At 33.5% G+C, this 57,671-nt stretch carries 63 protein-coding genes, 1 pseudogene and 1 riboswitch (1 of these 65 running past the window's edge); of the genes and pseudogenes, 39 read left to right on the top strand and 25 right to left on the bottom strand.

Going from position 1 to position 57,671, the window contains the following annotated elements; genetic code table 11:
- Nucleotides 1-152: 152 nt before the first annotated feature.
- Both AC3WOM_RS12390 and AC3WOM_RS12395 read right to left on the bottom strand, forming a co-directional pair.
- Entirely contained in the window at nt 153-1,169 is a 1,017-nt protein-coding gene (locus AC3WOM_RS12390; RefSeq protein ID WP_492447079.1) for an ABC transporter permease, read from the bottom strand.
- The gene (locus AC3WOM_RS12395; protein WP_492447081.1) at nt 1,166-1,894 is read right to left on the bottom strand and encodes an ABC transporter ATP-binding protein; all 729 of its coding nucleotides are present in this window, start codon (nt 1,892-1,894) and stop codon (nt 1,166-1,168) included. The genes AC3WOM_RS12390 and AC3WOM_RS12395 overlap by 4 nt, the downstream gene beginning before the upstream one ends.
- Before the next feature lie 184 nt (nt 1,895-2,078).
- Between AC3WOM_RS12395 and AC3WOM_RS12400 the strand changes: the two genes are divergently transcribed.
- The 3 genes from AC3WOM_RS12400 to AC3WOM_RS12410 all read left to right on the top strand — a co-directional run bounded on the left by AC3WOM_RS12400 (nt 2,079) and on the right by AC3WOM_RS12410 (nt 4,051).
- On the top strand, nt 2,079-2,672 hold the full coding sequence (locus tag AC3WOM_RS12400) for a TetR/AcrR family transcriptional regulator (protein WP_492447083.1): 594 nt from the start codon (nt 2,079-2,081) through the stop codon (nt 2,670-2,672).
- A gap of 115 nt (nt 2,673-2,787) precedes the next feature.
- Nucleotides 2,788-3,414: a TetR/AcrR family transcriptional regulator gene (locus AC3WOM_RS12405; RefSeq protein ID WP_492447085.1), complete on the top strand. Its 627-nt coding sequence runs from the start codon at nt 2,788-2,790 to the stop codon at nt 3,412-3,414.
- Nucleotides 3,407-4,051 carry a CPBP family intramembrane glutamic endopeptidase gene (locus AC3WOM_RS12410; protein ID WP_492447087.1) on the top strand — a complete coding sequence of 215 codons (645 nt, stop codon included), beginning with the start codon at nt 3,407-3,409 and terminating at the stop codon, nt 4,049-4,051. Before AC3WOM_RS12405 ends, AC3WOM_RS12410 begins: the two co-directional genes overlap by 8 nt.
- A gap of 70 nt (nt 4,052-4,121) precedes the next feature.
- Here AC3WOM_RS12410 and AC3WOM_RS12415 read toward each other — a convergent pair whose 3' ends face one another.
- From AC3WOM_RS12415 to AC3WOM_RS12430, 4 genes are all read right to left on the bottom strand, one after another.
- The gene (locus AC3WOM_RS12415; RefSeq protein WP_492447089.1) at nt 4,122-4,919 is read right to left on the bottom strand and encodes an ABC transporter permease subunit; all 798 of its coding nucleotides are present in this window, start codon (nt 4,917-4,919) and stop codon (nt 4,122-4,124) included.
- Nucleotides 4,916-5,803, bottom strand: a complete 888-nt coding sequence (locus tag AC3WOM_RS12420) for an ABC transporter ATP-binding protein (RefSeq protein WP_492447148.1) — start codon at nt 5,801-5,803, stop codon at nt 4,916-4,918. The genes AC3WOM_RS12415 and AC3WOM_RS12420 overlap by 4 nt, the downstream gene beginning before the upstream one ends.
- Nucleotides 5,804-5,814: 11 nt before the next feature.
- Nucleotides 5,815-6,462: a TetR/AcrR family transcriptional regulator gene (locus tag AC3WOM_RS12425; protein WP_492447091.1), complete on the bottom strand. Its 648-nt coding sequence runs from the start codon at nt 6,460-6,462 to the stop codon at nt 5,815-5,817.
- Between the two features lie 266 nt (nt 6,463-6,728).
- On the bottom strand, nt 6,729-7,628 hold the full coding sequence (locus AC3WOM_RS12430) for a coiled-coil domain-containing protein (RefSeq protein ID WP_427543993.1): 900 nt from the start codon (nt 7,626-7,628) through the stop codon (nt 6,729-6,731).
- 417 nt (nt 7,629-8,045) lie between these two features.
- Between AC3WOM_RS12430 and AC3WOM_RS12435 the strand changes: the two genes are divergently transcribed.
- From AC3WOM_RS12435 to AC3WOM_RS12455, 5 genes are all read left to right on the top strand, one after another.
- The gene (locus AC3WOM_RS12435; protein WP_492447093.1) at nt 8,046-9,011 is read left to right on the top strand and encodes a hypothetical protein; all 966 of its coding nucleotides are present in this window, start codon (nt 8,046-8,048) and stop codon (nt 9,009-9,011) included.
- Between the two features lie 638 nt (nt 9,012-9,649).
- Nucleotides 9,650-10,222 carry a class I SAM-dependent methyltransferase gene (locus AC3WOM_RS12440; protein WP_492447095.1) on the top strand — a complete coding sequence of 191 codons (573 nt, stop codon included), beginning with the start codon at nt 9,650-9,652 and terminating at the stop codon, nt 10,220-10,222.
- Nucleotides 10,223-10,810 carry a DedA family protein gene (locus AC3WOM_RS12445; RefSeq protein WP_492447097.1) on the top strand — a complete coding sequence of 196 codons (588 nt, stop codon included), beginning with the start codon at nt 10,223-10,225 and terminating at the stop codon, nt 10,808-10,810. It abuts the gene before it with no gap.
- Between the two features lie 41 nt (nt 10,811-10,851).
- Nucleotides 10,852-11,553: a response regulator transcription factor gene (locus AC3WOM_RS12450; RefSeq protein ID WP_492447098.1), complete on the top strand. Its 702-nt coding sequence runs from the start codon at nt 10,852-10,854 to the stop codon at nt 11,551-11,553.
- Nucleotides 11,537-13,051, top strand: coding sequence for a sensor histidine kinase (locus AC3WOM_RS12455; protein WP_492447100.1), 1,515 nt, complete (start codon nt 11,537-11,539; stop codon nt 13,049-13,051). Before AC3WOM_RS12450 ends, AC3WOM_RS12455 begins: the two co-directional genes overlap by 17 nt.
- On the opposite strand, the gene AC3WOM_RS12460 is transcribed toward AC3WOM_RS12455, so the two are convergent.
- Entirely contained in the window at nt 13,035-13,340 is a 306-nt protein-coding gene (locus AC3WOM_RS12460) for a hypothetical protein (RefSeq protein WP_427548825.1), read from the bottom strand. The genes AC3WOM_RS12455 and AC3WOM_RS12460 overlap by 17 nt on opposite strands.
- 347 nt (nt 13,341-13,687) lie before the next feature.
- Nucleotides 13,688-14,566, bottom strand: a complete 879-nt coding sequence (locus AC3WOM_RS12465) for a LysR family transcriptional regulator (protein ID WP_492447103.1) — start codon at nt 14,564-14,566, stop codon at nt 13,688-13,690.
- A gap of 102 nt (nt 14,567-14,668) precedes the next feature.
- Here AC3WOM_RS12465 and AC3WOM_RS12470 point away from each other — a divergent pair, with 102 nt between their 5' ends.
- From AC3WOM_RS12470 to AC3WOM_RS12485, 4 genes are all read left to right on the top strand, one after another.
- Nucleotides 14,669-15,841 carry a YbfB/YjiJ family MFS transporter gene (locus AC3WOM_RS12470; protein ID WP_492447105.1) on the top strand — a complete coding sequence of 391 codons (1,173 nt, stop codon included), beginning with the start codon at nt 14,669-14,671 and terminating at the stop codon, nt 15,839-15,841.
- A gap of 90 nt (nt 15,842-15,931) precedes the next feature.
- On the top strand, nt 15,932-16,621 hold the full coding sequence (locus AC3WOM_RS12475; protein ID WP_492447107.1) for a DNA alkylation repair protein: 690 nt from the start codon (nt 15,932-15,934) through the stop codon (nt 16,619-16,621).
- A 350-nt stretch (nt 16,622-16,971) separates the two neighbouring features.
- The gene (gene comX, locus AC3WOM_RS12480; protein ID WP_492447109.1) at nt 16,972-17,130 is read left to right on the top strand and encodes a competence pheromone ComX; all 159 of its coding nucleotides are present in this window, start codon (nt 16,972-16,974) and stop codon (nt 17,128-17,130) included.
- The gene (locus tag AC3WOM_RS12485) at nt 17,103-19,457 is read left to right on the top strand and encodes an ATP-binding protein (RefSeq protein ID WP_492447111.1); all 2,355 of its coding nucleotides are present in this window, start codon (nt 17,103-17,105) and stop codon (nt 19,455-19,457) included. The genes comX and AC3WOM_RS12485 overlap by 28 nt, the downstream gene beginning before the upstream one ends.
- Before the next feature lie 536 nt (nt 19,458-19,993).
- On the opposite strand, the gene AC3WOM_RS12490 is transcribed toward AC3WOM_RS12485, so the two are convergent.
- The 4 genes from AC3WOM_RS12490 to AC3WOM_RS12505 all read right to left on the bottom strand — a co-directional run bounded on the left by AC3WOM_RS12490 (nt 19,994) and on the right by AC3WOM_RS12505 (nt 22,731).
- The gene (locus AC3WOM_RS12490) at nt 19,994-20,494 is read right to left on the bottom strand and encodes a methylated-DNA--[protein]-cysteine S-methyltransferase (RefSeq protein ID WP_492447112.1); all 501 of its coding nucleotides are present in this window, start codon (nt 20,492-20,494) and stop codon (nt 19,994-19,996) included.
- Between the two features lie 3 nt (nt 20,495-20,497).
- Nucleotides 20,498-21,124, bottom strand: coding sequence for a bifunctional transcriptional activator/DNA repair enzyme AdaA (locus AC3WOM_RS12495; RefSeq protein ID WP_492447113.1), 627 nt, complete (start codon nt 21,122-21,124; stop codon nt 20,498-20,500).
- 175 nt (nt 21,125-21,299) lie between these two features.
- Nucleotides 21,300-22,160 (bottom strand): YitT family protein, encoded by an 861-nt coding sequence (locus tag AC3WOM_RS12500; RefSeq protein ID WP_492447114.1) that lies wholly within the window; start codon nt 22,158-22,160, stop codon nt 21,300-21,302.
- A 34-nt stretch (nt 22,161-22,194) separates the two neighbouring features.
- Nucleotides 22,195-22,731, bottom strand: a complete 537-nt coding sequence (locus tag AC3WOM_RS12505) for a helix-turn-helix domain-containing protein (protein ID WP_427548842.1) — start codon at nt 22,729-22,731, stop codon at nt 22,195-22,197.
- Nucleotides 22,732-22,907: 176 nt separating this feature from the next.
- Between AC3WOM_RS12505 and AC3WOM_RS12510 the strand changes: the two genes are divergently transcribed.
- Genes AC3WOM_RS12510 through AC3WOM_RS12535 form a run of 6 tightly spaced genes read left to right on the top strand, consistent with a single transcriptional unit; the run spans nt 22,908 to nt 27,509 of the window.
- Complete coding sequence (locus AC3WOM_RS12510; protein WP_492447115.1) at nt 22,908-23,159, top strand: PLD nuclease N-terminal domain-containing protein; 252 nt, start codon at nt 22,908-22,910, stop codon at nt 23,157-23,159.
- A complete protein-coding gene (locus tag AC3WOM_RS12515; RefSeq protein ID WP_492447116.1) occupies nt 23,143-24,045 on the top strand; it encodes an ABC transporter ATP-binding protein in 903 nt (300 codons plus the stop codon). The genes AC3WOM_RS12510 and AC3WOM_RS12515 overlap by 17 nt, the downstream gene beginning before the upstream one ends.
- 4 nt (nt 24,046-24,049) lie before the next feature.
- Nucleotides 24,050-24,829: an ABC transporter permease gene (locus AC3WOM_RS12520; protein WP_492447117.1), complete on the top strand. Its 780-nt coding sequence runs from the start codon at nt 24,050-24,052 to the stop codon at nt 24,827-24,829.
- 19 nt (nt 24,830-24,848) lie between these two features.
- Nucleotides 24,849-25,550 carry an ABC transporter ATP-binding protein gene (locus AC3WOM_RS12525; protein ID WP_492447118.1) on the top strand — a complete coding sequence of 234 codons (702 nt, stop codon included), beginning with the start codon at nt 24,849-24,851 and terminating at the stop codon, nt 25,548-25,550.
- Nucleotides 25,540-27,126 carry a hypothetical protein gene (locus AC3WOM_RS12530; RefSeq protein WP_492447119.1) on the top strand — a complete coding sequence of 529 codons (1,587 nt, stop codon included), beginning with the start codon at nt 25,540-25,542 and terminating at the stop codon, nt 27,124-27,126. Before AC3WOM_RS12525 ends, AC3WOM_RS12530 begins: the two co-directional genes overlap by 11 nt.
- Nucleotides 27,123-27,509, top strand: a complete 387-nt coding sequence (locus AC3WOM_RS12535) for a GntR family transcriptional regulator (RefSeq protein WP_492447120.1) — start codon at nt 27,123-27,125, stop codon at nt 27,507-27,509. Before AC3WOM_RS12530 ends, AC3WOM_RS12535 begins: the two co-directional genes overlap by 4 nt.
- 74 nt (nt 27,510-27,583) lie before the next feature.
- Here the strand turns inward: AC3WOM_RS12535 and AC3WOM_RS12540 are convergent, their stop codons facing one another.
- The 3 genes from AC3WOM_RS12540 to AC3WOM_RS12550 all read right to left on the bottom strand — a co-directional run bounded on the left by AC3WOM_RS12540 (nt 27,584) and on the right by AC3WOM_RS12550 (nt 29,584).
- Entirely contained in the window at nt 27,584-27,757 is a 174-nt protein-coding gene (locus AC3WOM_RS12540) for a hypothetical protein (RefSeq protein ID WP_283872963.1), read from the bottom strand.
- Nucleotides 27,741-29,168: a recombinase family protein gene (locus AC3WOM_RS12545; RefSeq protein ID WP_492447121.1), complete on the bottom strand. Its 1,428-nt coding sequence runs from the start codon at nt 29,166-29,168 to the stop codon at nt 27,741-27,743. The genes AC3WOM_RS12540 and AC3WOM_RS12545 overlap by 17 nt, the downstream gene beginning before the upstream one ends.
- A 131-nt stretch (nt 29,169-29,299) precedes the next feature.
- The gene (locus AC3WOM_RS12550; RefSeq protein WP_492447122.1) at nt 29,300-29,584 is read right to left on the bottom strand and encodes a hypothetical protein; all 285 of its coding nucleotides are present in this window, start codon (nt 29,582-29,584) and stop codon (nt 29,300-29,302) included.
- A gap of 271 nt (nt 29,585-29,855) precedes the next feature.
- Here AC3WOM_RS12550 and AC3WOM_RS12555 point away from each other — a divergent pair, with 271 nt between their 5' ends.
- From AC3WOM_RS12555 to AC3WOM_RS12570, 4 genes are all read left to right on the top strand, one after another.
- Nucleotides 29,856-30,005, top strand: coding sequence for a hypothetical protein (locus AC3WOM_RS12555; protein WP_492447123.1), 150 nt, complete (start codon nt 29,856-29,858; stop codon nt 30,003-30,005).
- 394 nt (nt 30,006-30,399) lie between these two features.
- Complete coding sequence (locus AC3WOM_RS12560) at nt 30,400-30,570, top strand: hypothetical protein (RefSeq protein WP_427548859.1); 171 nt, start codon at nt 30,400-30,402, stop codon at nt 30,568-30,570.
- 351 nt (nt 30,571-30,921) lie between these two features.
- Nucleotides 30,922-31,143 (top strand): hypothetical protein, encoded by a 222-nt coding sequence (locus AC3WOM_RS12565; protein WP_492447124.1) that lies wholly within the window; start codon nt 30,922-30,924, stop codon nt 31,141-31,143.
- Nucleotides 31,144-31,233: 90 nt separating this feature from the next.
- Nucleotides 31,234-31,461, top strand: coding sequence for a hypothetical protein (locus AC3WOM_RS12570; protein ID WP_492447125.1), 228 nt, complete (start codon nt 31,234-31,236; stop codon nt 31,459-31,461).
- An 86-nt stretch (nt 31,462-31,547) separates the two neighbouring features.
- Here the strand turns inward: AC3WOM_RS12570 and AC3WOM_RS12575 are convergent.
- Nucleotides 31,548-32,231: pseudogene (locus tag AC3WOM_RS12575) on the bottom strand (IS3 family transposase); the annotation flags it as partial.
- 516 nt (nt 32,232-32,747) lie between these two features.
- Here AC3WOM_RS12575 and AC3WOM_RS12580 point away from each other — a divergent pair.
- Together AC3WOM_RS12580 and AC3WOM_RS12585 are read left to right on the top strand one after the other, a co-directional pair.
- Nucleotides 32,748-33,287: a hypothetical protein gene (locus AC3WOM_RS12580; RefSeq protein WP_492447126.1), complete on the top strand. Its 540-nt coding sequence runs from the start codon at nt 32,748-32,750 to the stop codon at nt 33,285-33,287.
- 161 nt (nt 33,288-33,448) lie between these two features.
- Entirely contained in the window at nt 33,449-33,778 is a 330-nt protein-coding gene (locus AC3WOM_RS12585) for a hypothetical protein (RefSeq protein ID WP_427545761.1), read from the top strand.
- 332 nt (nt 33,779-34,110) lie between these two features.
- On the opposite strand, the gene AC3WOM_RS12590 is transcribed toward AC3WOM_RS12585, so the two are convergent.
- From AC3WOM_RS12590 to AC3WOM_RS12605, 4 genes are all read right to left on the bottom strand, one after another.
- A complete protein-coding gene (locus tag AC3WOM_RS12590) occupies nt 34,111-35,151 on the bottom strand; it encodes an Ig-like domain-containing protein (RefSeq protein ID WP_427545763.1) in 1,041 nt (346 codons plus the stop codon).
- 134 nt (nt 35,152-35,285) lie between these two features.
- Nucleotides 35,286-36,032: a 3'-5' exonuclease gene (locus tag AC3WOM_RS12595; protein ID WP_492447127.1), complete on the bottom strand. Its 747-nt coding sequence runs from the start codon at nt 36,030-36,032 to the stop codon at nt 35,286-35,288.
- Nucleotides 36,033-36,172: 140 nt separating this feature from the next.
- Nucleotides 36,173-36,787 (bottom strand): stalk domain-containing protein, encoded by a 615-nt coding sequence (locus AC3WOM_RS12600; protein ID WP_427545767.1) that lies wholly within the window; start codon nt 36,785-36,787, stop codon nt 36,173-36,175.
- A 73-nt stretch (nt 36,788-36,860) separates the two neighbouring features.
- Nucleotides 36,861-36,992 carry a hypothetical protein gene (locus tag AC3WOM_RS12605; protein ID WP_492447128.1) on the bottom strand — a complete coding sequence of 44 codons (132 nt, stop codon included), beginning with the start codon at nt 36,990-36,992 and terminating at the stop codon, nt 36,861-36,863.
- Nucleotides 36,993-37,350: 358 nt separating this feature from the next.
- Between AC3WOM_RS12605 and AC3WOM_RS12610 the strand changes: the two genes are divergently transcribed.
- Nucleotides 37,351-38,064 (top strand): hypothetical protein, encoded by a 714-nt coding sequence (locus AC3WOM_RS12610; protein ID WP_492447129.1) that lies wholly within the window; start codon nt 37,351-37,353, stop codon nt 38,062-38,064.
- Between the two features lie 109 nt (nt 38,065-38,173).
- Here AC3WOM_RS12610 and AC3WOM_RS12615 read toward each other — a convergent pair whose 3' ends face one another.
- Nucleotides 38,174-39,454, bottom strand: a complete 1,281-nt coding sequence (locus AC3WOM_RS12615; protein ID WP_492447130.1) for a hypothetical protein — start codon at nt 39,452-39,454, stop codon at nt 38,174-38,176.
- 153 nt (nt 39,455-39,607) lie between these two features.
- Entirely contained in the window at nt 39,608-41,359 is a 1,752-nt protein-coding gene (locus tag AC3WOM_RS12620) for a protoglobin domain-containing protein (protein WP_427545777.1), read from the bottom strand.
- 160 nt (nt 41,360-41,519) lie between these two features.
- Here AC3WOM_RS12620 and AC3WOM_RS12625 point away from each other — a divergent pair, with 160 nt between their 5' ends.
- From AC3WOM_RS12625 to dut, 9 genes are all read left to right on the top strand, one after another.
- Entirely contained in the window at nt 41,520-41,828 is a 309-nt protein-coding gene (locus AC3WOM_RS12625) for a hypothetical protein (RefSeq protein ID WP_492447131.1), read from the top strand.
- A gap of 444 nt (nt 41,829-42,272) precedes the next feature.
- Nucleotides 42,273-43,433: a sensor histidine kinase gene (locus AC3WOM_RS12630; protein WP_427545781.1), complete on the top strand. Its 1,161-nt coding sequence runs from the start codon at nt 42,273-42,275 to the stop codon at nt 43,431-43,433.
- A 2-nt stretch (nt 43,434-43,435) separates the two neighbouring features.
- Complete coding sequence (locus AC3WOM_RS12635) at nt 43,436-44,110, top strand: response regulator transcription factor (protein ID WP_492447132.1); 675 nt, start codon at nt 43,436-43,438, stop codon at nt 44,108-44,110.
- A 184-nt stretch (nt 44,111-44,294) separates the two neighbouring features.
- Entirely contained in the window at nt 44,295-45,311 is a 1,017-nt protein-coding gene (locus AC3WOM_RS12640) for an alpha/beta hydrolase (RefSeq protein WP_492447133.1), read from the top strand.
- Between the two features lie 666 nt (nt 45,312-45,977).
- Nucleotides 45,978-46,155: riboswitch (cobalamin riboswitch) on the top strand.
- Nucleotides 46,156-46,275: 120 nt separating this feature from the next.
- Nucleotides 46,276-46,500 (top strand): glutaredoxin family protein, encoded by a 225-nt coding sequence (locus AC3WOM_RS12645; RefSeq protein ID WP_427545787.1) that lies wholly within the window; start codon nt 46,276-46,278, stop codon nt 46,498-46,500.
- Nucleotides 46,497-46,856, top strand: coding sequence for a class Ib ribonucleoside-diphosphate reductase assembly flavoprotein NrdI (nrdI, locus tag AC3WOM_RS12650; RefSeq protein ID WP_427545789.1), 360 nt, complete (start codon nt 46,497-46,499; stop codon nt 46,854-46,856). Before AC3WOM_RS12645 ends, nrdI begins: the two co-directional genes overlap by 4 nt.
- Complete coding sequence (nrdE, locus tag AC3WOM_RS12655; protein ID WP_427545791.1) at nt 46,853-48,946, top strand: class 1b ribonucleoside-diphosphate reductase subunit alpha; 2,094 nt, start codon at nt 46,853-46,855, stop codon at nt 48,944-48,946. Before nrdI ends, nrdE begins: the two co-directional genes overlap by 4 nt.
- A complete protein-coding gene (gene nrdF / locus AC3WOM_RS12660) occupies nt 48,934-49,902 on the top strand; it encodes a class 1b ribonucleoside-diphosphate reductase subunit beta (protein ID WP_492447134.1) in 969 nt (322 codons plus the stop codon). Before nrdE ends, nrdF begins: the two co-directional genes overlap by 13 nt.
- A gap of 12 nt (nt 49,903-49,914) precedes the next feature.
- Nucleotides 49,915-50,352, top strand: coding sequence for a dUTP diphosphatase (dut, locus tag AC3WOM_RS12665; RefSeq protein ID WP_492447135.1), 438 nt, complete (start codon nt 49,915-49,917; stop codon nt 50,350-50,352).
- A 256-nt stretch (nt 50,353-50,608) separates the two neighbouring features.
- Here dut and AC3WOM_RS12670 read toward each other — a convergent pair whose 3' ends face one another.
- On the bottom strand, nt 50,609-51,604 hold the full coding sequence (locus AC3WOM_RS12670; protein WP_492447136.1) for an NADPH:quinone oxidoreductase family protein: 996 nt from the start codon (nt 51,602-51,604) through the stop codon (nt 50,609-50,611).
- A gap of 125 nt (nt 51,605-51,729) precedes the next feature.
- Between AC3WOM_RS12670 and AC3WOM_RS12675 the strand changes: the two genes are divergently transcribed.
- Together AC3WOM_RS12675 and AC3WOM_RS12680 are read left to right on the top strand one after the other, a co-directional pair.
- A complete protein-coding gene (locus AC3WOM_RS12675; RefSeq protein WP_492447137.1) occupies nt 51,730-52,317 on the top strand; it encodes a TetR/AcrR family transcriptional regulator in 588 nt (195 codons plus the stop codon).
- Between the two features lie 218 nt (nt 52,318-52,535).
- A complete protein-coding gene (locus AC3WOM_RS12680) occupies nt 52,536-53,312 on the top strand; it encodes a DUF817 domain-containing protein (protein ID WP_492447138.1) in 777 nt (258 codons plus the stop codon).
- Between the two features lie 630 nt (nt 53,313-53,942).
- Here AC3WOM_RS12680 and AC3WOM_RS12685 read toward each other — a convergent pair.
- Nucleotides 53,943-54,893, bottom strand: a complete 951-nt coding sequence (locus AC3WOM_RS12685) for a LysR family transcriptional regulator (RefSeq protein ID WP_492447139.1) — start codon at nt 54,891-54,893, stop codon at nt 53,943-53,945.
- Nucleotides 54,894-55,005: 112 nt separating this feature from the next.
- The gene (locus AC3WOM_RS12690) at nt 55,006-55,635 is read right to left on the bottom strand and encodes a YczE/YyaS/YitT family protein (RefSeq protein ID WP_492447140.1); all 630 of its coding nucleotides are present in this window, start codon (nt 55,633-55,635) and stop codon (nt 55,006-55,008) included.
- 113 nt (nt 55,636-55,748) lie between these two features.
- On the opposite strand from AC3WOM_RS12690, the gene AC3WOM_RS12695 reads away from it, so the two are divergent.
- From AC3WOM_RS12695 to AC3WOM_RS12705, 3 genes are all read left to right on the top strand, one after another.
- A complete protein-coding gene (locus AC3WOM_RS12695; protein ID WP_492447141.1) occupies nt 55,749-56,201 on the top strand; it encodes a MarR family winged helix-turn-helix transcriptional regulator in 453 nt (150 codons plus the stop codon).
- Nucleotides 56,202-56,384: 183 nt separating this feature from the next.
- The gene (gene paiA, locus AC3WOM_RS12700; protein ID WP_492447142.1) at nt 56,385-56,903 is read left to right on the top strand and encodes a spermidine/spermine N(1)-acetyltransferase; all 519 of its coding nucleotides are present in this window, start codon (nt 56,385-56,387) and stop codon (nt 56,901-56,903) included.
- A gap of 612 nt (nt 56,904-57,515) precedes the next feature.
- Nucleotides 57,516-57,671, top strand: partial view of a hypothetical protein gene (locus AC3WOM_RS12705; protein ID WP_427545811.1) — the 5' end (the start) only. 477 nt of this gene lie beyond the right edge of the window; only the first 156 of its 633 coding nucleotides appear in the window; it begins with the start codon at nt 57,516-57,518; its stop codon lies off the right edge, out of view.

The raw sequence follows: 57,671 nt of genomic DNA on the forward strand, positions 1-57,671 counted from the left end.
CCCAGGAAAGCACTCAGTCGGAACGGAGATCAACCCCTCGTTTTGAAAAAGGGCTATACTTTTTAATTTGTCACCTTAATTTCATTGACATAATAGTATTTCAACAACATGAAGAGTTCTGCCTAGGATATGGCAGAACTCTTCTGTGTGCATTATAAGGATCGATATTTTTTTAGGCTAATAATATTTAGCGTAATGAATACAAGGGCGAAGCAAGCTAGTATCACTAAATCCACAACAATGTCATGAAAAGCATAGCCCTTATACATAACACCATTCAGTGCATCAGCCGCATAGTAAAGTGGCATAATACGTCCGATATTTTGCAGCCATTCTACCATATTATCCAGTGGAAAAATGCCTGAAAAAAATATTTGAGGGACAATAACAAGTGGAATAAACTGCATCATTTGAAATTCAGACGCTGCAAAGCTTGATAGCAATGCCCCTAATGATAATGAAACAAGTGCTACAACAATATTAATAAGCAAAACAAGCCAAATTGAGCCCACATGTACAATATCTAAAATATAAATACCAAACAAAACAATAATAATTGTTTGAAGGAAGGCAAACAAACCATAGCCAATCATATAGCCTGCGACAATTTCTGAGCGTTTAATCGGTGTTGCAAGTAGACGTTCCAGTGTCCCGGAGGTGCGTTCTTTTAATAGTGCTATCCCTGTAATTAAAAAGACGAAAAAGAAAACAAAGAAGCCAGTCAGCATTGGACTAAAAATATCAAAGATAGCGGTATTTTCATCCCCATAAACATACTCAGTCTTTAGATTTGACATAGAAGCTTGTTCAGGCTGTAAGGCTTGAGAGAGCTTCATCATAACAGCTTTTGTACTAGAGGGATCATCATTTAATAATGTAAGCTTTATATCATTTTGCTTGATTGCTAACCATCCATCATATTTTTCTTCCTTTAACATCGCTGAGGAATAATCATTGTTTTCCACTACTTTAACATCTACTGCTTTAAGCTTTTCGATTAATGGTGCTGGACCATCTGATACAACAAGCGTCATCTCAGGCTCATTACTATTAAAAATAAAATACATTAAGGAAAGAATAATTAAAGGTGCAATAAATAATAAAGCAAGTGTCCGTTTATCGCGTTTCATCTGCTGCATAATTCTTGTTACGATAGCACCAATCCTCATAGCACGTCACCCCCAGCCTTTACAAATACCTCATCAAAATCTTGTGCTTGAAAACGGTCTTTCAATTCATGCGGAGTACCGTATGCAATAATCTGCCCATTTCTTAGCATGGCTAATTGATCACATCGTTCTGCCTCGTCCATGGCATGTGTTGTGACAAGAATTGTTTTCTGTTCCTCGTCTTTTAATCGAATAAGCTCCTGCCATATTACCTTTTTCAAGACAGGATCAATGCCAACTGTCGGTTCATCAAGAATCAAAAGCTGTGGATTTTGGAGTAGGGCAATGGCAAGAGATAATCTTCTCTTCATTCCGCCAGAGTAATTCATGACCTTACTATTTAAATCATCTGTCAAACGAACGAGATCGGCCGCATATGCTACTCGTTCAGCGCGTTCTTTTTTTGTTAAACGAAAAAGCTTTGCAAAAAAATGAAGATTTTCTTTACCTGTTAAATCCAAATAAAGTGCATCAGATTGTGCCATATAGCCGATATCCATCAGCAACTGCTTATGTGGAACAGTAAGGTTTAATACTTGAATACTACCGTTGTCAGGCTTTATCATGCCCATAATCAATTTGATTAACGTTGTTTTCCCACAGCCTGAGGGACCAAGTAAACCGATAAGCTGACCCTTTGGAATTTCTAAGGAAAGGGGTGCAATCACTTGCTTGTGATGAAATTTTTTTTCAATGGAATTTAGTGATATCGCATTGTTTCCCATATCTCCATCTCCTTTACTGAACACAGTGTTGATACTTGAAATTTTAAAATAGTGTATAGGGAATTACAATCAACAAATACAGAGAATGTGTTAAGTGATTAGACTATATTGAAACCATCAAAAATTTTCGTTAGCATATATACAAACACAAGGAATTAAAGAATTCTACAACAGGGGGTTAACGATGTCTATCCATGAAAAGATGAGTTTTGAAACAAAGCAAGCAATCAAAAAAGCTTTAATCCAACAAATAGAGGAAGCTGGCTTTGAACGAGTAACCGTAAAAAATCTAGCTTTAGCTGCAAACATCAATAGAGGTACTTTTTATTTACATTATAAGGATAAGTTTGAAGTAATGGAGGATTTACAGCAGGAGCTATTAAAAGAATTAGAGCGCTATGTTAAAAATGTTCAGCCTGTAGAAGCCTTCCACACCGTAAAAACAGGACAGCTTTATCAACCATTTGTTGAGGTATTTCGATGCATTAAAAGGAACGCAAAGGTTTTTCGCGTTTTTTTAGGGGAACAGGGGAGTCCTGCCTTTATTATTAAAATGAAAAGGGTTTTTAGTAATCATATTTTAAATAGCCTATCTCTTATTCAAGAGGAGATGCTAGATCCAGAATTTCGACAATATTTACAGGCTTTTTTAAGTTCTGCGATTATAGGAGTTATTCAGGAGTGGCTTGATAGTGACAATGTGGATGTAAGTGTAGAGGAAATGGCAACCATCCATTTTCGTCTAATGCGCTTTATCGGGAACTTAGCTACATTATAAGTGAACATTTAGTACGATAATATTTAAATATGGAATTGAATTGACAATTATGTAAATAAACCATAGAATAAAATAATATTGACTGACTAGTCAATCAAAAAAGGAGTGAATTTAAATGCCAAGGAAATCAGAGCTTAATCAAGAATTAAGGGATGTGCGAAAAGAACAGATATTAAAAGCAGCCTTGATCGTTTTTGCGAGGAGGGGAATGGTTGCAGCAAAAATAAGTGATATTGCTAAAGAGGCAGGATTAAGTCATGGTCTTGTTTATCATTATTTTAATTCGAAAGAAGAGATTTTTTCATTGCTTGTAAAAGAAGCAATGAATCGTTCCATAGAGGTTATTCAAAAGGCAAATGAATATAAGGGTACACCACTTGAGAAATTAAGATGGATGACAGAGCAGATCTTAAATAGCTTTATAGATTCAGAACATACACTATTTTTTTTAATCATGATCCAGGCAAGTACCTCAGATGCTATACCAACTGAAGTCAAAGAGTTACTCACAGGAGATCAATCGTTATCACCAGTTATGTGTACATTGCCTATTATTGAAGCGGGGCAAGAAAAGGGAGAAATTTTTTCAGCAAATCCTATAACTTTGGCTGTTACCTATTATTCCTTTATACAAGGCTTAGCTATTAATAAAATTCAATGGCCTGAATGTCCCATCCCTGATGCCAATTTACTGTTAAAAATTTTTATTAATGAAAAAGGGTGTAGTCATCATAATGAGTAGCCAAAAGAATATATCTCTTTTACTATCACCATTCATAATTATTGGTGTAGGATTTTTAACCGCAACTTTTTTTAATCAGTACATAGATGGTTGGGCTTGGATCCCCCTAGCAATAGTTTATTGGATTTTGATGGGTATCTGTATTGTTCTATTTAAAGGTAATAGGTCTATTAAAAGTTGGCTGATGAAGTCAAATAAATCAAAATTATGGATTACTATTTCTTTATTATTGGGGATGTTCCCGTTAAGCATTCTACTAATGAACTACCAATTATTTGATTCGACTTTACTAATAATACTATGGTTAGTATTTGCTTGCATTAATCCTTGGTTTGAGGAACTTTATTGGCGCGGAGTTTTACTAGATGGGTTGAAAGATGATTGGTCAAAATGGTTTAGCATAATATATTCCACTTTATTTTTTGTGTTAAGCCATCCATTTATGTGGGGTGTATTTTCGATTGCTAGTAAATCTTACCATTTATATATTTATCTAAGTATAGCAGGTATTGTTTGGGCTATTACATATTTTAAAACAAAGAGCTTAAGGTGGGTTATTTTTTCACATTTCATTGTAGATATTGGTAATTTAACCGTGCTAACATTTCTAAATATTTATTTACCCCCAACCATGTAGTATTTATGAACGAAAGCTTGGTTTAAATCTCAAACCAAGCTTTCATCTATGATATAGATTGGCATGCACTTTATAAGTACAAATCACGTTTCACAAAAATGCGAACAGCGAACGTGTAACACAGTAGCCCAATAATAAATAATGTTCCAAGCATCCAAATAGTCGAGCTATCCTGAGCCATTAATTTTTCTGGAGCAAATAATGAATAGATTGTAAAGTACTGAAGTTTTTCTAATGAGCCTCCCATATTGCTTAGCGCCTCTATTAAATAAAAAGCAATTGGTAAGCCTGTACTATATGCATAGGAGGTTTTTAAATCCTTACTGCTACAGGAAACAAGAAAACAGTAGCCACTAATGGCAAAGTGTAAGAAATATAGACCTAGATTTAATGTAAGAAAAGCAGGGATATCTAATTCATTAGGAAATAGAATTTCTGAAAAGATAATGGCTACTAAAGTTGTCACAGCGAGCAGTATAAAGATGCTAGCAATTAAAAAAGATGCCTGTGTAAATACAATTTTCAATCGTCTATTTGGTGTTGCAATGAGATAGGCCATTGATCCATTATCTATATAGCCCATTATAAGTTTATTTGCTAACATAATAATAAACACTAATGGGAGAATTAGTAATAAAAATCCGTAGAGATAGGTGGATAAAAATTCAATTAACGTATCACCGATAGAACCCATCCCAAATGCGGCCATCATTTCTGGCATAGTTGCTGTAAGCTGCTTTAATGTGTTGCTCATCTCGGGATTATACATATAAACGATACTGATAATATAGAGCATTAATACTGCGAGTATAATACAAAATAATTTAACCGTGGCTAGTATCTCATGTTTTAGCAAAGGAAAATTCATGATTTTTGTCCCCCTACATCGTAGTAATGCATAAAAATATCTTCGAGTGATTGTGAAATAACATCGAGATCCATCATTTGATAGTGTGCTAATGTTGAAAGCAATACTTGGACATTCCCCTGAACCTTGATAATCGCCTGTGTAGGGCTGATTTGCTCAGTCATAAATGGTTCCTCTAGGAAGCGAGAAAGCTCCTGCTCACTTTGAAATTCAATTAAAAATTTCTTAGATTTGCGTTTTTTTAGATCAGCAATGGCTTCTATGGCAACAATCTTTCCAGCATTAATAATGGCTACTCGGTCACAGGTCTTCTCAATTTCCTCAATCATATGAGAGGACATGAAGATAGTCGTTCCTTTTTCCTTTTCTCCGATAATCAATTCAATAAATTTTGTTTGCATAAGCGGGTCTAATCCACTTGTCGGCTCATCTAAAATGACTATTTCAGGACTATGCATAAACGCACAAACTAAACCAACTTTTTGCTTCATGCCCTTCGACATTTTCTTTATTAGCCCTGTAGCATTTAACTCAAAGTATTGCATAAGCTCATGGGCTCTTGTTAGATCATGTAATCCTCGCATTTTGGCAATAAATTGAATAAACTGCTGTCCTGTCATTTTATCAATAAAGGCTATTTCACCTGGTAAATACCCTACAAATTTTTGTATTTCAGCTGTAGCTTTTCGGCAATCTAACCCTTTTATTGTACAAATGCCTTTAGTTGGCTGTAAAAAGCCCATCAAATGTCTAATTGTTGTAGATTTACCTGCACCATTTGGACCTAAAAATCCAAATACCTCACCCTTTTCAATCTGTAAGTTTACATTTTGAATGCTATAAAAATTCCCAAACCTTTTTGTTAATTGATTAATCTCAATAATTGTCATGCTATTCACCCCTTTGTGTTTCGGTATAATAATTGTTTTAAAAATTCAAAATAATGGGTTGCCTCTTCCATGCATTGCTTTAGTAGTTGATGAAAGGCTTCAGGATTATCAACGTTGCTTTTTAATTGTTTTTCATATCGATCACTGATTCCATCTGTTACTAATCTAATGGTATCTAACGCCTTAGTACTATCTATATTTTCATGAAATAAATCAAAATTAATTCCAGCAAACACACGAATATAGGAAGAATCTTGTAGCTTACTATTATATTGATCGAGTTCATTTCTTACTTCTAAGCTTGTTTCAGCATATGTCTTTTTTAAGAAATCAAAAAGTGTATGGTATTGCTGAATTAATGCCAATTTCATCATCATAATTTGTTCATAGCGTTTAAATATATCAGGTTCTTCCAAATCTAAGCTGTTATTAATTGCATCAGTGAAAATCGTTGTTACATAGTCATATAAATAAAGATATAAACTTTTTTTACTACCAAAATAGTGAAATAAAATTCCTTTTGAGATTTTTGCATCCTTCACTATTTTATTAGTAGAGGCTGTTTCGTAGTTATGAATTGAAAATTCTCGCAGTGCAGCATTTATAATTTTATTACGTTTTTTTTCTTCTAAATTTTGAAATGCTTGATACAATTTTTTTCTCCCTTTGGTGTATTTTAAATCGATTATATATGCGTTGACCAAAGTGGTCAATATGGTTGATGGATAATTTTCCTAGTGATACGAATAGAGAAATGAACAGTAAAAGGATCGTTAGGGAATGAAGAGTAAGTTTAGAGGAACTCCACAGGGTGGGGGGACGAAGGCTAGAATCATCACATCCATATGAACAAGACCTTCGCGACATTACCCTGGGAGACTGATACTTTCTTTTGCAAACGTCAAATAAATAAATTGCACTATTTGTCATAATAATTATTCAAGGTTGCTTCTAAGCGTTCTTCTAAATTCTTTGAAATATAGCTCAAGGCGAATTGCTCTTTTTCCATCTCAATTTGTGAGGAACGAAACATTTTCACGAAAAAGCCTATTTTTCTTTCCTGAGAAAATTGCTGTAAGGCCTCTGTGCGCAATATGGATACAATTTCATTTTCAATATGACGCTCACGTATTTTTTGGACGATGGTCTTCACGTTTCCTCCCTGCAGCTCTTGAATTTGTTTCTGTAAATTTTCGTTTTCTTGTTTCAGTTCAGCTGTTTCTTTTTGTATTTCTTCAAATGAACTTGACTCAGTGGATAGTAATTGAATTTTTTGTGTAAGAAAATCTTGATTAATGGCTACTTGCAGGGCACCTTGCTCTTCATTTGGCAAGATAGTAAAGAGTCCCGTTTGGATTATCTGCTGTAGGACATTTCCGAGAACATCGACTTTATTGGCTAAATCATCATTAATCATCGTTGTTGCAGTTATTTGATGATTAGGAAGTTGACCATGATCATCAATCCCTAATAAATTCTTCAGACCTTTAACACGGTGCTTGTCCTTTAATAATAAAATCATCCGAAGTCTTAAAATGGCAGAAAGATTTAAACGAATATTGGTGTTTGGGCTGTTTGTAGCATCATTAAAAATATACTGTTCAAATGGCTTAATATAGTAACGAAGCATTGCATCAGTAATATTAAACCAACCAGCTACTTCTGAAATAGAATAATAATTTGATTCCTTAATATGTGCTAAATAAGCATCATTATAAAGCGTTTCTTCTAAATGCGTATCTTGTTGTAAGACAACAAATAATGGGTCATGTTGTACAATTTCGAGTACCATTTCCTTTGCATCATTTAGTTTCAGCATCCTTTCACACCCCACTTTAATTTTCGATAAAAATGACTCTCTATATAGGTTTCTATTCTACTAGTAGCATTTGTATGCCTATTTTATGTAGGAAAACTTAAAATCAATATTCAGCCTAACTTTGCTCATAAGAGTGTGTTATTTTTGTCGAACATTTCATAAAAGAAGAGCGTTTGTTCTTTAGTGTGTAAATAACTTTTAGGATAAAGATTGGACAACATGGGCTATTGCACAAAATTTGGTATACATGATTTCACTATCAAGTCGTTACAATGTTAATAAGAGTTTTAAAGGTGTGCTTTATACATTACCAAAAAATATTCCCACTAAATAAATATAATGGTATTATCATAGTATTATTTAACTTAATCTAAAGTAAATGGAGTGATTTAAGTAATGAAGAGGTGTTCATCGTTATTGATTGCAAGTGTTATTTTTCTTACATTGCTCTTTATAACTACTGTTAATGAAACAGCACATGCAAAAAAATTGTGGGGCAAGCCTCCCGAATTGAAAATTACCGGTTTGGTAAATGGTCAAACAACAACTGAAAGTACTCATAATTTAAATGTATCAACAGTTGAAAAAGCGACTGTTACAGTTACCTTAAATGATGAAATTGTAGAGGATAAAGATAATACATATGAAATTAAATTTACTAAAGAAGGAAAAAATTTTATTTATGTATCTTCAACTTTAAATGGTAAAAAATCAAAAGAACAAATTGAAGTGTATTTTAAACCTAAAAAAGTTACTAACAGAGCTGAATTACAAGTTTATCTCAGAGAAAATTATTCTGTACTACAAACAAAACTACAAAAAGTTAATTTTGATATTCATGTTTATGAAAATGATAGTCTTTTTGATGTGTATGATTACAGAATAGAATTGGGTACGAGATTTTCAAGCTTTATAGGAGATATGAATCAACATTTATATTTAAATAAGAACGATACAGCTGCAGAAGAAGATGTCGAACTTTCTAAAAAACAATTAAAAGATTTTATAGAAAGACTGGCTAGAGACATCATTGATAAGTTTCCTGATAAAAAAATATTGGGCCGAAACGATGAATCTTATTATGGATATCCCAATTTAAAACTCGATTATAATAACATTCTTTATTTACATTGGTCTAATTATGAACCTATTTACATGAAAAACACTTGGCCTGGTGACGTACCAAAGGACTATTCTAGTGTTATATACAACCCGTGGGAAGACCATACATCACCGATATACAAAAAATATATTCAGGATGCACGACAAAGAGATCAATATAAGTGGGAATACCAAAGATTAGGTTATAATGATTTTAGAATCTCTGACTTTCATTGGTTACCATTTTTAAATCACCTTTATGATAATGATTTAGGTATTTAAAAAAAACAAAATGCTATTAAAATAAACATTCTTGTTTCAGACCGGGGACAGATTCAAAAATACTTAGTTTGCTTACACTCTTTTTTCTTTAATTGATTCTAATAGAGGTTTGACGCTCTCCAAAGGTAATGTGGAGTAGAATGACATTTATTCAATACATTAATGGTATTCGGTCGGTTCGCTATATGAAATATCTGGAAGTTAATAAATAATATACAAAGAGGCTGGGACAAAACTCGATTATATTGAAAAACAACAAAAATGGATATTAGCTTTTTCACTTCACGAAGTTAAATATGCCTTCCTAAATCAAAAAAATGTTAGACCGATTGTATCTTGGTCTAACATTTTTTTTTTTGTCCCAGCCTCTTTTAATTGTTTATTTAAACTAAAATTATCCCTAAGTGTATTAAAAAATGTTACGTACCCAACATAAGAATACGGTGAAATAAAAAGCTAATCTTGTTTACTGTTCACATAGAGAGTATAAAAACAGATTTAATCGCAGTTAGCCTATTATAGATACAACTAAATAATGTAAATTCTTAAGAAAAAGTTAAGAAATCTCCTCGTAAATCTTTAAGAAATGCTCGTTATAGTAAAGGCATTCACATTTCATCAGATTGGGGAGAACTTGAATGCAATTTATAACGTTTCTTACTGAATTTATAAAACACCCAAAGAATATTGGTGCTGTTTCACCTAGTTCGAAAAAATTGGCAAAAAAAATAGTTGAGGCTATTTGTTTTAAAAAGGCACAATGTATTGTTGAACTTGGTCCTGGCACAGGCTCCTTTACGAAAGAATTAATGAAAAGAAAAGCGCATACTACTAAGCTAATACTCATTGAAAATAATCCAGTTTTTTATAATAAGCTTTGTCAACAATATGAGCATGAGCCAAATGTTATCATAATCTACGGCTCCGCTGAGAATTTAGGGTTGTATATGAAGAACTTAAATATCGAAACAATCGACTATATTGTATCGGGTTTGCCTTTTACATCCTTAAATCCAGTCGTTGCATCACGAATCTTACAAAATGTTAAAGAGTGTTTAGAGGAAGGGGAATTTATTACATTCCAATATTCACTGGTTAAGAAATCATTTATCCAACAATTTTTTGATACTATTACACATGAAAAAGTATGGATTAATCTTCCACCAGCCTATGTGCTGAGCTGTAGGCAGGGAACGAAGAGGGTTAGTTAGATGGGATTGAGTGAGCTATTATCCTTTATAGAGCAATACGGTTATTGGGCATTGTTTTTTAGTCTCTGGCTTGGCATAGTGGGGATGCCGCTTCCAGATGAGATGATTGTAATGAGTGGCGGATTTTTAGGTTCCATGGAAAAAATGTCGGTCTTGAAAGCCTTTATCCTTACGTATTTAGGTGTAGTCTCTGGATTGTCTCTAGGCTATATCCTTGGGAAGGGGTTTGGACATAAACTAGTAGATAAGTTGCTGAAAAGGAAAAAAGCTAAGTATTTAGTAAAGTCCAAGGAGCTAATAGATAAATACGGACATTTTGCCTTAGTTATCAGCTATTTTATACCTATAGTTAGACATATTATTCCTTACTTAGTTGGCATGAATAATATGCCCTTTCTAAAGTACGCTATGTATTCCTACACAACAGGTTTTATTTGGACATTGCTGTATTTTACACTTGGGTTATTCTTTGGCAAGCATATTGAGTATATATCTGCCCTAGCAACGCGTTATGGGATTTATTTTGGGATATCTGTCGGTATAATCGGGTATTTATATTATTGGTATATACGAAAATTGAAAAGATAGTTAAAATTAGGAGCAATAATGAGTGAAATTGGTGGGATTGGATGACGAAAGAAACAATACTAATTGTAGATGATGAGAAGGAAATAAGAAATCTTATCGCTATTTACTTAAAAAATGAGGGCTTCCATGTACTAGAGGCAGGTGATGGAGAGCAAGGCTTAAATCTGCTAAAAAAGCATAAGGTGCATCTCATAGTTTTAGATATCATGATGCCGAAGATAGATGGTATTGAGATGTGTATGAAAGTTAGAGAAATAGCAGAAATGCCCATCATAATGCTGTCAGCGAAATCACAGGATATGGATAAAATTGTTGGGTTAACATTAGGCGCAGATGATTACGTAACTAAGCCCTTCAATCCTCTAGAGCTTATTGCGCGCATTAAATCCCAGCTTCGTAGATACATAAAAATGAGTCGACACGATACGATGAACGAAAATGAGATAGAGATTGGAGATATGCGTATAAATATAGCTACACATGAGGTGATTGTCAATAATGAAAAAGTAAAGCTTACCCCAAGGGAGTTTTCCATTCTTGAATTACTTGCGAGAAATCAAGGCATGGTGATGAGCGCTGAGCAAATTTATGAAAAGGTTTGGAAGGAAGAGGCAATCCAATCTGAAAATACAGTAATGGTGCATATCCGAAAAATACGAGAAAGGGTTGAGACCAATCCTAGAAATCCTCAATATATTAAAACTGTATGGGGAGTAGGTTATAAAATTGAAAAAGATCAGTAAGCTTGTTTTTTACTTATTTTCAAAAATCAAAATGCTCATTATAAAAGCCATCACAAAAATACGTCAAAACCTTAGAATTCAGCTATTAACCACTTTTGTTTTCTGTGCGTTTCTAGGGCTAATTGTTACAAGAGCTTCACTTCCTCTCCTTGGAAATATGAATGAGAGAACTACTATTGACTATAGCCCAGGTATGCAGCAAATTCGTTATCAGGTACAGCATGTAGTAGACAGAGCCATCAACGACAATAGTATTGAAGCCTTAAGACAATTGATTGAGGATGAAAATGTCATGCTTGAAATGAAGCAGAGTGCATTAAAAGTATTAGTGACAGATGAGAGCGGAAAGGTACTGTATAAGACAAAGCAAGCTGAGGAGGAACAAATTAATTTACATAATAAGATAGGGCGCGTAATGGAATTTGCTATTATTCAGCCACTCAATGCACAGACAATTGAGCAATCACGACAAGAATATATTACCTTTTACCCAATAACGATTGAGGATAAAAATTTATATTTATTTGTTAGTGGTATTCCACAAGGGGTATTGTATACAAGTACAACGAAGGGGGAGCCGATTTCTTACTTTATTGCGATTGCTGTTTTTACTTTATCTTTCTTTTATTTAACAAAACGAAAAATGAAACAGATTGAGGCACTGGCAAAGGGGGTCATGGAAATCGCAAAAGGAAACCTTGGCTATCGAGTAAAGAAAAAAGGTATCGATGAAATTGCATTATTAACAGAGAATGTCAATCATATGGCTGAAGCAATCATGACCAATATCGAAATGGAACGAAAGATTGAACAACAAAAAAATGAATTAATTACAAATGTATCACACGACTTACGGACACCGCTAACCTCGATAATGGGCTACTTACGATTATTAAGAGAGGGGAGATATGAGACAAAGGAGCAATATGATGAATATCTAAAAATCGCATTTTCAAAATCTGAGCAATTAAAGAATTTGATAGATGATTTATTTGAATATACGAAGCTAACGAATGAAAATATCGTTATGGGGAAACAAGAGGTTTGCATCAATGAGCTTCTTGAACAATTAATAGAAGAGCTGATCCCACAAGCTGAGGAAAATAATCGTTCATTCGTGAAACATTTTTTGGAAGAGCGTATCTTTACTTTCATTGATACTGAAAAAATGGTCAGAGTCTTTGATAATTTACTTATGAATGCGATTAAATATAGCTCAGGTAACGGCCAAATTTTGGTTTCTCTTGAACGAAAAAAAAGTCATGTAATAATAGGTATCACTAATGAGAGTGATGAATTTACATCAGAAGAGCTGGTGAACTTATTTGAGCGGTTTTATAAAAAAGATCAATCAAGAACCAATGTCAAAGAAGGCTCAGGGCTTGGCCTTGCCATTGCTAAAAGTATTGTCGAGCTGCATGGTGGCAACATCCATGCAAAATATTCGGATAAGATGTTGCATTTTATCATCACGTTACCTGTTATAGCTGCTGAATAATGATTGTGTGATGATGTGGTAAATTGTAATGTAGCAATTCATTTATTTTAGTTAAGATATGTGCATCTTTTATCAAAATTTGAAGCTCAGTCTGTTTGTACTGCCGCTGAAACTCAAAAATGTAGTCAATGATAATTTGTAAGTTAAGACTGTTTTCAATTTCGATTTCCACAAAAAACGGTAAAGTCATTTGAGGATGTATATAGCAGCCACCTCGACGAATCCAAATAGCTTTATCAACATAGTATCGAATAGGTAGCTGACGATTACTGGCAATCAATATATCCATATATTGCTCCTTTATATATACGATTTAACAAAAGCGTAATGGAAATGAGATAAATCGTCAAAGGATAACAATTTGGATAGGAGAAAAGAGCTGTTTAAATCTCGAACAGCTCTTTCATAGTGTTGAAAAACAGGAATTACATTTTGTCGAATACGATAGGAAATCTTTGTTTTGAGGGAGGCCTTGGTGAATAGAAGAGAAAATATGCACGAATAACTAGTATTTGTGCTAGATAGAAGACCCGTTGTACTTAATAGAATATGGACGCTTGCTTTCCTATGGTATAACAACATAAAAGAGCTGTTCAAACGTCGAACAACTCCTTTTTAAAATGACAAGATAAATTTTTACATGGATGGGTAGTCATATGCAGCAATTGCTTCAAGGAAATCTTTTAGTACAGGTGATTGTACTTCGTCATTGCGATAGATAAACCAAGTAGGCACTTGAGCTTGCTTTGTGGTTAGTATGTGCAGGGACAAAGATTGGGTTTTCATATATTTTTGAGCAATTGCTCGTGGTAATAAGGTTACACCTAGCCCCGCAGCAACACAGCCAATGATTCCATCCAAGGTACCAAACTCCATACGGTTTTGTGGACGTACCCCATCCTCATGCAGCCAGTGCTCTAAAATGGCTCGATAGGAGCAGCCATTGCGAAAAGTAATCAAGGTACTTTCTTCTAAATCTCGTAAGCTATCAATATGCCTATGCTTGCTGGATGTAACTACTACTAGCTCCTCGCAAACAAATTCCTTGGCAAGAATATTTTCCTTATACACTGGTCCTGTTACAAAGGCTCCATCCAATTCGAAATTTTCTAATTGTTCTATATTTTGCTGCGTTGGATTTGTTAGTATTGTAATATCTACCTGTTCATGTGCCTTATGGAACGTCGTTAAAAGTGTGGGTAAGTGAAGTGCCGCGGTCGTTTCCATAGAACCAATACGTAGAAGGCCTCTATGCTCATTTGGATTTTGAAGGATTTCAAAGGATTTCTCATAGAGATGTAGCATTTTTAATACCATCTCATAAAACTGTTCTCCCTTTGGTGTTAAGCGGATACCCCGATGTCCACGATAAAAAAATGTTGTTTGATACATGGTCTCAAGGTTTTGTATTTTCATAGAGATATTGGATTGCGTGTAATTAAGCGCTTCAGCCGCTTTCGAAAAGCTACCGGTTTGCACGACTGTCCGAAAAATAGAGAGATCATTCATATTCATATATTTCACCAGCCATCAATTTATTTGATATCTATTATAACGAATTCGCTCTATTTGTGATACCTGGATTTTCGTTATAGTGAGGATGAATGGAGGGAAAATATGAACAAGCAAACTATTCAATATTTAATAGGAGGTATTTTCGCATTAGTGATTGCTATGGGGATTGCTCGATTCTCTTATACAGTGATATTGCCGTATATGCAAGATACCTTTGCCTTTAGTCGAGCCACAGCAGGATTTTTAGCTACTAGTAATTATCTAGGTTACTTAGTGGGGGCATTGGTGGCTGGTCGTTTACAACTAGGAGATAAGCGTATTCCTTTATTAAAAATAGCACTTATAATGAGTATTTTGACAACAGCTTTCATGGGCTTTACAGATGCCATTATCGTCTGGTATGTACTTCGTTTTATTTCAGGAGTAATGAGCGCGTTTATCTTTGTAGTCGCTGCTAGCCTTGTGCTTGATCAATTAGCAGGGAATGGCAAAGCACATTTATCTGGGCTTTTTTATAGTGGTGTAGGAGTGGGCATTGCCTTAAGTGCAATTATTGTATCCCCCATTCATGCTATTTTTAATTGGAATGGGACATGGATTGCCTTAGCAATAATTTGTGTCCTATTGTTTATATTCATTATAATTTTTATAAAACCTGTTACACCAAGTGTTCAACAAAAGGGGAGTACAGCCAAAGCTTCACTGAAAGCACCCCCTACAACATGGATGAAATGGCTGATTATTGCCTATAGCTTAGAGGGGCTAGGCTATATTGTTACAGGGACATTTATCGTATCCATTGCAGAGGAGTCTACAAGCTTTCATGGTAACGCTGCGTTTGTATGGTTTGTTGTTGGAGTTGCAGCAATTCCATCGTGCATTGTTTGGTCAAAGCTGGCACAGCGCTATGGTTATGTAAGGATATTATTGATTTCTATGCTATTTCAGGGGCTTGGCATTGTATTACCAGCCTTAGCAACAAATACAATAACACTTTATACAAGTGCCTTTATTTTTGGCGCAACCTTTATGGGCATTACCACAGTTGCTACAACATTAGCTAGACAAATATTACCGGTAAATAGCCATCAAATATTAGGATATTTAACTGCTGGGTATGCTTTGGGACAAATGCTAGGTCCTTCACTTGCAGGAGCATTAGCCAATTATACGAACAGCTATCAATATGCATTATTTGGCGCAACCACCGTTGTCGTCGTAGGGGCCTTATGTCTTATTAGTGGATTAAAATATGAAAAAATTAGTTCTCTGTAGACACTTTAAAATCTTGCTATTTCATTTATTTTTTTATAAAATACTAACTTTTTATAGTATGATAAAAAAATAAATGATAGGAGAATATTGATGCATCAACAGATAAGAGAACAACTCATAAATTTAGCTGACCAAGATTATCAAAAGTTTTCATCCTCACTTATCCCAAATTGCCAACATATTTTAGGTGTTCGGTTACCAGAGCTTCGAAAAATAGCTAAAAGCATTGCTAAGGAAGAAGATTGGCAGACCTATTTAAAAACCGCGAGTGATGAATTTTTTGAAGAGGTGATGCTACAAGGGATGGTCATTGGTTATGTAAAGGCAAATACGGAGGAGCGCCTTTCTTATATATCTTCATTTGTTCCGAAAATAGATAATTGGTCGGTATGTGATAGTTTTTGTACAGGCTTAAAATTTACAAAGGATAATCAAGAGCGTGTATGGACATTTTTACAACCTTATTTTTCTTCAAATAAAGAATATGAGGTACGTTTTGGAGTAGTCATGCTATTAAATTATTTTATTGATCATCATTATATAGAAAGCGTTTTGACCATAATAAATGATATAAAGCATGATGGTTATTATGTTAAAATGGCTGTCGCATGGGCTATTTCTATTTGTTATGTTAAAGATCCTCTTGTAACAATGGACTATTTAAGAAACAATTCACTGGATGATTTTACTTATCACAAAGCATTACAAAAAATTACAGAATCTAATCGAGTGGAAAAAGAGGCTAAAAATCTAATTCGACAAATGAAGCGAAAAATATAGTTCACTAAAATGAAAAGCCGTTGTAGGGATGCGTCTCTACAATGGCTTATTTGCTATGGTTCAAATCCACATTGACTAAAGAAGGACCTAGACTCATATCAGTATCTAAGTAAATTTGTAAAAAAAAGAGGATAAATCCTGTTTTTAGCGAAATCAACTCACAATATATTGAATTTTAGCAATTATTAGAAAATAATGTTGATATAAATTGCTAAATGAAAGTATAATGTATCTATAGTTACATTTATGGATATTAATACCTTATAATAAGTAAATAGTGACTGTAACTCAACTGGACATTCTAAAAATTGTAAGTGTAACTATAAAAACTAATGAAATGAGGAGATTTTATGATTAACATGATTCAGTATTTAGAAAAAAATTCGTCGCTACTTACATTGTTAAAAGAAAATAGGGCTTCTCTAGTTGGTGTTACAGAGCTTGAGCAGAAGGCAATTTTGGATTCATTTGATGAAGAGTTGTGTTTAGAAAATCGCCTTTGGTACTAAATAATATTAAAAATAAGTGGTTTTGGCCTGCTATAAGTATTTATTTAATAATTGGATTTTACTTGCTTTATTTAACTTATGGCAAGCCGTTTATAAATATTGAGATAACGGAAGAAAATGGAGAATGGTTTGTGGTAGATTCTTATTACAAAGATTGGGCTACTAAACAACAAATTGAACCTGGCGATATTATAATAAATGTAGATGGAAAAGAAATTAATAATATTTCTAATATAAGGTATGATTTCGTATTAAGATCAGCCAATGACCTAATGATAAAGAAACCCAACGGTAATTTAAGATATATCCACATAAAACAACTAGATATTCCTCAACAATTTTTTTATATACTAATAGCACCAACTTGTTACTTTATTTTAACTTTTATAATTTCTTTATATTTGTATTTTAAACAAAAAAATAACCCCTTAGTGAATTTACTTATATTTTTTATACTAACTGTCTCAATGGCATATGTTAGTATAGGAGCAGCAGGCAGTAGATTAGATAATTTGGGGATTATAATAAATCGTAGTAGTATGCTAATTTGCTTAGTACTACTAATTCATTTTCTAAAGAAATACTTTTTGTTTTTGAATTTAAAATGGATATTTATTAATAATATAAAAGTGCTTTATTTATTGCCTTTGATTGCTTTTTTTTTAAGTATATGTAGTACTTTTTATCCTTTTACCTATCCAATATTTTCCAGTTTAACTCTATGGATATTTTTCATTTTACTAACTATAGTTCTAAGTATATTGGGAATAAGTTATTTTAAATTTAAAACACCTCAATTAAAAATCTTATTAAGTAGTATCATTATCCCGTTTCTACCATTTCTGTTCCTATATGCATTACCAGAAATAATTTTTAATAAACAAGTACTCTCTGCGGATGTCAGTTCATTATTTCTATTGTTAATACCCTATAGTTTTATCTTTACACAGTTAACTGAACGTATATTTGATATGGAGTACTATATAACTCGCTTACGTCATTATTTTAATTTTTCATTTGTTTTTACAATTTGGCTATTAATTGGTATCTACTGGATAACTGATATAGCTATTTCAAGAATGACGGAAATTTTCTTTTTTTCCTTCTTCTCTTTAATAGCACTTTTCTATATTAAAGAAAAAATAGATTATCATAAGCGAAAAATCCTTTTTTCAACAAAAGGTGATTATATCCATAGAATGTATACAACTATTGATAATATAGGAAGGGTCGTTAAGATTGAAGACTTATTGGAGAAATTTGTTCTAGAGGTTGCTTTACATCTTGAGATTAATCACATTGACGTACTTACCTATGGTTTTCAAACACAACAAATTACTTCATTAAGCAAATCAATAGAATATACACAAAATCAAATTGATGAAGTTTTGCTAGAGGAACTATGCTTGGGGGATATAAAGAAAACGGAGCATTTTTATATTGCTTTTATTCACCAAGATGTAAATTATAAAAGAATACTAGTCGTAGATCATAATAAATCTATCTATCTAAAGGGTGAGGAATTATTATGGCTAGAATTATTGCTTTTATATTTAAATAATTTTATAGAAAATACTAAAATGGTGGAAGAACTTTTAGAACAATTAAAGCAGATGAAGGAAGCAGATAATAACCAGGTGCCTTGGCTCAATAAGTTACTTTGGCTACGATTTGAGCAAGAAAAGTATCAATTAGCGCAAGAACTTCATGATACGATTTTACAAGAGCAGCTCCATATTGCTAGAGAAATGTATGAAGTGATTCATGCAAAGAAAACAACAAATATACAAACGAACCTATCTAAAGTACATGACCATATGATTGCATCGTTGACTGATTTAAGAGGTTATTGTGAAAATTTAAAACCTCCACTATTAGATACATTAGGATTAAATGCAGCGCTTAAGAAACTTATCCAAAAATTTCATAAACGTGCTGATTTTGTTCTAATTTACACCATTGAACGTCTTTATTTAGAAGATGAGAGTTTAAACTTGATGATTTATCGTATTTTCCAAGAGTTAATGAACAATGCCTTGAAGCATTCACATGCCAACCTTGTCGAAATACATCTCTTAGAAACAGATAATGGTTTTGAAATCAATTATTCTGACGATGGTGTAGGATGTAAAATGGATGAAATCATTCTTTCCGATTCAATGGGGATTAGGGGAATGCAAGAAAGGGTACGAACTTTTAATGGAAAGTTTTCTATCAATACCAATGTAGGAGATGGAATGTCTATTCGAATTAAGGTAAATGAAGGAGAAATAACCCGCTCCTATGGTTACGAAACTTATAATAGATGGCCTGTTCAGTTAAAGTAAACACACATGGTTTAGATAATTATAAATCCATGTGTGTTTTTCTAACTAATTATAATTAATTCTTAAGTTGTGTACTTAGATCTATAATTGTTAATATAAGGTGAATTGAAAAATTGTAAAAAAGAAGGACAATTCATTGAAGACCACACACTTGATTTAACCAAAAGTGAAATCGAAGCATTATTGGACGGTCCACAAAATGATTTCAAAAAATCAACGAAAAGGTAACGGTTACCAAAATAAATAAAGTTGCTTTAAGAGAATTCTTAGAAAAAAAAGACTTTAAAAATGTTGAACATCCTAGTGGTTTATCGGAAAATTTTGATAAAATAAATTTTTCATAGAATTTGCTAATAAGGATCCAATTTTTTATTCTTTTGAATGTATAACGGAATCTACCCATTACACTTTTAAAGATAGTGTTTTTTTACCTTACAAAAATAAAAAAACCTATGAGCTATAAGAATGGTCTTTGAGTCTTTATAGCTTACATTTTGTTTCATTTAGATTATCCCTCCTTTACATGAAATCATCGCCTATAATTTTTCAAGCTCTAACAGTTTTTTCTTCATTTCAAGCCCTCCACGATAGCCTGTTAATGTGCCATTTTTTCCTATTATTCGATGGCAAGGAACAGCTAGTAAAATTGGATTTGCACCAATAGCTGCACCAACGGCACGAACAGCTGTGGGTTTATTAATAGAGCGAGCAATATCTGAATAGGTCTTTGTTTGTCCATAAGGAATGTCATTTAGCGCTCTCCATACTAAAAGCTGAAACGGTGTACCCCTGTAATCAATGGAAAATGTAAATTCTGTCCGTTTTCTTTCAAGATATTCGATGATTTCATCACAATAAGGAGCAAGTAGAGCTGTACTTTCGATTAGTGTAACTTTAGGATATTTTTTCTTCACCCATTCACTTACTGCTACAAAAGGTTGATTTTGTGATCCAACGTATAAAAGATGTTTGGACGTTGCTGCGATATAGAAATGCCAGTCCTTATGTTGAAGTAAAGACCAATAAATGCTGTTCATTGTTCATCTCTCCTTTTTCTCGCGCGATTGATAGAGTTTTCGATATTGTACTGGTGTATAACCAAATTTATTTTTAAATAGGGTAATGAAGTAAGTTGAATTAGAGATGCCTACACTTATCGATATATCTGTAATAGATTTATTTGTTTCAATCAGGTAGTCTTTAGCAGCCTTTAATCGGATATGTTGAATGTATTCAGCAGGAGTAATCCCCTTAATCTTTTTAAATGTTCGATGTAAATGAAAGGGGCTACCATGAGCAATCATCCCTAATAATTCAAGATTTAACCTTTCAGCGAAATTTTTATCAATGTATTCAGTAACATGATCAATCCATTCACAATCAGGCAGATTTTCGTTTGTTGGCTTACAGCGTTTACAAGGACGAAAGTTTTCATTGAGGGCTTGCTCTGCTGTTAGAAAAATTCGTACATTTTCTTTTTTAGGTACACGTGATTTACATGAAGGCTTACAAAAAATTTTGGTCGTTTCGACAGCATAGAAAAATTGATGATTGTATGTTGCATCATTATGAATGATTGCTTGCCATCTTTCGTCTGTCATCATTTCTACATGATGTTGATTGCTACCACTATTCTGTGCCGCTTCCATGTTTTTTTTATCCTTCATTATGTTTTCACTCTTTTCTTTTAAAATGCTTTCCTCCATGTTTTTGTACAACAAAGTATAACTGCATGTGAACGAAAACATAAGTCCTTTCTAACGTAATAGCAAGATATTGAAGTTTTTTAGTCAATAAAAAATCCCCTTCGCATTATAACGAAAGGGATAATAAGTTCTTGATTTAGTGAATATCTCGCTTTTTGAAGTTACCGCCCCGTACCTCTGAAACATCCGAAATAACGACAAAGGCACTTTCATCGATATCTTTGATAATTGACACTAGTTTATTTTCTTCCATACGGTTAATAACACAGTTTAAAATATCTGTGGGTTCATTGGAAAATCCGCCGCGACCTTTTGTATATGTAACACCGCGTCCTAAACGAGCTTGAATTGCATCCCCAATCTCTTCTGATTTGGCACTGACTACTCGAACATCTTTGGATTTTTCTAAACCAACTTGAATAATATCAATAACATTTTTTGCAATATAGTATGTTAAAGCGGAGTATAATGCGCTCTCTAAGCCAAAAATAAAGCTTGCCCCTAAGAAAATAAAGGCATTAATAAATAATATAATATCCCCGACTGAAAACGGAATCTTACGTGATAGTAGCACAGCTAAAACCTCAGAGCCATCCAAAGCGCCACCATTACGCAAGACAATCCCAATCCCAACACCTAGTAGCAAACCACCAGATAAAACAATTAATAACGGATCATTTGGACCTAAAATTGTTTTAACATCATGCATAAGTACAGTGGAAATAGATAGAGCTGCTATCCCAGCACTACTCATCAATGCAAAAGTTTTACCTACTTGTTTATAGCCAATCCAAATAAAAGGAATGTTTAATACAAAGAGCAGTACGCCTAATGGGATACCAAAGAGGTGTGCTCCCATAATACTGATACCTGTCACGCCACCATCAATGACATCGTTCGGAATTAATACCGCTTCTAGTCCATATGCTGCGATGATGGCGCCAATTATAATCATGATAAATTTTCGTGTATTTTCAACTGACTTTCTTCTTTTCATAAATCTTCTCCATTTCTTTACGTAAAAATAATACTTAAGGTTTTGGGATAATATTTATAGCTATTGTTTTTGTCTCATCATTGTTTGAGTCGGCCATATTATAGTATTTAATGATTAAATCGTTTAATTCAGTTTCAAAGTTCTGGAATTGATCAGTCGTTAATGTTAAATCAATAAATGAAAAAGTTGCTAAATCAGCAGTGCTTTCTTTTTCATCCAATGAATGTAAATAATTTTGATATTGAGATAGTAAAGTTAATTGATAGTTGGAAACATAATTTAATTTTTGTTTGATCGTTAGTTGTACCCAGTCCTCCGTACTAAGTTTTTCTGCTCCTTCATTTAATGCATAAAATTTCTCTGTAACAGAACGTACTTTTCTCTCTTTCACAATTTTTATGATATTTTCATCTGCCAAAATTTGGATGTGTCGATATAAAGTAGCCTGAGGTACATCCTTTATAATAGAAATCATTTCCAATGTGCTTAAACCTTCTTCTTTATTGTGCATCAGAGCTTGGAAAATTTTCATTCTCACAGGGTGCATTAAAGTCTCTGCCTTATTCCGCATAAAACGAACCTCCTATCAGATGGTATCAAGGGAAGCAATCAAATGTTATCAACATGAGAACATTATCAATAAATATACTATATATTTTTTTTACAGATGTACAGTAAAAAGGTAATGAAATTTTTTACACCTTCTGTTATCATTATCGATAATGATAATAAATGGAGGTTTTAGGGATGAAATTACACTATGGTTTTGATGATTTAGACCAACTGGATTGGGCAAGTATACTTCCAATCATTTTGCCATTTATATTCGTAGGATTTGTTCTAATCATTGTTGCTTTATTCGATTTATATCGGCACCGGGATACGCGGGAAAACATACTGATGTGGACCATTATTATTTTGTTCTTTAACTCAATTGGTTCTGTTCTATACTTCATTATTGGTAGAAAGGATGTAAATAAACGTGCGCTTAGAGATTAAAAATATTACGAAAAAGTTTAAACAAAAAACAGCCGTGAATGATTTTTCAATGGTCATTGATGCTAGTGAGTGTGTTGGATTAATTGGACCAAATGGAGCGGGGAAATCCACGTTAATTCAAATCATTGCCGACATTTTGAATGCAGATAAAGGGGAAATTCTTCTTGATGGTCAAAAGATTTCATCTATGAGAAATCAAATTGGTTACTTACCTCAGTATCCTAATTTTTACTCATGGATGACAGCATTTGAAACATTGTCCTTTATGGGAACACTTTCTGGTTTATCAAAAAATGAATTACAGCGAGAGATTCCACTGCTTTTAGAAAAGGTGGGCTTAGGAAAAGAAGCACATATGCATGTGGGAACATTTTCCGGTGGTATGAAGCAACGCCTTGGCATCGCACAAGCCTTATTGCATAAGCCAGCTTTAATGATTATGGATGAACCAGTATCAGCGCTAGACCCCATAGGCAGAAGAGAAGTGTTAAATCTATTAAAAGAAATAAAAAAAGAAACTACTATTCTGTTATCAACGCATATTTTGAGCGATGCGGAGGAAATTTGTGAGCGCTTTGTTGTCATAAAAAATGGTCACAAAATAGAGGATGCGACAAAATTAGAGCTGATTGAGTACCATCAAGAATCAGCTATCTATGTGAAGTTACGTGAACAAGATTGTAAGTGGTTAACAATGATTGAACATTTACCGTATGTGAAGAAAATCGAAAGCTATGGAGATGGCTATAAAATATATGTTCATCATTTGGAAGGTGATGCCCATCGATTGTTACAGCACGGATTGGATTCAAACGTAATGTTTACAAAGTTTGAAATGGGTATTCAAGAAAGTCTAGAAGAAATATTTTTAGAATTGGTGGTGTAAGCGAATGAGTGCTTTTATTGCATTAAGCAAAAAAGAAGTACAGCAAATGGCAAGGGAGTTTAAAATATTGTGGCTCCCAATCGTATTTATTTTACTAGGGCTAACTCAGCCGATTATGATGTATTATTTACCTGTTATTTTACAATCAGCGGGTGGTATTGAAGGTATAATAATTGATCCTACTATGGCAAAGCCTGAAGGACAGGAGGTACTTGCCTCTACATTAAATTCACAGTTTGATCAGCTAGGCATTATTATTCTGGTCGTTGCCACTATGAGTATTATTCAAGGAGAGAAAGCAAATGGCATGATGAGCTTTATCCTAACAAGACCAGTATCAATATCTTCATATTTAAATAGTAAAATCATCATCCATTATATTTTAGCTGTTATATGTATAGCTCTTGGCTATGCAGTATCTTATGGCTATTCAGCGTATTTATTTACTACTGTTCCTATGACACAAGCTATGTGGGCTTTTGCATTTTATTGTGTTTGGCTGTTATTCATCATAACGTTTGTTGCGATGATAAGTACATTTTTTAATAGTCCTGCATTTATTGCACTAATAAGTATCGTTGTCTTATTAATTTGTCGTTTTATCGCGGGATTACATCCTTTCATTGACGCTGTAAATCCTGCTAGTAATAGTTTGTCTGCAGCGAATATACTGATGACGGGTAATTTGGAAGCAGGGTACAGCATTCATATTATCGTAACACTACTATTGGTGCTATTAATGATTACTACCATGCATGGTTTCATTGCGAAAAAGAAATTTTAAAAGGGATGGTGATGAATGCATGTTATTAATAGAAGATTTACAGAAATCGTATGGACAGCATGAAGTATTAAAGGGCGTAGCATTAAAGGTAGAAAAGGGAGAGGTATTGGGGTTTGTAGGTGGGAACGGGGCAGGTAAAACAACAACATTAAATTGTATTACTGGCTTAGTAGAGCAGGATTTTGGAAAAGTGATGATTAATAATGTACCAAAATCACAGTCACTAGACTATAAAAAGCAATTTTATTTTATCCCTGACACCATTCATGTTTTTCCAAATATAGCTGCCTATGATTGGATACATTTTGTTTTGAGCTTATATGAAAAGACAGATGATGCAAAACTACAAAGCTTCATCCATGTCTTTGGTATGGAAAAAAGTATAAATAAGCCACTGGGACCGTATTCTTATGGAATGCTCCATAAAATGGCGTTGATTACTGCCTTTACGATTAGTCCGCCTATTCTTATAATGGATGAGCCTTTAAATGGACTGGATCCACTTGCAGTTGTTGCTTTTAAAAATTGTCTAAAAGAATATGTTGAGAATGGTGGGACGGTTCTGTTTTCCACTCATTTGTTGGATGTTGCCGAGAAAATTTGCCGATCCATTTGTTTTTTAAAGGATGGCAAGATCGTTTTACATGAATCTGTAGAAAATCTGCTAGTCGATGGAAGCCTAGAAACTATTTTTATGGAGAAACAAGCTAATGAAGGATAATTTGCCATTAATTAAATTTTTCTTAACATCCGTTTATACAAAACCAAAGCAACCATTGGTACAAGTGCTTTTATTGCTAGCCTTTATTTATATAGCCTTACAGTATTGGGCATTTATCTTTATGATTTATTTTTTTGCTTCCTCAGAGGTGTTTTTATTTTACAGCTTTATAGTATCGAATAGTATCACATATATACTGATTTCCTATTTTGCGATTTCAGTAGTGTTTAGTCAAAGTGATTTTTCTATCTTAGCTCATTTGCCGATTTCAGTGAAGCGGATTGTAATGGCGAAAATAGTAAGTGGCATAGCTCTACCAATCTTGGTAGTAGGAATTCTCTCCATACCAACATTTATTATTTTATTAATAGAGTTTAATATAGGAATTGCTGCAAAATCTATTGCATTTTTACTTGTGGTAAACATCTTTATCACTTTATTTCTTCTATGTATTTTATCTGTTTTGAATCATTTTCGTACTATTTTTAAGAATATAGCCATGTATTTGATGGTTAGAATGACACTTATTTTAGGGATTGGCATTTTCCCAATAGTCTTTTTGGGGCTGAAGAATGCAGAGGCAATTAAGCTTGTTTTAGCGAAAATAGATACATCTACCATCGCATCATTAATTGCCTCCATATCAGATTTTCTTGACATAGGCTATCGTTTTGCAATGCAACAGCCATGGCTTGCGGGATTATTGCCATTAACGACTGCTCAAAGTGTATTTTATTTCTCTATAGTATTCTTACTGTGCTTTTTATTGTTTAACGTAACCATAACAATCATTGGGTCTAAGTATTATGAATATGGTTCGTCTGTGAGCAAAATTGAAAAAACGGCTAAGGTTTGGAGAAGAAATACTAATTGGAGTAATTACTTACAACGAGAATACTGGATTATTCAATCTGAACCCTATTTTAAAATGCAAGCGATCTTAGGTATCATTATGACACCAATCGGCACAGTAATTTTGCTAATTGTGATTCGGATGAATATGCTACAGGCTGACTGGATTGTTGACAATAAAGCTTATCTTTTTGTCTATATGATTTTGTTTTTGAGCTGTATGAACAATATTAGTGGAACACCCTATTCTAGAGAGGGGAAATACTATTCTTCAAGCAAAACATTGCCCTTGGAGCCACACAAATTATATTTGGCAAAAGTAGTGATTTCTTCATGTATCAGTACACTATCAGTCATAGTAAGCTATAGCATTTATATGCTATTTGAAAAAAATGACATGATAATGATGCTGTATTTATTGATGACATTACTATTAGTCTTTTCCTATAATTTATTGTCTCCACTTTACGATAGAAGACATCCATTACTTGACTGGACCAATCCATCAGAGGCTATTAAATCCAATCCGACAGTATTGATTAGCTTACTATATGGATTACCTTTATTGATAATCATTGCACTACTTCATTTTGGCTTGCTTAAGTTCAATGTTTCACCATGGATTACAGCAGTTATTATTTTGATGATTGTAACTATAAGTACAATCACGTTAATTTATAAAATAGTTGATCGTAAGAACAGGAAGGGATACGTAAACAGTTGAACGTAAAAATAGATATAAAGAGTAAAATCCCATTTTATCAACAACTAACACAGCAGTTGCTTTTAGCAATAGCGATAGGAAATTTGCAATATGGTGATCAGCTACCCTCGATTCGTGATTTAGCAAGGCAAACAAATCTCAATCTTCACACCGTTCATAAAAGTTATAAGGAGTTACAAAAAAGGGGCATTATTACAATAAAGCCTCGTTCAAAAGCATTTGTGATTCATGAAAATTCCACCGAAGCTCAGGTAGCGAACCTTCCGCAAATTGCTAAGAAAATGGAACAAATTATGATTGAAGCTTATGTTTTAGGGATTGGTGAACACCAACTTAAGCAGTTGTTTCAGGAGGGGGTGGGGAAGTATTATATGAAGTATTAGCATTCAGAAATGAGGTGACTTCTGTTATTTACAAAAGTCATCTCAAAATTGTTTATTTATACCTTTCAATATAGTTAAATCAAAAACACCGCCACAATCGTCGTAATAACAAGACCAATCACTACGGGTAATAAATTACGCCTTGCAAGTTCAAATGGACTTACATTGCATATGGCAGCAGCAGGAATTAACGCCCAAGGAATTAATGTACCCCCACCAATAAAAGACATATTATTTAGCTGTAACAATTATGATTTCTCTGGCTTGCTTACTGCTCGTATAATCGTCCTTTGTATCAATTACAATTTGCTCAAATATGGTCGTCATTAATTGCTTCCGTTCGTAATCATCAGCATTTAACCAAAGAGTATCGATGTTGCGAATAATGGATCTGATTTCCTCGTGATGCCGAATGTCCTGCTGCTGAATATTCTTTAACTCCCGTCGAATTTCTTTTTCTTTGTCCCGTAGCTTTTCAGTTTCAAGTATTAATTCATCAATATCAATAATATCATTTTCGAACATGGTTTTTTTCTTGAGTAAAAGCTTTTGTATGGAGGCCAGTTCATGCTGTAATGAGGAGAGCTGTGCTTTAGGAAAGTTGGCTTCGCCTTCATTACTTTTAAAATGACCACCCACTAAGTCATCCCACTGGGCAAATACCGTTTGTACTAAATTGTTTTCTAAAATCATATGACTAGTACAGGTTTTTCCTGCTTTCTTTCCTGAACATCGGTAGTTCTTTTTCTTGCCTACTTTGTGCCCTGACATTGAGTGACCGCATCTAGCACATTTTAAAATCGAAGAAAAATAGTAATTGCTTGTTTCACGTTTTCCGCCAAAGGTCCTGCGCTTATCCAACAAATCCTGTAGCTCCCAGAATTCATCACGATCTATAATGCATTCGTGATTTCCCTCGAATAGCTCCCGTTTGCGAGGTGGTTTTTTGATGTCTTTGGGATTAGAGCTGAACATTAAATAGCCAGCGTATGTAGGATTATTGGCAATATCTCGCACACTGTCTACATGCCATCCTCCGCCTCTTCTTGTAGGGATTCCTTTACTAGTTAGTTGACGAGCTAGTGTGTAAAAGCCTATTGATCTAGCTAACTTAAATATTTCTTTTACAATTTGAGCCTCTTCTTCATCTATCCCTAATTCACCATCAATGACCTTATAGCCATAGGGAGGGGTGCCACCTTTCCAGCGTCCCAATTTCACTTTCTTTTCTAATCCAAAGCGCACTCGTTCCGCCGTATTTTCTCGCTCCCATTGTGCAATAGCTGCCACTAGGGTGATAAACAAACGCCCCATAGCATTAGTAGTATCATAGACTTCTGTTGCAGATTTAAAATTACATTCGTATTGATCTAATTCTGCTAAGATAGTATGCAGGTCAGGCACAGATCGAGTTAATCGATCAAGTTTATACACTAGTAGGACATCAATGCCCCCATGTTTAATTCGATCAAGCATATTTTGGAAATGAGGTCTGTTTAAATCTTTAGCAGAATACCCATCATCGATATAGGGCTTCTCAACAATTTCCCATCCTTGTGAAACACAATAGGCTTCTAATTTCTCAATCTGGGCAGCTATTGAAAATCCGTGCTTGGCCTGTTCATCTGTACTCACTCGAACATAGATGACGCATTTCATCAGTATTCACTCCTAATAATAAGAAAAGAGCGAGACAAAGGAGCCTTGCTCTTTAATTTATATATAGCACTAAAATTGCATATCATTCATATAATTTTTGCTGTATTACTTATTTTTAGTGTTATTCTTGTTTAACCTAATTTTCCTCTTTGCCCTTCGGAAGCTGATGATGTTCCTGGCTTTTGCCCAGCCTCTAATTCTTGACGATAGCTTTCTAATTCAGCATCGATTTTATTTTCGACTGTTACCGCTATTTCGGAGCGGTTTTTGAATAATTGCTCCACATGGTTAAGCAATGTTTCTCGCACATCTCGATCAAGATCCATATAGCCCTTCATGATAGCAATCTCTAATTCTGTGAGGTTGCTTTTTTTTGCGTATTCATCCAGTGAGAAAGTTTCAGGTTGAATAAACATTTCATCTTCACCTGTACGAAGCCAGTGCTCGTTTACATTGAACTCTCTGCAAATATCATAAAGAGTTCGATTCGGTATCCGAAGGTGAGGCATGTTCAATTTGTTATAAAAAAACAGGTACTCTTTGGTGTGATGACGGGACATATATATGCTAAGATTGCGCGCAAAGAATGAATGATATCGGAAATGAACTAGATTAATAAATTAGGTGTTCCACGTATGAAAGTGACAAGCCCAATCGACATATTCTGATAAAAAAGGAGTGTGGGTGATGAAAGCGGTAAAAATGACAGAAGAAAAGGTTCGAAAACTGTTACCAATCGTTGAAAGTATTCTGTCAAGGGAATACGGAAAAAAGGTGACATTAAAGGACCTAACAGTAGGAGGCATTACTGTTTATAAAAAAGATTGCGCAAAATAGCGCAGTCATGTCCCATTTTGTACAAGCATTCTAATCCATGTAAAAGGACTGATGCTTTGAACATCCTAGTAAAGCGTTGGCTCAACATGACACCTAGTGAACGTTTATGTCGTATCTTCCTACGAACCAATTTACAGTACCTGAAAGGGGGAGTTCATGGAACATAAATTTATTTACTATAAGACAAGTTAATTTTAATATCGTTTCAAAAAAAGGGAGGGGAATAATCAAAAATCAACAGGTATTGTGAGAAGTAGATGAGCTAGTTCGCATTGTTTGCCATGTCGCACAATAAGGTGCTACGCAATGCATTAATTGATGAAACAGCCAAGCGGTAGCATGTGTTTAATGTATGAAGAATATATTAATTTAAATGTAAAGGATAGAAAAGGGGATGGGGATTATTGGATTATTAAATATTGTTATGAACGCTTTCGGGATTACCATGATAACATTGTTTATTTTTCTTTGGTCAGCTGATGAAGAGAAGTGGAGTTTAAAGGGCATAGCTTCTTACGCAGTTCCTACAGTATTAGTTTATTTTGTTGTTTTTGTGTTTGTGTAGAAGATAGAAATTTCTAGTATCCAATATAGTGAATCTCCTAACACTAGCGAAGTTCACTAAAAAAAGTTGTAAATTGATATTATCAAGTTTTATCAAAAGCGTTCGGAAATGCTCCTAAGAAACGTTTTACAATAATAAACAGGTTACTGGTGCCTGTATGTCGGAAACAAGTAATCGAGACTATTAAATTGATAGTCTCTTTTATAATAACAATACATTCCATCTATCCTATGATAAGGTAAAAATGAGGTGTATGTAATGGATATAGAAAAGAAACTTTATCCTGCATATTCCTAATAGTGACATATCATTCCATGTACATTATGATTAATTTTGAAGGTGGTGAAATAAATGAGTGTGAAAAACAAAGTAAAATATTCTAATATGGTTACAGTAATATCTATGTTAGTATCAACTTTCTTTTTTATAAAGCTTATTCTTAATAAGGGAATTGAACAAGTACATTATTTAACATCTACATTATATGTAGTAGCTATTGTAGTGTCGATTATAAGCTTTGTTGTACATTGGAAGACTAAACAGGTCATTAAGAGAAATGAAGGTCATGCCTAACTAGGTGTGGCTTTTTATAATGCTTCATTTTCTATTGATTACTTCAATCCCATTTGTCCCATGATATAGGTAGATGGGGGGTGTTGGTTAATGGATTATGAATATAAAGTAAAGTTTTACTTTGACGAAAGTCGCGAAGAAGAATATAAAATCAAGACTAATATTGGACAAGAAACATTTGCAGAAGAAATTTCTAATGGCTTGAATGAAAAGTCATGGTATTCATTTACTGAAACAGAACATTTTAAAACAATATTAATAAATACTAATGATGTTTATAAAGTATCGGTAGTGCAAAATGTTATAGAATTTGATTAATCAATGTATTAAGTCACACTCATTATGTAGTGAACCCCAAAAGTTAGACTTTAACCGGAATGGATTTCTCCATTCTGGTTTTTCTTTTATGCAGCCAATCTTTTACGATAGATGACTGGACTACATCCAAGTTTACTTTTTATTCGCTTGTGATTGTAGTAGTAGATATATCTATCAATCGCTTGTTTTATTTCTTCAAAATTAGTAAAGATAGTTCCATAATACATTTCTTGTTTCAGTGGGTCAAAGAAGTTTTCTATTGGCGAATTGTCTAAGCAGTTTCCTTTTCGAGACATGCTTTGGAATGTTTTATTGTTTTTAAGTAGATTTGCGTATTGTTTCATCTGATACGCCCATCCCCGGTCTAAATGAAAAGTTCGTCGATAAGGGCAATCTGATGTCCGTTCAATTGCCTCTAGTTGAGCGTCATGAATTGCTTGTGCGTTCGGTCATTCAGATAATCGATAGGAAATTATCTCACCATTAAACATGTCTAGAAATGCATCTAAATAAGCCTTTTTAAAGGTTACTTTTCCATCTTCTCCAGTAACGAAATACTTGAATTCAGAAGTATCCGTTGTTAATTTTTGATGGGGGATGGATGTATGGAAACAGCGGTGAATACGATTCTTCTCAACCGTTCCAACAGTACCTTTGTATGTACTATATTTGCGAGATTTTCTCGTAAACTTCACGCTTTGTAGACCAAGTTTCTGCTTAATACGCTGAATTTTTTTATGATTCACAACGATTCCGCGGTTAGGTAATTTTTTAGCCGAGCTGGTCATTCATTATTGAAATCATAATACTAAATATGACATTTTAGTGAAGAAAGTTATTTAAGTATAAGAACAGAATTAAATAAAAAATTCAAGTGTTTCAGTGAAAAGTTCATCTAAAATAATACTTACGTTATAAGAAGTGATTATAATAGCGTCAAAAAATGGCGGTACCTTGGCGTGATTTGGCGTGATTTTTAAAATAAATAATTAATTCCGTCAGAAATTGGCATGATGAACGTCAAATAATGGCGTAAACATCCAATTGAATTTCTACTTTAAGGAATGATAGGATGAAATTAACTCGAGGGTAAGTAATATTACATAGTAAATATAAAACGACAGGGGTCATAGAAATATGTACAATCTGCACTTTTAGTAAGTACAGTTGCACTTCCTTTACAGGTTTCAAATTTAGAAAAAGCATCCGCATCGGAAGTTACTAAATTTTCCGCAGAAGTATTATCAGAAATAGAAGCCATTACCAACAATTCAGAGTCTGTTGAATTGATTAGTGTAGATGAATTACCTAAAGGAATACCTTTTGTTAATTTCGATACAATAGAAGATTTTGAAAAAGCAGTAAAAGAATTAGACGAAGAAAATAAAAACCCACAAATTGTTAATATAGATACAGAATACATGTCTCTATCAAATCAGATGATTACTACTAAGGCGGCAGATTCTTCATCCACAACTGATAGACTTGAAGTATTAATAAAGAAATCATGGAATGCTCTAAAAGCTGCTACTCAACCTACAACTGTTACTGTTGATGTAAAGTATAGTTATACTGGAAGTGGATCAACTAAAGCGTTTTCATCTATAAATAATGTTAGTTCTTATAGTTTAGGGTTCCCAACAACGTGGATACAAACTGATTATAATAAAAGTTTTTATAATTTTAAAAAAGGAGTTAGCTTAGAGCTACTTGGTCATAATGTAGTAGGTTCTGTAATTGCTGGTCAACAAATAGGAGCAAAAGTATCGGATGAAATAACATTTAACTATAATATAGCGGGGGAAAAATATATAATAGAAGATTAAGACTTGTAATATCTATACCTGTAGCTAGAACACTAATAGAGTAGTGTTCTAGCTACAGGTATCTTTTAAATATTTGAAATTCAAAATAAAGTGATCTAACGGTGCAGATTAGTTTAACGAAAATTTTATGGTGAAATACTATTTAGGGAGGGATAGAAACGATGAATTTATTATTACTCTTTGGGTTAATTGTATTAGTATTAGTAAGCTTATTAAGCCCCAAAAATAAAATGACCTCCACTAATAAGAAATTATATATTTTAAGTCTTATTTCAACTGTTATTTTTGCCTTCATACCAGCAGTTGGTTATCAAGTCGATAGTAATGGGTATCATCACTTTGGTTTTCCTGCTGAGAGTTTTGTAAATCGTGGTGGATGGGTTTTTACCTTTAGTTCTTTTGGACTTTTGCTTAATTTTTTTCTGTTTTACTGGTTTTTTAAGCTATTACTATATCTATGGAGAGTGTTAATAGTACGAGTAAAGATGTAATGTCAGTCTGATATTTTTAAATTACCTTATTGAGCAAACGGGTAGCTTTAGTTTTTAATTTGGTAATAATAAATAAAAATAGGAACAGGCAAGTATAATTAAGATTTTTTTAGTAATTGGATAAACTTAGTTAAAAATGTATATTATCCAAGACAATATGATTATATTTCTTATTAAACCATTTGTTGGATTTCATCGAATTACTTGAATTGATATAATAATTCAGGTGCAACTTTTCCCTTCTGCATAAAGGGTTAAGATGCACCATTCCTCAAATACACACCAAAGCCTAGGTACTCAATTAATTAATTTGAGCCTGGGCTTTTTATGGTTTAGTATTCTCTTACTTCAAATGAAGTAATCTTATCATGAACGACATATTCTGTTACCTTTTTATAAGGTGAAATTGTTTTTGAAAATTTGAATGTTGATGAACCTTGGGCACTCTCAAACCAATTTAAGTAGTTGTTTAAAACTGTATTCGTTACATCATATTCTTTAGTAATACCATTCACCAAGGTAATACTAAGAATAGCACTTGAAAATGCATTATCTGGTTTTTTAACAATAACCGTACTTGTAGCTGAAATATCTGTGTTTTCTATTGTTGATGTAATGATTGTAGTACCTTCGCTAATAGCAGTTACATTCCCATTCTGATCTACAGTAGCAATCGATTCATCACTTGATGTCCAAATTACTTTAGTACTATCTGGGGTAACTGTAGCAGTTAATTTATCTTGGCTACCTTCTAACAACTCTAACACATTTCTGTCTAAGGTAATTGATTTTTCTACTTCGACATGAGCTCTCAATATGCCATCAACATCAATAGCATCAAAGGCTAAATAAGAATTATCATCGGATTTCTCTATTAAAACAGTGTGTTTTGTATTTGATAAACCACTTTTCTCGTATACTAAAGTTTGCCATGGGATAGAAGAACTAGTTGTATAAGCTGAATAATAATCTACTATCTCTCCATCAATTGTAACTTTTGTATTTTTATCGCGATTTTGGTGTGGTGCATCTATTATACGAAATTTTGTGCCTATAAAATCAAATTTAATATAGGTTCCTATGGAATTTCCTGGTGATTGACCGTTTTTATATGCTCTATTTGGTTGAGATTGATAGAACATTTTATTTTTTATTATTAATGGATTAGAATCGTCATATCTTTTCCAACCTATTTCAGGTTTTAATAACCTACTTCCTACTACTGCACTATTTTCAGACGTATTATCTAAATTAGTTACGCCTTCTTCATAATCCACTACTTCTGCGGCTGAAGCACTTTCCATACTAAAGCTACCTAGTACTAACAGCATTAACGCTAAATAAATAAAACCTTTTTTCAACAAATTAACCACTTATGTATCCTCCTTAAAATTGTCTAAGTTTATTTCTTTTAATAACCTATAATAACAACTTTAACCATACCTATACTTATTTACCATAATAAAAATCGTCTAATTCTAATAAAAAAGCCACTCATTTGATTGACTTAATTTTTGACTAAACTTTGCTCATAACAATACTTATATAATTCAGCAGTTACATAGCAATCGTGTAGTGCATCATGAGATTTTAAATGATTCAATTTTAAAAAACTTTTCAATGTAGACAATTTGTGATTTTTCGTAAAGTCAATATATTTACGAGAAAGTGATAACGTGTCGATAACTCTATATTTTATGTAAGATAATTTTTTCATATTATTAATATTTGTAAGTAAAAATTTCATATCAAAAGGAGCATTGTGAGCTACAATTGTTTCGCCTTCTAAAAACTCCACTAATTCATATATCTTATCAAATATATAAGGCGCGTTCTCTACATCTTCATTTGTTATTCCCGTGATACGTGTTATCTTTGCTGGTATATCTTCAATCGGATTTATGTATGTGAAAAATTCATCTATTCTTTCAAAATTTCTATATTTCACTGCAGCTATTTGAATGATTGAATCTTCTTCTGCATCAAGTCCTGTTGTTTCAAAATCCAATACAGTAAAATCAGTAACGAATTTTCGTGTCTTTGTATACTTTAAATATTCTTTATCGTTATCAGTTATCCGTTTAGGCTCATTAAATTCTGCTCTAAGTGTAATTGTGGGAGGCTTGTTCATTCTTAATTTTATAGGACCAAGCTCATGTTCTTCCTGTGCTTCAATCTCCTCCTTAGGTTCTTGTTTTTCAACAAGTGTATTAATTGGTTGTTTTTTAGAAAATAATTTTTTTAACCAATTCATGCTAATAACCTCCTTTTGTATTCCATTCTAGGAAATTCGAAGGTAAAAGTACATACAAAAAAACAGACAACCTTTTTAGTTATCTGTTTTGTAATTAAAACAATTAAAATTACTATGAACGTGTTTTCTAAAAAGAAAGTTTATTTTGTAATCTTTACATTATTAAATCTGTAATCTGTCCAGTTAGCACGAATTAAAATATTTATTGAATCAGCATCAACAGGAGCATAGAAAATAACATCTTCAGCAGTTACGCCAGGCTCAATATAGGTATCAGCGTGAGGAACATTTTCTTTTTTATAATATCTTTCAAAATTGAATTTAGAGTTATAACTGTACTGTTTTCCATTTGCGACAATCTTAGATAGATCGCTTCCATTGCTAATTTTATCATTTGTGTTATTTACATATGTAACATAAATTTTTAATGAATCAGAATCTTGCACAACTTTATCAATTTTAACTGTTAAATTATCAATTGTTTTTGACAAATCAGATTGAGTAGTAGTTGTAGTTGATCCAGTAGCATTTGATGTAACTGCATAAGTATTAGATTTACTATCATAAGTAACCTTTCCACCGTATAATCCCGCAATAGCATCTAATGGTACATATGCTTTTTTGTTGATGATCTGAACATCAACAGATTGTTTCTTTCCATCAAAAGTGAAATTATACTTTGTTGCAGCATACGCACCCATGCTGAAAGTTAATAGTAATACAAGTACGCTAAATAGAATCGTTGATTTTTTCACTTCAAAAGCCTCCTTTTTTTCCATTTTATTCGAATCTATATAAGGTGTATATAATAAAAAGCAGACAACTGTGTTAGTTATCTGTTTTATGTTCCGTATTGGACTGTTTAGCTTGTTCAATGACTTCCTCAAAGGCTGCTCTAATTTCCTCAACCGTATAACCAGCTTCCAGTAATTCCTGGGTTGTTTGTTCTAGTTTGTTCATTAATTATCTCCATTTAATATTTTATCTATCTCCCACATTTATAATATTGAAATTTGCTAGAAATATCAAAAGAGCCGTATTTGCAGGGGTATAGTAAGGCTGTGGAGCGTTCTAATATGAAGTCTAGTAAATCATTACATATAGTAGGTACAGAAAATAGAGGGCGTCTATTACTGTTTTATAACTGGTTCAATGAATGGGATTTTACTCAAAGCAAAATTACCCTGAGTAGTACATAGGGAACCATCGTTAGATAATTTGCTGAAATGGTAAATGGAAATAGTTATCCAAATAAATTTTGTTTAAGGTATTATTAAAAGAGTTCGAACAAAATGAACTAGAGGGAGGAGTATGTAATATGAAAATAAAAAGTGTTGTTATAACAATTGTCGCACTTTTATTTATAGTTATTGCAGGGTGTAGTTCTGGGACAAAAGAAGAGTCTATGGGTGAAGTTGAAAAGGAAATTTATACGCAAGAACAGGTAGAGTCTATGTTCAGTGAAGACAGCCTGGAGGCAGCGAAAGAACGATTAGAGGAACGGGGCGGCTCAGATTATATGATACCACCTGAGCATACTGCTATCGGAGAAAATCAATCAACTGTAGTAGAACTTAAAGAGTCGGACATTTTAGACGGAGAAGATTCTAGTTTTGAAAAGTATGACAACGTAGGAGCAATACGTCTTGATACGTTAGAGCTGGACTCTACTTTTGAGGATCAAGATAAATATACAAAGGTGCTGCTTACAGAACTAGGAATGGAGAAAGCTTATTATGCAATGCGTAATACTCTATTGTGGACAGCCGGTAATCCTCCAGATGGACTCGAAAAACATAGTGATGGCACTCTATCTTTTTATCTAAGTAAATACTCTGAGCTTATAAATTGTCACTTTCAGGGCGCTAACCCTGACGTGAAAGAAAAAATTATCAGAAACATGCAGCACGCATATAAAAACAATACACCTATAATTGTCTATGGAGAATTTGAGGAGTTTCTGGATGAAGAAGGATACTCTGGCTATCGTCTTATCATACATCGAATAGGCTTTAAAGAGGTCATAAATTAATAAAAGAAAAACTAAGGATTTGATAACAATCCTGAATTATTCATGGAAATGATTTTTAGAAATTTGCCAATTAAGACCACTCGATGATGGGTGGTCTTAATTATATGTCTTATATTGGTGGTAGTGTACCCCCACCAACCCAAATCGCAGTAATTTGCCCAAGGGCTGTTAAGGTTGCTGTACCCCCACCAATTGCATTGCCAAACAAACTGCCCACAGAGCCAGCTAAGGAAATGCCTGAGAAGCCAGAGCCATCTAACCCTGTAATGGCACCAACAACAGCTAAAGTGATGACCGCGATTTCCTTTGTTAATGGAACTACTGCAGCAAGACCAACACCGAGATCATTGACAATGCCATGGGAGGTAGCTGGTAAGTGTTCTCCAATAATTTGTGTGAAGCCGGCATCTCCAAGATAGAAGAAGGCGGCGATTGGAATTACGGGTCCAAAAACCTTAAAGCCGAATTGGAATCCTTGAATCAAATAGCTTGTAGTCTTTTCAAGCCCTTCTTTTTTATGTGCAACAACACTAAGCAGAAGTAAGATAAAAACAGAAGTCCCACCGATTAAGGCAGTAGCATCCCCACCTTGTAGCTTGAAAACTGACATTGCGATAACATCTAGTACAAAGGCGATTGGAATAAGCACGGCAAAGAAACATTTTTGTCCAACAGACAGTAAATTTTTCACTGTTACTTGCTCCATGTTGTCTGCTGTATCATTGGAGGTGTTTAGCAGCAAAGTTCCTCGTTTCATATCTCGTCTTAAAAAAATATAAGCAGCAATTGTCGTTACAACCCCCATAGTGATAACGAGAGGGATGCTGGCTGAAACAACTTCACCGACTGAAATCCCCGCTGCATCCGCAGTAAGCTTTGGAGCCCCCTGTATAACAAAATCACTCGATAGTGCAATCCCATGTCCAAACAAATTCATAGCCATTGCTACACCTAGAGCTGGGAGACCCGCACGAATCGCAACAGGTAAGAGTACCGCTCCTAACAATGCGACAGCAGGTGAAGGCCAGAAAAACCAGGAGATAAACATCATTAATAGACCAATCGTCCAATAAGCAAGTGCAGGTGTTTTAATGATTTTTGTAAACGGAGCAATCATGACCTCGTTAATACCAGAAGTCATCATCACCCGGCTCATGGCAACAATAATAGAAATAATAAGAATGGTCGATAACAGCTCTGTAATGGCATAAATAAAGCTGTTAAAAACACCACTAATGGATGAAGTTAAATCGCCAGTAGCAACAATCGCCAGCATGAAAATACCTAGTACACAAATGAGGGTGGTATCGCGACGTTTAACCATAAATCCAATGATAAGCACAATAAAAACAACATAAATCCAATGGAGAGCTGTGAATTCAATCCCCATATGTTTCCCCCTCAAAATTCAATATGATGCTATAGAATATGAAGAGAAAAAAAGTTGGTGATGATTTTTAAAAATTTTGACTTAAGTATCATTCTAAAATAATAATCGCTAAACTAGCATAAAGATTTGATACTGAAGGGGTTCGAAACCCATTTAATTAAGATATTGCTGTTTCTCGTTCACAAGAATTTGTTTTAGCTTTCTTAAATTCTCGATTACGATGTACGATTCTTTGGTGATTTCTGTTAAATACTTTTCGGCTTCTACTTTATTACCATGATTGTATGCTTGTACGGCTTTCTTCGCTATATCATGTACATAAATAAATGGTCGTTCTAAGTCCATATAAGCACGTTCATTCCCAAACAACTTTTTACCTACGCCATAATACCATTCACCAAGACGTGAATCACGAGGGGAGCCAATGTCCTGCTCTGTTATTGACCCAAAGTCAAGTAACAGATTATATATTCTCCATCGCCATAATAAGTGATCCGTAATTGCTAGTTCAATAATATCTTCTTGCCCTATAATGAAGTTTTTCGAAATGGTCGAAGAACGATAATCCTCAATCATTGTACTTAACTTATATATTGCAGAGCCTGTATCGAAGACAATTTTCTTACTTTGCTGCATGCTCTCCGTGAGATTATTGTTACTCTCTGTAATATTAGATGCAGATATGGCCTGTACTTTCGCAATTGAGGCGATTTCTTCAAAGCGTGTTCCTTGTTGCTGTAGGTTTTTATTTAATTCTGTAAGAGTTTCTGTAATATGTAACGTATCTACTACGCCTTTGTGTAGATCCTGTGAGAACTGATTTGTTAACGTACTGATATTGTTCGTGATGTGTAATAACTCTTGAATATCAGTGTTAATTGACTGAACAGATGTCTTCGTTCCATCCGCAAGTTTACGGACTTCCTCTGCTACAACAGCGAAACCTTTACCAGCATCACCCGCACGAGCTGCTTCAATCGATGCATTTAATGCAAGTAGGTTCGTTTGATCGGCGATACCCTTAATAAGTTCCATTAGTTTTGCTACACTACTAACACGTTCTACTAAACTTTTAATATCCTCCTGCATCATTTTCTGACCCTTGTCTGTTGTTTGTAAAATAAATGATACATGTTGTAATGATTCTAAATCTTGATTTAACTCTTCTAAAGCCTTTTTTGTATCATCAGAAATATCACCGATAGAAGTAGCAACTTCTTCAATGTTTGCATTTAAATCACGCATTGAATTATTCGCAGCAATAATATCCTCTTGTTGTACATCTTGAAATTGCACAAGTTCTTTGATGGTGTCAAGCTGTGTATTATACAATATTATTTCCCCTAAACCGTTGACAACAGAGCTTCCTTGAATTTCAATATATGTTTCTACGATTATTTGTTGATCAATCGTTACTAAGCTATCGTAAGCTAATAGGACATTAAGCATTTTTTCTTGATTATGTGATAGGTTGGACACAATTAAAGGGATGATTAGTTGGTTAAATAATGTGTACGCTGAAATCATCCAGTTTGGTAATACCCCAATACGTGCATGTGTAAAGGCAATTTTACGACGTTTAAATACATATTCTATATTTAACTCATCTTCAAATAAGCTAATGAAGTGCGCATCAAATAAGCCTTTTAAACGATCAATGGTCGAATGTGTGCTAATAACATTTTTAAACTCAGGAATTTCTAATAACCGATTATAGAATTTATCTAAAATGTCTTTACGGTTATCTTGGTAAATAGAACGTAGAAAGCTTACTGAGTCTCTTCTAATTTTAGTCAATGCGAGGAAATCTAATTTTTCTTGAAAGCGTTCGTTTGTTTGGATATCTGAATAGTTTGTCTCAGAAAAGTAATTAAAATTCTTTGGTTTTTTTTTTGCAAACATCATAGTTTTTCTAGCCCCTTGTATTTTTTTAATCCATCTCATTTCACAGGTCAAAACTGCTGGATTACATTCCGATTAATGGAAAAATTTATTAACATAGATACTGATCTATTATATAAAATAATTCTCATAAAATTCTCAAAAAACTAAGGAAATTGTAGTAATGAAAAAATATAAAAGAATTTTTATCTCAACGGTATTTTTATTAATGTTATTCAGTTTATTTATCTGTAATCAATCAATAAGAACAAAGCCTTTAGGAGAAGCTCCAAAAGCACAATCAGGAGTTTTAGATCTTCGAACATGGGATTTCGATAAATATGGATTAGTTAAATTAGAAGGAGGGTGGGATTATTATGAGGGAGATTTCCTTACAGATTCTCACATCAAAAGCTATTTGATTAAACAAATCTTATTCAGGACAAATAACATGCACCTTAGAGATGTATTTTATCTTGATTCAGTAAATTGATTTTTTGCGAAAATAAAGCGTCAGTGGTAATTACGAACACAAATAGATTTATTACTTCTGCTAATAGGTGAATTATACCGGTTTGATTGATGGAGAATTTATATTTATTCTCACCACATTAAGAGAATTTTTTAAACAACAACATCAATTACATAGTAAGCCAACAATATCTCACTTAAACTAACTGGTGACTGAGGAAGGAAATGGTATAATTAAAAAATGAAAAATTATAAGGTTGTAAATTTATTTTAATTAAAAATGTATCTATAATGGATAATCTTCTGTAAAAAATTGTAGCTGTATATAGCCAAATACATACAAGAAGAATAGAAAAATGTTGGCTCCTTTGAAGCTGTAGTGCAGTTCAATTTATCATCACCAATTATAATTCGAAAATAATTAGTTATAGGATGGTATAGACACCAAAGATGGGAGTATAAAAATATGAAAGCAATAATAGATCAAAGGAAATGGCACTGGTTGGACTATTTTTTATTTCTTATGCGTACGATATGGTTTACATATAATGGATATGCGATATTCATTAGTACGATTGGTTCAGAAAAGTGGATTTTACTTTTATGGGCTAGTTGTTCTTATATAATACCCCATCTATTTTATCGACCCGGGCTTATAAAGTTCCAATATTATTTAATGACCGAGGTATTGTTAACTGGTTCTTTGTTTATTTACTTATCAAGTCAGCATGAAATTTCAGTAACTTATAGTTTTCTACTCGTGCCTATCTTAACTATTGCTTATGCTTGTCAAGTTAAGCCATTAATTTGGTTAGGACCTTTCTTAGTAGTTGGTACATGGGCCAGCAGTCTCTTCATTAATAAGGATTTCTTTGCACTTTTTATTGACACAATTATTTTTTATGGTATTGGTTTTTGCTTAGGTAGGATGACTATTGTCAATAACGCTAATAAAGAGTTAATTGCCTCTATTGAAGAGAAAAATAGGGATTTGGAATATTATTCGAAAAAGATTGAGGAACTAACAATTAGGGAGGAACGAAATAGAGTTTCTCAAGATTTACATGATACAGTAGGCCATATTTTTACATCAGTCATAACAAGTTTAGATGCACTTCCTTTTCTATATCGAGCAGATAAAAAAGAAGCAGAAAAAAGTATAAAGGAGATTTCAGATTTAGCACGAAATGGATTGAACGATGTGAGAAAAACAATTCACCATATGTCGCCAATGAATCATCAAACTCTTGTTGAATCGGTGAAAGAATTGATTGCTGATTTTATGAAACATACAGCAACAGATATAAAACTGAATGTTGAAGGTGAAGCTACCAAAGTTAGTGAAAGAGTAAAATTTGTTATTATTCGTTGTATACAAGAAGGGCTTACAAATGCGAAAAGACATGGACAATCAACTTTTATTAAAGTAAATATTTCATTTAAACAAGAAGAATTAATTATTCTTATTGAAGATAATGGAAATGGTTGTGAGGAATTGAATTTAGGATTTGGATTACGCTCAATGAAAGATCGAGTATCAGCATTAGCTGGGACAGTTAACTTTTATACTAAATTGAATAATGGTATGAGAATAACATGTAATATACCAATGGCAAAGGAAGTTTAATGATGGTGATTAAAGCAGCAATAGTTGAAGATCAAGAGATTTTAAGAAAAAGCTTAAAAATTGTAATTGAATGTATTTCTGACATTGAGATTGTTGGAACTGCGGAAAATGGAGAAAAGGCAATTGCTTTATGCGAAAGGGAAAATCTTGATATTCTATTAATGGATATTCAAATGCCAGTGATGGATGGTGTAAAGGCAACAGATGAAATAAAAAAACGTTGGCCACATATAAAAGTGATAATACTAACTACTTTTCAAGATGTTACTCACGTTTTAAATGCATTAAACGCTGGTGCAGAGGGGTATATATTAAAGGCTGTTGATCCAGAATTTTTAATTCAGGGAATTAAAATGGTCTATCACGGAGGTTCCCTCATTCCTCAACAATTAGCAAAAGAGGTATTCGGTCAGATCCAATTAAATCATAACTCACACTCGGATCAAGACCATAACGCTATAAATCATCCATATGATTTAAATAATCAAGAAATAAAAGTTCTCAAATGTTTAACCCAAGGATTGTCCAATCAAGACATTACAGAAAAAATGTTTCTTTCCATGGGTACTGTGAAAAATTATGTTTCTTCCATTTATTCGAAATTGAATGTAAAAAACAGATCTTCCGCTATTAATAAAGCCATGGGAGAGAGTCTTATAGAAGATAAGAAACATTAAGTAAAAGAGTGTAGATAAAGTCGATGTAAACTTTATCTACACTCTTTTTTTGATTGCAGCCCCTTATTTTAAATATTAGTCAAAGGTCATAATTTGTCGTTTTATTTATGACTTATTAGTGACTTACCGGCACTACAATATATTACTTTTCATTTGTAGAGTATTGAGTATGAGGAGGGATTAGATGAAAAATTTAAAGAGATTAATAAAATATGTCGGTGTATTCATTATTATAATACTGGTAATCGCACTTTTCAGGCCTACATGGACTTCGAATATAAAAGGGGATAACAGTATTAACGTTCTAGAACAAGTTGAGATCAATGGTACCAAACAGCAAATCATGATTAGAGGTCGTAATCAAAATAACCCGGTCATTATATATGTACACGGGGGACCTAGTATGTCCGAAATTCCTTATACCAAGTACGAAGACTTATTAGAAAAGGATTTCACTGTCGTTAATTACGATCAAAGAGGAAGCGGCAAATCGTATCAGTTTAATGAGGATTATTCTAACTTAACAGCAGATGTACTTGTAGATGATTTAATAGCACTTACAGATTATATTTCCCAACGTTTTGGCAAAGAGAAAGTAATATTAATAGGCCATTCTTATGGAACATACCTAGCAACTAGGGCTTCTTATAAAGCTCCAGAAAAATATGAAGCCTATATTGGAATTGGTCAGGTGAGTAATATGCAAGAAAGTGAAATAGATAATTTGAATTATACAATAAGTGAAGCGAAAAAAGCCGGAAATACAGAAGATGTGAAATACTTAGAGGGAATCGCTGAAAAAATACATGCTGGAGAGTCAGCGGCTCCAAGAGGTTATGTAGGGAAGTACGGCGGCGCTACAAGACTTATTAATATGTCGGATGGCGATATACTATTAAGTCGTGAATATAATTTGTTGGATTTTATTCGCTATAACAATGGAATAGCTAAGACACAAGCACAACTTGTTAAAGAGGTTTTTGATAAGCCACTACCTAAGATAGTTACCAAACTTGAGTTACCTTTTTATTTTGTAATGGGTAAATACGACGCTATGACTTCATATAATGCAGCAAAAAATTATTTTGATGTAATGGAAGCGGATAAAAAAGAATTTATTTCTTTCGAGCAATCAGCTCATTATCCACAATTTGAAGAGAAGGAAAAATTTTATAGATGGATGTGCGAAACATTTAAATAGGTAAGCTTTGATATCTGTCGGAAATCTTGATTGGGAATATTCCTCTTAAGGGATATAATATGTTACAAATGGGAAAATGATTATTTAAAAATAGTTTCTTTTATAGTTCGAAAAATGGTAAAGTGAAAGAAGTCTATGATAGTTTAATAGACTGTGAAAGAGAGTATAATCTTATAACAGCAATTAGATTATATAAATTATTATCCTCAGTTATAAGGATTTGTCTCTATTTATTCGGTATAGAATAATTTGTTAGGATTTATTAAAAATCAAAATTAAAACAGTCTATTATTCTTCTTCGGAATAAGGGCTGTTTTTATGTAAAGATTATTAGTAGTAGCTTATGCCTCTATATTTTTGATGTTATATTCCAAAAAGGTATTTACATAATTATTTCTTGCATAAGAAAGGCAAGAAACGGACTTTAATCTTTAACATTAGTTGATTAAGGAAATACATAGTGTTACATATTTCTTTATCAGTTGTCTATTATTGTTGAAATAATAGATGGACTATTGTTCTATAGCGTTAAGCTGCCTAACTATCAACTTGCTTAACATCATTTGGCGGAAAATATCGAATAATCTTACTATTAAGAAGTCTCTAATCTAGATTTACTTTTATTTTGAAGGATGGTACACTTAGTTCTATTGGAAAAACAATATATTGTGTTTGTTTTATTCGGGTACTACTATATGTAGTTTAATAGGGAAGTTCGGTACAATACCGACGCTGTCCCCGCAACTGTAAAGCTGACGATGATTTAAGCCACTGTGCTTTCGCATGGGAAGGAAATCAGAGAGTGAAGCAAAGCCAGGAGACCTGCCTATATAAAACACAACAATCATTTCTTCGGGGATTAAGAAATGGGGACGTAGCTATTTTTATGTATTTTTAACGTTTCCATTTTAGGCTATCTCTCTTGAAGGGAAAGCCTTTTTATATTATGAAAAGAGGGATTTATTTGAAACTTTATACGAAAACAATTTGCCCGAAATGTCTTTGGGTAAAATCTGAATTACAACGAGTAGGAATTGAAGCAGAAATTGTGAATATAGATCATGATGAAAAAGCAAAGCAAACTATTATGGATGCAGGGTTTTTAAGTGTGCCAGTTCTTGAATATAATGAGACATTTATAGGGGATGTTAAGGAAATTGTTTCTCAAATCGAGCTGATTACACTATGATCGTCTATGCTAGTCGTACAGGAAATGTCCGAAATGTTGTCTCTAAATTAAGGGGGAAATCAATGGAACTTTCTGAGGAATTACTGTTGGGTGAGCCATACCTTTTAATAACATACACTGACGGATTAGGTGATATCCCTACTAAAGTGGCTCGTTTTTTAGAACAAAACGGGAATTACTGCAAGGGTGTAGTTGTAAGTGGCAACAGTAACTTCGGCCATACGATTTTTGGCGCTGCTGGTGAGAAAATTGCAGCAAAGTATCATGTGCCTCTAGTACGTAAATTAGATTTACGAGGAAATCAAAATGATTATGAAGCAATACAAACGTTTTATGAAATGAGGGTAATCGCATGAAAACATATTTAAAGCTTAATAATGATGTACTGAATCGTTATAGTACAACAGGTCAATTAGAGTTAGAAAAGGATCGAGAAGCAACACGCCGCTACTTTTTAGAATATGTAAACGTGCGTCTACGTTACTTTATTGATATTGAGGAAAAAATCCGTTATTTAGTCGATGAGGGTTATTATGAAAAAGCATTTATCGATATGTATGAAATGGAATTTATTAAAAAGCTGTACAAAAAGGCATATGATTATCATTTCCGTTTCCCATCCTTTATGAGTGCGAGTAAATTTTATGATAGTTATGCTATGAAGAGCCGTGACGGGGAAGAAATTTTAGAAAAATATGAGGACCGTATTGTTATTATTGCTTTGTATTTAGCACAAGGTGACATGATCTTAGCAGAACGTTCTGTTGAAGCGATGATGGAAGCGTATCAGCCTGCAACACCAACAGCTTTAAATAGTGGAAAGAAAGCACGTGGAGAACTAGTAAGCTGCTTTAAATTATCAATGGATGACTCAATGAATAGTATTGCTGAAAATATTGGTTATTGCTTGGAGCTATCACGCCTTGGCGGTGGGGTTGGAGTAAATTTAACAGATTTACGTCCTTTGGGTGATCCAATTAAAGAGATTCTAAATCGTGCAAGTGGTGTAATCCCAGTAGCGAAATTGCTAGAAAACTCTTTCAGCTATTCCAATCAACTAGGACAACGAAATGGCTCGGGCGTTGTCTATTTAAATATTTTTCATGCTGACATAGAAAATTTTATTTCATCCAAAAAACCAAATGCTGATGATAAAATTCGCCTAGCAACTTTATCAACAGGAATTATTTTACCAAGTATTTTCTTTGAACTGATGAAACGTGATAAAGATATTGTATTGTTTAGTCCATATGATATTTTTAAAGAATATGGTAAACGTATGTCTGAGATTTCAATTACAGAAATGTATTATGAGTTACTGGATAATCCGAATATTCGTAAAATTAAGCGCTTGAATGCACGTAAACTTTATACAGAGGTAAAAAAAGCACAATTTGAATCAGGCTATCCATTTGAAATTTTTGATGATAATGTCAATAACGTGCATCCGCTTAAAAATATTGGTCGTGTGAAAATGTCAAATTTATGTACAGAAATCTTGCAAGTTCAAGAAACAAGTATTATTACTGACCAAGATGTGCCGAATGAATATGGGCTAGATGTATCTTGTAACTTAGGGTCAATTGATATCCATGCAGCAAGCAAAGTAAATGATTTCGAAACATTAGTTGATACAGCTATGCATTTACTAACAAATGTGTCGCAAATGACGCACATAAAGAATGTACCATCTGTTGCAAAAGCAAATAAATTAATGCATTCAGTAGGGCTTGGTTGTATGAATCTCCATGGTCATCTTGTTACTGAGGGAATCATGTATGGCTCAAAGGAATCTATTGATTTTATGGATCGCTTTATGGAGGCGATGAATTATTATTCACTCAAATCTTCAATGGAGATGGCGAAAGAAAGAGGCGAAACCTTCCACCGATTTGAGGAAAGTGATTACGCTTCAGGCAACTATTTTAATCAATATGTAAATAAAACAGAGGAAGAGCTGTCACCTGTTGTGCTAAAAGCGCTTGGAAATATTCCGATCATTACGGCAAAAATGTGGGAAAATTTAAAGCAGGATGTAATGCAAAATGGATTATTTCATTCATATCGTTTGGCGATTGCACCTACTGGAAGTATTTCTTACATCCGTAGCTGTACCGCTTCTATTGCTCCTTGTACAGAGCGTGTAGAGGTACGTGATTATGCGGATAGCCGAACAATTTATCCAATGCCACATTTAACAAATGAAAACAGTCATTTATATGTAGAAGCATACGATATTGATCCATATGACTTAATCGATTTATATGCAGCCTCTCAAAAACATGTTGACCAAGGCATTTCTATGACGCTTTATGTAACTGACAATTGGACTACAGAACAATTGGCCAAAGTATATATTTATGCATGGATAAAGGGAATTAAGTCCGTTTACTATGTTCGTCAACGTTTACAAAGCTTAGAGGAGTGTGTAGCATGTCAAATATAATATATGAGGCAGTCAATTGGAATAAGGCAACAAGTGAGCTTGCACAAATATTTTGGGATCAGCAATGGAAGCAAATCTGGTTCCCTGAAGAAATAGCAGTAAGTAAAGATATCAAACAGTGGAAAGGCTTTGAGCATCAGGATACGTATAAAAAAGTATTTGCAGGATTAACATTACTTGATACAGTTCAGACAAATATCGGTATGAATCGTGTTGCAGCTTTTACTGCTGATTTACAAGAGAAGGCAGTTCTAACCGTTTTTGATGCATTCGAGGCGATACATGCTAAATCCTATTCTTATATATTTACAACACTTTGTACGAACGAGGAAATAGACGAGCTATTTGAATGGGTAAAGAAAAATGAATATCTACAATATAAGGCTAATAAGATTTCGGATATCTATAACAGTATTGAAGATGGAGATTCTGAGAGTTTATGGAAAGCAATGTTTTCGTCTGTAATGCTTGAATCTTTCCTTTTCTACTCTGGCTTTTTCTACCCACTGTACTTAGGTGGACAAGGCTTCCTACGAAATAGTGCAGAGATTATTTCACTTATTTTACGTGACGAATCAATTCATGGAGTAGCTGTCGGGTTTTTTGCTCAAAATCTATTTAAGCAGTTTTCAAAAGAAAAACAAGAAGAGCTACATTTATGGGGCTATGAATTATTACTAGATTTATATCAAAACGAAATGAAATATACAGATGATATCTATGCGGAAACAGGATTATCTCCTGAGGTCAGAGCCTATGTACGCTATAATGCTAATAAAGCGTTAATGAATGTCGGTTTCGAATCAATGTTCCCGGAAGAAGAAGTTAATCCTATTGTTATGAATGGTATTCGTAATGAAGGCTCTACATACGACTTCTTTTCACAAAAGGGTTCGACTTATGCCAAGGCAAAAGTAGCACCGATTACAGACGACACATTTAATTTTAATCGTTAAGGATGAAAAATAATGAACTTAGACGTAAAAATCAAAAGAATCCATGCTGATGCATTGCTTCCTATGCAGGCCAATCCAGGTGATGCTGGAATGGATCTTTACTCAATTGAAGCAATAGAGATACCAGCAGGACAAGCTAAACTAATTAAAACAGGCTTACAAATTGAATTACCAAAAGGAACGGAAGCTCAAATTCGTCCAAGAAGCGGACTAGCATTAAAACATAGTGTAACAGTTCTTAATAGTCCAGGCACTATTGATGAGGGCTACAGAGGCGAAATAGGTGTTATCTTAATCAATCATGGTAAAGAAGCATTTATAGTAGAAAAATCAATGCGTATCGCACAAATGGTCATTCAGCTTGTGCCTACAATTCAGCTACTAGAAGTAAATGAATTATCTCAAACGGTTCGTGGAACGACTGGGTTTGGGGCGAGTGGTACAAAATAAGATTATTTGAATTTGAAAGAAATTCTATAACTGAAAAGGAATTAGGTTCGGTATATACTGAACTTAATTCTTTTTTAATTGTGATAAACTCGATGAAAAGCATAATGAAAATAACGTAAATACAATGGTGAGCCTAAGATATAAGATTTGTATAACAAAGGATCTGTACACATTAACGCTTCGAAAAACTAGGCAACCATCATATTTAATGTAGATGGTTGCATAGTATTTTTAGGCTACCACTAGTTACATTTTTTTATGATAATTTCACAAGTATTCTTCCTCTGGCTTGGCCTTTTAGTAAAATAGGGAGAACATCAGGAAGTTGCTGAAGTGTTACTTCTTGATGAATGAAATTATCAAGATTTGCTGGTTTAAAATCGGTCGCTAAACGATTCCATGTTTTCAATCGAATGTCCATTGGGCAATAAACAGAATCAATTCCAAGTAGATTAATCCCTCGTAAAATAAATGGGAAGACGCTTGTAGGAAGTTGTGTTCCAGCAGTTAATCCGCTAATAGCAACAGACCCTCCATAGTGAATTTGACTTAGTAAGGAAGCGAGTGGTTCTCCTCCTACAGAATCGACAGCAGCTGCCCACTTTTGTTTGCCTAATGCTCTGATTTTCCCATCAAATACTTCTTCACGAGAAACAATCGAAGTGGCTCCAAGGTTATTTAAATACTCATGTTCAGATTCTTTACCAGTACTTGCTTCTACCTGATAACCTAGTGTTGACAAAATAGAGACAGCAAAGCTACCTACACCACCTGTTGCTCCAGTAACAAGTATTTTCCCCTTTTCTGGATTTACCCCATTTTCCTCCAATTTCTGAATAGACAACGCTGCTGTAAATCCTGCAGTGCCAATAATCATTGCTTCTTTAAGGGAGAGACCTTTTGGAAGTGGCACAACCCATTTAGATGGGATACGTGCATATTCACTAAAGCCTCCAAAATGGGTTACACCTATTTCATAGCTAGTTGCAATCACCTCGTCACCTTCTTTAAATTGAGGATCCTCAGAGGAAACAACGATCCCAGCTAAATCTATTCCAGGTACGAAAGGATATGAAGTAACGATTTTACCATTGGGAATCGCAGCAAGACTATCTTTATAATTAATGCCAGAGTACCTTACTTTAATTAACACCTCACCATTCGGTAGATCATTTAATGTAAGATCGTTAACTTTCACTGTAAATTCTTCATCTTTATTTACTACTAATGCTTTAAAGCCTTCTAATGTCATCGTAAACATCCTCCTACATTTAATTCCATTAAACAGTAACAAAATTATTCTGACCGGTCAATATAAAATTGGATTTTATACTCTATTCATGTATAATGACTTTTATCAAGTCATCGGAGGCTCCTATGAAAAAGAAAGAGGAAGAACGAAAACAACAAATTATGAAAGCAGCCTTTAATGCTGTTTCAAGCTTGGGCTATGATAATGTCACATTACAGGATATTGCCAACCATGCAAATGTTTCAAAAGGGGTAGTTCACTACTACTTTACGAGTAAGCAAAACATATTATTAGAATTACTGGAATCCACTACGAACAAAATCTATAGTTATGAAATAAAAGAAATCTCCAAGTATCAGACAGCTATAGAAAAACTCCAAGCCTACGTAAATGCTGTTTTTGTATCACCTCAAGAAAATAAAAAATTTTACAGAGTGTATTTAGATTTTTTAGCTCAAGCAAACGGCAATGAAGAGTATAAAAGAATCAACTTAAAATTTTACGAGAATTGTTGGGGAATTGGTCAAGAAATCATTGAATTAGGTAAAGAGGAAGGCGTCTTTAATCAGGATATTGATTCTTTAACAAATGCAAAAATGATAAGGGCAATTATTGATGGTTCATTAATACAATGGTTAACAAGTGATTTAGAAGAACAACATGAATTTTATAAAAATACCTGCCTTCATAGTATTTTGAAATTATTAAGATAGTAAGGATGAAATTATTAATATTGGGATTTTAAACACCCGATTGTTAGAGGAAAATCTAACGATCGGGTTTTTTGATTCAAGAAAAGACGTTTTTAACATTTTTTAGTTCCAAGTTAAAGTAGAATAAATTTATTGATTATCAATAAAAAAACATTGATTTTTGATAAAAAATCTTATATTCTTCTAACAAGAGTCTGAAGTTGGTCATTTTGAGGTGAATGAAATTGAAGAGTTTTTTTAAAAATTTAACTTACTTTATTTATCATCAATCATTATCTTGTATTTTCCCTGTTGTTATATTTATGACACTTGCACTTTCAAATGCAATTCAAATACCTGGTGTATTCAGATACGACTTTATATTAATCATCTGTCTTTTGGCACAGTATATTATGTATAAATCGAATTTGGAATCAAAAGATGAATTGAAAGTTATTCTTCTTTTTCATATGATTGGGCTTGTACTAGAAATTTATAAAGTGAATTTTAACTCTTGGTCATATCCAGAGGAAGCGTGGTCAAAAATTTGGGGTGTGCCATTATATAGTGGATTTATGTATGCCAGTGTAGCAAGCTATATTTGTCAAGCTTGGCGCAGGTTTGACTTAGCAATCGTTAACTGGCCAAAAAGTTATTTCGCAATCCCACTTGGGGCCATGATCTACTTAAATTTTTTTACACATCATTTTATTTATGATTTTCGATGGCTTTTAATGGCTGTTCTTTTTATTGTGTTTTACCGCACAATCGTTAAATTTACAGTGCGAAAAAATATTTATAAGATGCCAATTGTTGTATCATTTTTTTTGATTGGTTTTTTTATTTGGGTTGCAGAAAATATTGCTACGTTTTTTGGGGCATGGTCATATCCCAATCAAGAAATATCATGGAAAATTGTTCATTTTGGTAAAATAAGCTCTTGGTTTTTACTTGTAGTAATTAGCATCATGATCGTTGCACAGCTTAAACTATTCTATCGAAAAACGGTAGAGTGAAGGGCTTTTTATGTTTGTTGAATATCAATGAAATCAAGTTATTCTATACAAAATAAAGGCCAACACGATATTTGTCACTACGGCACAGTTATCTAGCGAACTTATCCTTCACTTCTCTGAGCAGGAAGCGAGCCCATTGGAAAGTTTAATATGACATTTATTCAATTAAGTACAACTAGCCTTTTATCTAGCACAAAAGCTAGTCAATCATGCATATATTCTCATCAATTCAGCAATCCCCCCTCAAAACAAAGATTTCCTTAAGAATGCGAAAAATTTTATACGTAGTCTTAGAGATGCTATGAATGATAGATATTGCTGGTATTCTGACACTTCACAGTCGTTTGGCGTTGGAGGCACAAGATATCCTGAAAGAGCAATTGGGGCATTACAATGGTAAAAGGCTAAGAAAAAATATGGATTACTAAAATGCAGCAGGAGAGATGATTGATAATCATCACACCCCACATCTATTAGAAGAGGCATTATCCTAGCATGTTCAACTTGTAGAAACTAAGACAATGAAAAAATAACAAGATGGTTGACTAGGCAAAATGCTTAGTCATTTTTGGCATTAGAAAAAGAATCCACCTCATTCAGCAAATATATGACTGAGGTGGATTCAGATTATTATGGAGACTTTAATAATAATTGAATTAACAGTTTACTGTTTTCTGAAAGGGTCAATCCTGCTTTTTCAAGCCCCTCAGCCAAAAGGCGAATAAAAGCTTTCGCAGCAAAATTAATAAATTTATCTTTTCTATATAGAAGTACTATTTCTCTTGTTAAAGGTGGGTCGCATATAGGGCGCTCACATATTGTATTCGATTGATGTAAAGTACAAAGTGTTTTGGAAATAATCGTTGCCCCAACATTTTGTTCTACTAGTTTAAAAATAGCGTCGATACTAGCTGTCTCTATCTTAGGCTTGACATGAAGCTTTTCTTTATGGGCTGCACTATCAATTACTTTTCTACATTGATGGATTGTTGGAAATAAAATAAGTGGGAGCTCTAAAATATCCTGAAATGGAATTGTTTTAGAAGCCGCGAATGGATGATTGCTATGAGCAACAAATCGTAGTTCCTCCGTAAACAACGGTATGATTTTAAGCTGCTCCTCCTCATAGTCGAAATACTCTTGTTTATAGGAAATAGCAAAATCAATTTTATTGTCTTTAAACTGTTTCAGTACATCATCCGAGCTATTTATACAAACTTGTACATCTGGGTATTCCGAATGATAGTCTAACAAATAATCTGACACTAAATTTGTTAATTCACCAGGTAAAGTTCCAACAACTAATTCTCCTGCCTTTACTTCCTTAAGCTCAATAATCTGGTTTGTTGTATTATCGATGGCTCGAAATATATGGGTACATTGCTCATACAAAATCTTACCAGCATCAGTAATAGCTATTTTTTTTCCTAGACGATCGAATAGTGGGATGCCAAGTTCGTTTTCTAATACTTTTATTTGATGGCTAAGCGTAGGCTGAGAAATATTCAATTTTTCGGCAGCCTTTGTGAAATGAAGCTCTCTACACAGGATAAAAAAATATTCAAGTTGTCGTATTTCCATATACGTACCTTCTTTAATAAATTTCTTCTATTATAGCATTATTCATACAGAGAAATGTATTAAATTGAGGGAAATCATGCCAAATAGAGATTTCGAAACCATTTTGAACTATCTATTCATTATGGTCAGTTGGTAATGTACTAGAGTAACTGAATATATGCTCTAAAGCTTTTTTAGTAACAGGCATAAAATAATTTAGTATTAGTCCCCCAAAACAAACAGTTAATAAAGTTCCAACACCGATTGGTCCATGAAAAATTATTGCCATTATCAAGAATACAAGGTAAATGAATGTCCTTGCAAAAAATATATTTGTTCTAGTTAATTTTTGTATGATGAATGTTAATCGGTCAACGGGGGTGGGGGCAAAATTTGTGTGTAAATAGGTTGCCGTTCCTAATCCAATAACTACTAATCCGATACCAAAACAAACAACTTTGCTGTACCATAATTCAGGTGTAACTAAATTGTGCGATAAGAACAGCCACATATCAATACCTATTCCAGTGATCAAAGCTGTTAGTAAGCCCAAAATTTCCGGCCTATGTTTTTGTAAAAGTGAATTACAACCTATTAATATTAAAGCTATTATTACTTCCCAGCTACCTACTGTAAGTCCTACACTTTTGGACAGACCTACTAATAGGGCATCAAAAGGTGAAGTACCTAATTCTGATTGTATTGTCAAAGAAATCCCGAGGGTTAATAGTAAAATTCCTGCTACATAAAAGATATATTTCATAGTGCTCTACCTCTTTATTTTTATTTTTTTATTGTAAATACAACAAAAACAGGTTATATTAAATATATTCCTTTTTTATTGTATTTACAACAAAAAGTATGAGGAGATAAGTGATGAAAGAAATTCTACGAGAGATTGGAATGATTGCTAGGGCATTAGATTCTATAAGTAATATAGAATTTAAGGAATTCGACCTTACAAAAGGACAATATTTGTACCTTGTTCGAATATGTGAGAACCCAGGAATCATTCAAGAAAAGTTAGCTGAGATGATTAAAGTAGACCGAACAACTGCAGCGCGATCAATTAAACAGCTTGAAGTTCATGGTTTTATTGAAAAGAAAGATGATGAACATAATAAAAAAATAAAAAAACTCTTTCCAACAGATAAGGGGAAACAAGTATTCCCATTTATAAAAAGGGAAAATGATCATTCGAATCGAGTCGCATTAGCGGGACTTTCTGAAGGTGAAGCAGAAACCCTTTTTCATCTACTTGAAAGAGTTAGAAAAAATATAGAAATAGATTGGGAATTTGTAAAAAAGGGGAACAAGAGAAATTATTGATTTTCTCTTTATTCAGCAACTGTTTTTTGTATCGAAAGCATAGCGGCAAAAACACCTACTGAATGAAGATAAAGCCTCCAGCGGTTGTCACGGATTTTCAAAGGAAGGAATTGTACGGGCACAATTCAAAATCCGAACGCAATTACACTAAGGCGAAATTGATCTATAGGAGCTGACCATAAAATGACTATAATAATAAATAAGTGCAATCATCAAAATCTACAATTACTTCAAGAAATAAGTATTGAAACATTCAATGATACATTTAAAGATCAAAATTCAGCCGTAAATATGAAGGCTTATTTGGAAAGTGCCTTTAACCTTAAACAATTAGAAAAAGAATTGTCTATAATTTCTTCAAATTTCTTTTTCATCTATTACAATGAAGAGCCTGCTGGATATTTAAAGATAAATATAAACGATGCCCAATCCGAAAAAATGGGTGACGAGTCACTAGAAATTGAAAGGATTTATATAAGAAATAAATTTCAAGGCAAAGGACTTGGAAAATATTTAATCAATAAGGCGATAGAACTGGCAAACGAACAAAGTAAAAAGATTATCTGGCTAGGAGTTTGGGAAAAGAATGACAATGCCATTGGCTTTTATAAAAAGTTGGGTTTTGTCCAAACTGGCGCACATTCTTTTTATATGGGAGATGAGGAGCAGATTGATATCATAATGTCCAAAACACTGAAATAACTTCTAGAAAGTACATTTTTTGTTGTCCAGTTGCTTAATAGCTAGCGACAATTCAGAACTTCAAATATTTAGAAGCATGCTTTCTTTAAGGCATGCTTTTCTTTATTGTTCCATTAAATGCTGGCTTATCAAACAATGAAGTCAAATAAGAAGTTCTATGATTAATGATTTTCGTAAATATTGATGCTAGGGAGGCCATTTAATATTTATAGTATTACAGTAAGATTATGCTTAATGCGCTACCTTCCTTCACAATCGAAAAGATGGTGTTTTCACTCTCATAACCTTCAACAATTATTTTTCTTAAAATGGTGAAAATAATAATGAATTTTTAGAGGTGTTAAAAAGCCTTTTTTAAGCTATTATTTGATGACTGTTTTTTTCGAACTATTTTAAGTGTTTGTAAAATAATGGGACTTTGTATGTTGACTACAATACAAATATGTAGTAATGTATGTACTATAACAAATAAATACATATTATGGTAATAAATATATTTATTTGTAAAATAAGAACAATTTATAGTAATTCTACAATTTGTACGAAAATAGAAATGAAGTTAATTTGAAGTAATTAGTAGGACTAACATCAATTGAAATGGAGGAATAGTTGATGAAAGTATCGCTTAATTCCTTTGGAAGTTTGGGAATGGTTTCTACATTCCAAGCGCAGCAACAACAAAACTCATTTAACACTGAAATAGATAAAGCGGATTCTAAACTAGAAAAAATTGAAGCATCTCGTGAAAAATATGCGGAATTTGTGCAA

This window comes from Lysinibacillus sp. FW301-JW8 (genome assembly GCF_058788755.1).

Bases quoted from the DNA above. Each gene is read 5' to 3' on its own strand.
- nrdE (WP_427545791.1), top strand. From the start codon at position 46,853: ATGAAAACATATTTAAAGCTTAATAATGATGTACTGAATCGTTATAGT.
- AC3WOM_RS12570 (WP_492447125.1), top strand. From the start codon at position 31,234: ATGGATTATGAATATAAAGTAAAGTTTTACTTTGACGAAAGTCGCGAA.
- comX (WP_492447109.1), top strand. From the start codon at position 16,972: ATGATTAACATGATTCAGTATTTAGAAAAAAATTCGTCGCTACTTACA.
- AC3WOM_RS12545 (WP_492447121.1), bottom strand. From the start codon at position 29,168: ATGAAATGCGTCATCTATGTTCGAGTGAGTACAGATGAACAGGCCAAG.
- nrdF (WP_492447134.1), top strand. From the start codon at position 48,934: ATGTCAAATATAATATATGAGGCAGTCAATTGGAATAAGGCAACAAGT.
- AC3WOM_RS12520 (WP_492447117.1), top strand. From the start codon at position 24,050: ATGAGTGCTTTTATTGCATTAAGCAAAAAAGAAGTACAGCAAATGGCA.
- paiA (WP_492447142.1), top strand. From the start codon at position 56,385: ATGACTATAATAATAAATAAGTGCAATCATCAAAATCTACAATTACTT.
- AC3WOM_RS12505 (WP_427548842.1), bottom strand. From the start codon at position 22,731: ATGCGGAATAAGGCAGAGACTTTAATGCACCCTGTGAGAATGAAAATT.
- AC3WOM_RS12430 (WP_427543993.1), bottom strand. From the start codon at position 7,628: ATGCTGAAACTAAATGATGCAAAGGAAATGGTACTCGAAATTGTACAA.
- AC3WOM_RS12510 (WP_492447115.1), top strand. From the start codon at position 22,908: ATGAAATTACACTATGGTTTTGATGATTTAGACCAACTGGATTGGGCA.
- AC3WOM_RS12440 (WP_492447095.1), top strand. From the start codon at position 9,650: ATGCAATTTATAACGTTTCTTACTGAATTTATAAAACACCCAAAGAAT.
- nrdI (WP_427545789.1), top strand. From the start codon at position 46,497: ATGATCGTCTATGCTAGTCGTACAGGAAATGTCCGAAATGTTGTCTCT.
- AC3WOM_RS12390 (WP_492447079.1), bottom strand. From the start codon at position 1,169: ATGAGGATTGGTGCTATCGTAACAAGAATTATGCAGCAGATGAAACGC.
- AC3WOM_RS12680 (WP_492447138.1), top strand. From the start codon at position 52,536: ATGAAATTGAAGAGTTTTTTTAAAAATTTAACTTACTTTATTTATCAT.
- AC3WOM_RS12615 (WP_492447130.1), bottom strand. From the start codon at position 39,454: ATGGGGATTGAATTCACAGCTCTCCATTGGATTTATGTTGTTTTTATT.
- AC3WOM_RS12585 (WP_427545761.1), top strand. From the start codon at position 33,449: ATGAATTTATTATTACTCTTTGGGTTAATTGTATTAGTATTAGTAAGC.
- AC3WOM_RS12620 (WP_427545777.1), bottom strand. From the start codon at position 41,359: ATGATGTTTGCAAAAAAAAAACCAAAGAATTTTAATTACTTTTCTGAG.
- AC3WOM_RS12670 (WP_492447136.1), bottom strand. From the start codon at position 51,604: ATGACATTAGAAGGCTTTAAAGCATTAGTAGTAAATAAAGATGAAGAA.
- AC3WOM_RS12410 (WP_492447087.1), top strand. From the start codon at position 3,407: ATGAGTAGCCAAAAGAATATATCTCTTTTACTATCACCATTCATAATT.
- AC3WOM_RS12605 (WP_492447128.1), bottom strand. From the start codon at position 36,992: ATGAACAAACTAGAACAAACAACCCAGGAATTACTGGAAGCTGGTTAT.
- AC3WOM_RS12565 (WP_492447124.1), top strand. From the start codon at position 30,922: ATGAGTGTGAAAAACAAAGTAAAATATTCTAATATGGTTACAGTAATA.
- AC3WOM_RS12400 (WP_492447083.1), top strand. From the start codon at position 2,079: ATGTCTATCCATGAAAAGATGAGTTTTGAAACAAAGCAAGCAATCAAA.
- AC3WOM_RS12470 (WP_492447105.1), top strand. From the start codon at position 14,669: ATGAACAAGCAAACTATTCAATATTTAATAGGAGGTATTTTCGCATTA.
- AC3WOM_RS12415 (WP_492447089.1), bottom strand. From the start codon at position 4,919: ATGAATTTTCCTTTGCTAAAACATGAGATACTAGCCACGGTTAAATTA.
- AC3WOM_RS12685 (WP_492447139.1), bottom strand. From the start codon at position 54,893: ATGGAAATACGACAACTTGAATATTTTTTTATCCTGTGTAGAGAGCTT.
- AC3WOM_RS12555 (WP_492447123.1), top strand. From the start codon at position 29,856: ATGAAAGCGGTAAAAATGACAGAAGAAAAGGTTCGAAAACTGTTACCA.
- dut (WP_492447135.1), top strand. From the start codon at position 49,915: ATGAACTTAGACGTAAAAATCAAAAGAATCCATGCTGATGCATTGCTT.
- AC3WOM_RS12525 (WP_492447118.1), top strand. From the start codon at position 24,849: ATGTTATTAATAGAAGATTTACAGAAATCGTATGGACAGCATGAAGTA.
- AC3WOM_RS12445 (WP_492447097.1), top strand. From the start codon at position 10,223: ATGGGATTGAGTGAGCTATTATCCTTTATAGAGCAATACGGTTATTGG.
- AC3WOM_RS12500 (WP_492447114.1), bottom strand. From the start codon at position 22,160: ATGAAAAGAAGAAAGTCAGTTGAAAATACACGAAAATTTATCATGATT.
- AC3WOM_RS12560 (WP_427548859.1), top strand. From the start codon at position 30,400: ATGGGGATTATTGGATTATTAAATATTGTTATGAACGCTTTCGGGATT.
- AC3WOM_RS12450 (WP_492447098.1), top strand. From the start codon at position 10,852: ATGACGAAAGAAACAATACTAATTGTAGATGATGAGAAGGAAATAAGA.
- AC3WOM_RS12690 (WP_492447140.1), bottom strand. From the start codon at position 55,635: ATGAAATATATCTTTTATGTAGCAGGAATTTTACTATTAACCCTCGGG.
- AC3WOM_RS12395 (WP_492447081.1), bottom strand. From the start codon at position 1,894: ATGGGAAACAATGCGATATCACTAAATTCCATTGAAAAAAAATTTCAT.
- AC3WOM_RS12530 (WP_492447119.1), top strand. From the start codon at position 25,540: ATGAAGGATAATTTGCCATTAATTAAATTTTTCTTAACATCCGTTTAT.
- AC3WOM_RS12675 (WP_492447137.1), top strand. From the start codon at position 51,730: ATGAAAAAGAAAGAGGAAGAACGAAAACAACAAATTATGAAAGCAGCC.
- AC3WOM_RS12550 (WP_492447122.1), bottom strand. From the start codon at position 29,584: ATGTTTATTCAACCTGAAACTTTCTCACTGGATGAATACGCAAAAAAA.
- AC3WOM_RS12640 (WP_492447133.1), top strand. From the start codon at position 44,295: ATGAAAAATTTAAAGAGATTAATAAAATATGTCGGTGTATTCATTATT.
- AC3WOM_RS12595 (WP_492447127.1), bottom strand. From the start codon at position 36,032: ATGAATTGGTTAAAAAAATTATTTTCTAAAAAACAACCAATTAATACA.
- AC3WOM_RS12460 (WP_427548825.1), bottom strand. From the start codon at position 13,340: ATGGATATATTGATTGCCAGTAATCGTCAGCTACCTATTCGATACTAT.
- AC3WOM_RS12490 (WP_492447112.1), bottom strand. From the start codon at position 20,494: ATGAACAGCATTTATTGGTCTTTACTTCAACATAAGGACTGGCATTTC.
- AC3WOM_RS12630 (WP_427545781.1), top strand. From the start codon at position 42,273: ATGAAAGCAATAATAGATCAAAGGAAATGGCACTGGTTGGACTATTTT.
- AC3WOM_RS12405 (WP_492447085.1), top strand. From the start codon at position 2,788: ATGCCAAGGAAATCAGAGCTTAATCAAGAATTAAGGGATGTGCGAAAA.
- AC3WOM_RS12495 (WP_492447113.1), bottom strand. From the start codon at position 21,124: ATGAAGGATAAAAAAAACATGGAAGCGGCACAGAATAGTGGTAGCAAT.
- AC3WOM_RS12475 (WP_492447107.1), top strand. From the start codon at position 15,932: ATGCATCAACAGATAAGAGAACAACTCATAAATTTAGCTGACCAAGAT.
- AC3WOM_RS12465 (WP_492447103.1), bottom strand. From the start codon at position 14,566: ATGAATATGAATGATCTCTCTATTTTTCGGACAGTCGTGCAAACCGGT.
- AC3WOM_RS12635 (WP_492447132.1), top strand. From the start codon at position 43,436: ATGGTGATTAAAGCAGCAATAGTTGAAGATCAAGAGATTTTAAGAAAA.
- AC3WOM_RS12695 (WP_492447141.1), top strand. From the start codon at position 55,749: ATGAAAGAAATTCTACGAGAGATTGGAATGATTGCTAGGGCATTAGAT.
- AC3WOM_RS12625 (WP_492447131.1), top strand. From the start codon at position 41,520: ATGAAAAAATATAAAAGAATTTTTATCTCAACGGTATTTTTATTAATG.
- AC3WOM_RS12610 (WP_492447129.1), top strand. From the start codon at position 37,351: ATGAAAATAAAAAGTGTTGTTATAACAATTGTCGCACTTTTATTTATA.